At 63.0% G+C, this 53,713-nt stretch carries 65 protein-coding genes and 2 tRNA genes (2 of these 67 running past the window's edge); 11 read left to right on the top strand and 56 right to left on the bottom strand.

Going from position 1 to position 53,713, the window contains the following annotated elements; genetic code table 11:
• The 6 genes from I2C21_RS11860 to I2C21_RS11835 all read right to left on the bottom strand — a co-directional run.
• Positions 1-223, bottom strand: partial view of a PTS mannose/fructose/sorbose/N-acetylgalactosamine transporter subunit IIC gene (locus I2C21_RS11860; protein ID WP_101691787.1) — the start only. Its footprint begins 536 nt before the window's first position; 223 of the gene's 759 nt are visible here — the first part of the coding sequence; its start codon is at positions 221-223; the stop codon falls past the left edge of the window.
• Positions 224-357: 134 nt separating this feature from the next.
• The gene (locus I2C21_RS11855) at positions 358-831 is read right to left on the bottom strand and encodes a PTS sugar transporter subunit IIB (RefSeq protein ID WP_101691786.1); all 474 of its coding nucleotides are present in this window, start codon (positions 829-831) and stop codon (positions 358-360) included.
• Positions 828-1,241 (bottom strand): PTS sugar transporter subunit IIA, encoded by a 414-nt coding sequence (locus I2C21_RS11850; RefSeq protein WP_195279368.1) that lies wholly within the window; start codon positions 1,239-1,241, stop codon positions 828-830. Before I2C21_RS11850 ends, I2C21_RS11855 begins: the two co-directional genes overlap by 4 nt.
• A 33-nt stretch (positions 1,242-1,274) precedes the next feature.
• Positions 1,275-2,327 carry a zinc-dependent alcohol dehydrogenase gene (locus I2C21_RS11845; protein WP_101691784.1) on the bottom strand — a complete coding sequence of 351 codons (1,053 nt, stop codon included), beginning with the start codon at positions 2,325-2,327 and terminating at the stop codon, positions 1,275-1,277.
• 17 nt (positions 2,328-2,344) lie between these two features.
• Positions 2,345-3,118, bottom strand: a complete 774-nt coding sequence (locus tag I2C21_RS11840; RefSeq protein WP_193538619.1) for a class I fructose-bisphosphate aldolase — start codon at positions 3,116-3,118, stop codon at positions 2,345-2,347.
• Positions 3,119-3,177: 59 nt separating this feature from the next.
• Entirely contained in the window at positions 3,178-3,435 is a 258-nt protein-coding gene (locus I2C21_RS11835; protein WP_180956748.1) for an HPr family phosphocarrier protein, read from the bottom strand.
• A gap of 306 nt (positions 3,436-3,741) precedes the next feature.
• Here I2C21_RS11835 and I2C21_RS11830 point away from each other — a divergent pair, with 306 nt between their 5' ends.
• Positions 3,742-5,388: a PucR family transcriptional regulator gene (locus I2C21_RS11830; RefSeq protein ID WP_195279367.1), complete on the top strand. Its 1,647-nt coding sequence runs from the start codon at positions 3,742-3,744 to the stop codon at positions 5,386-5,388.
• Positions 5,389-5,719: 331 nt separating this feature from the next.
• On the opposite strand, the gene I2C21_RS11825 is transcribed toward I2C21_RS11830, so the two are convergent.
• From I2C21_RS11825 to I2C21_RS11805, 5 genes are all read right to left on the bottom strand, one after another.
• Positions 5,720-6,469, bottom strand: a complete 750-nt coding sequence (locus tag I2C21_RS11825) for a Rossmann-like domain-containing protein (RefSeq protein WP_195279366.1) — start codon at positions 6,467-6,469, stop codon at positions 5,720-5,722.
• The gene (locus I2C21_RS11820; protein WP_101691780.1) at positions 6,466-7,269 is read right to left on the bottom strand and encodes an ABC transporter permease; all 804 of its coding nucleotides are present in this window, start codon (positions 7,267-7,269) and stop codon (positions 6,466-6,468) included. The genes I2C21_RS11825 and I2C21_RS11820 overlap by 4 nt, the downstream gene beginning before the upstream one ends.
• Positions 7,253-8,485 carry a substrate-binding domain-containing protein gene (locus I2C21_RS11815; protein ID WP_195279365.1) on the bottom strand — a complete coding sequence of 411 codons (1,233 nt, stop codon included), beginning with the start codon at positions 8,483-8,485 and terminating at the stop codon, positions 7,253-7,255. The genes I2C21_RS11820 and I2C21_RS11815 overlap by 17 nt, the downstream gene beginning before the upstream one ends.
• Positions 8,486-8,553: 68 nt before the next feature.
• A tRNA-Met gene (locus I2C21_RS11810) sits at positions 8,554-8,630 on the bottom strand.
• A gap of 3 nt (positions 8,631-8,633) precedes the next feature.
• A tRNA-Leu gene (locus I2C21_RS11805) sits at positions 8,634-8,722 on the bottom strand.
• A gap of 405 nt (positions 8,723-9,127) precedes the next feature.
• On the opposite strand from I2C21_RS11805, the gene prfB reads away from it, so the two are divergent.
• From prfB to I2C21_RS11765, 8 genes are all read left to right on the top strand, one after another.
• Complete coding sequence (prfB, locus tag I2C21_RS11800) at positions 9,128-10,249, top strand: peptide chain release factor 2 (RefSeq protein WP_195279364.1); 1,122 nt, start codon at positions 9,128-9,130, stop codon at positions 10,247-10,249.
• A 506-nt stretch (positions 10,250-10,755) separates the two neighbouring features.
• Entirely contained in the window at positions 10,756-13,839 is a 3,084-nt protein-coding gene (locus I2C21_RS11795; RefSeq protein WP_195279363.1) for an alpha/beta fold hydrolase, read from the top strand.
• A 92-nt stretch (positions 13,840-13,931) separates the two neighbouring features.
• Entirely contained in the window at positions 13,932-14,435 is a 504-nt protein-coding gene (locus I2C21_RS11790) for an S-layer homology domain-containing protein (protein WP_195279362.1), read from the top strand.
• Positions 14,375-15,619: a tyrosine-protein phosphatase gene (locus I2C21_RS11785; protein ID WP_195279361.1), complete on the top strand. Its 1,245-nt coding sequence runs from the start codon at positions 14,375-14,377 to the stop codon at positions 15,617-15,619. The genes I2C21_RS11790 and I2C21_RS11785 overlap by 61 nt, the downstream gene beginning before the upstream one ends.
• Before the next feature lie 42 nt (positions 15,620-15,661).
• On the top strand, positions 15,662-17,863 hold the full coding sequence (locus I2C21_RS11780; protein ID WP_195279360.1) for an S-layer homology domain-containing protein: 2,202 nt from the start codon (positions 15,662-15,664) through the stop codon (positions 17,861-17,863).
• A 265-nt stretch (positions 17,864-18,128) separates the two neighbouring features.
• The gene (ald, locus tag I2C21_RS11775; protein ID WP_101691688.1) at positions 18,129-19,241 is read left to right on the top strand and encodes an alanine dehydrogenase; all 1,113 of its coding nucleotides are present in this window, start codon (positions 18,129-18,131) and stop codon (positions 19,239-19,241) included.
• A gap of 178 nt (positions 19,242-19,419) precedes the next feature.
• Positions 19,420-20,415, top strand: a complete 996-nt coding sequence (gene lplA / locus I2C21_RS11770; RefSeq protein WP_346727976.1) for a lipoate--protein ligase — start codon at positions 19,420-19,422, stop codon at positions 20,413-20,415.
• 64 nt (positions 20,416-20,479) lie between these two features.
• On the top strand, positions 20,480-20,869 hold the full coding sequence (locus tag I2C21_RS11765) for a hypothetical protein (protein ID WP_193538603.1): 390 nt from the start codon (positions 20,480-20,482) through the stop codon (positions 20,867-20,869).
• A 329-nt stretch (positions 20,870-21,198) separates the two neighbouring features.
• On the opposite strand, the gene rplQ is transcribed toward I2C21_RS11765, so the two are convergent.
• From rplQ to I2C21_RS11555, 42 genes are all read right to left on the bottom strand, one after another.
• Positions 21,199-21,540, bottom strand: coding sequence for a 50S ribosomal protein L17 (rplQ, locus tag I2C21_RS11760; RefSeq protein WP_101691686.1), 342 nt, complete (start codon positions 21,538-21,540; stop codon positions 21,199-21,201).
• A gap of 180 nt (positions 21,541-21,720) precedes the next feature.
• Positions 21,721-22,671, bottom strand: a complete 951-nt coding sequence (locus I2C21_RS11755) for a DNA-directed RNA polymerase subunit alpha (RefSeq protein ID WP_101691685.1) — start codon at positions 22,669-22,671, stop codon at positions 21,721-21,723.
• 85 nt (positions 22,672-22,756) lie between these two features.
• Complete coding sequence (rpsD, locus tag I2C21_RS11750) at positions 22,757-23,359, bottom strand: 30S ribosomal protein S4 (RefSeq protein ID WP_101691684.1); 603 nt, start codon at positions 23,357-23,359, stop codon at positions 22,757-22,759.
• 18 nt (positions 23,360-23,377) lie between these two features.
• Positions 23,378-23,782 (bottom strand): 30S ribosomal protein S11, encoded by a 405-nt coding sequence (gene rpsK, locus I2C21_RS11745; RefSeq protein ID WP_101691683.1) that lies wholly within the window; start codon positions 23,780-23,782, stop codon positions 23,378-23,380.
• Positions 23,783-23,795: 13 nt separating this feature from the next.
• Positions 23,796-24,164, bottom strand: coding sequence for a 30S ribosomal protein S13 (rpsM, locus tag I2C21_RS11740; RefSeq protein WP_101691682.1), 369 nt, complete (start codon positions 24,162-24,164; stop codon positions 23,796-23,798).
• Between the two features lie 20 nt (positions 24,165-24,184).
• Positions 24,185-24,298, bottom strand: coding sequence for a 50S ribosomal protein L36 (gene rpmJ / locus I2C21_RS11735; RefSeq protein WP_008982609.1), 114 nt, complete (start codon positions 24,296-24,298; stop codon positions 24,185-24,187).
• Between the two features lie 289 nt (positions 24,299-24,587).
• Positions 24,588-24,806, bottom strand: a complete 219-nt coding sequence (gene infA / locus I2C21_RS11730) for a translation initiation factor IF-1 (RefSeq protein ID WP_087259922.1) — start codon at positions 24,804-24,806, stop codon at positions 24,588-24,590.
• Positions 24,807-24,810: 4 nt separating this feature from the next.
• Positions 24,811-25,092, bottom strand: a complete 282-nt coding sequence (locus tag I2C21_RS11725; RefSeq protein WP_101691681.1) for a KOW domain-containing RNA-binding protein — start codon at positions 25,090-25,092, stop codon at positions 24,811-24,813.
• A gap of 5 nt (positions 25,093-25,097) precedes the next feature.
• Positions 25,098-25,850 carry a type I methionyl aminopeptidase gene (map, locus tag I2C21_RS11720; RefSeq protein WP_101692045.1) on the bottom strand — a complete coding sequence of 251 codons (753 nt, stop codon included), beginning with the start codon at positions 25,848-25,850 and terminating at the stop codon, positions 25,098-25,100.
• An 11-nt stretch (positions 25,851-25,861) separates the two neighbouring features.
• Complete coding sequence (locus I2C21_RS11715; protein ID WP_101691680.1) at positions 25,862-26,494, bottom strand: adenylate kinase; 633 nt, start codon at positions 26,492-26,494, stop codon at positions 25,862-25,864.
• A gap of 16 nt (positions 26,495-26,510) precedes the next feature.
• Positions 26,511-27,854 (bottom strand): preprotein translocase subunit SecY, encoded by a 1,344-nt coding sequence (gene secY / locus I2C21_RS11710; protein WP_101691679.1) that lies wholly within the window; start codon positions 27,852-27,854, stop codon positions 26,511-26,513.
• Complete coding sequence (rplO, locus tag I2C21_RS11705; RefSeq protein ID WP_101691678.1) at positions 27,855-28,295, bottom strand: 50S ribosomal protein L15; 441 nt, start codon at positions 28,293-28,295, stop codon at positions 27,855-27,857. It abuts the gene before it with no gap.
• Between the two features lie 13 nt (positions 28,296-28,308).
• Complete coding sequence (rpmD, locus tag I2C21_RS11700; protein WP_101691677.1) at positions 28,309-28,491, bottom strand: 50S ribosomal protein L30; 183 nt, start codon at positions 28,489-28,491, stop codon at positions 28,309-28,311.
• Between the two features lie 15 nt (positions 28,492-28,506).
• Entirely contained in the window at positions 28,507-29,007 is a 501-nt protein-coding gene (gene rpsE / locus I2C21_RS11695) for a 30S ribosomal protein S5 (protein WP_101691676.1), read from the bottom strand.
• An 18-nt stretch (positions 29,008-29,025) separates the two neighbouring features.
• Complete coding sequence (gene rplR / locus I2C21_RS11690; protein ID WP_186963505.1) at positions 29,026-29,385, bottom strand: 50S ribosomal protein L18; 360 nt, start codon at positions 29,383-29,385, stop codon at positions 29,026-29,028.
• A gap of 14 nt (positions 29,386-29,399) precedes the next feature.
• Positions 29,400-29,945, bottom strand: a complete 546-nt coding sequence (rplF, locus tag I2C21_RS11685; RefSeq protein WP_101691674.1) for a 50S ribosomal protein L6 — start codon at positions 29,943-29,945, stop codon at positions 29,400-29,402.
• Between the two features lie 17 nt (positions 29,946-29,962).
• The gene (gene rpsH, locus I2C21_RS11680; RefSeq protein WP_087259939.1) at positions 29,963-30,361 is read right to left on the bottom strand and encodes a 30S ribosomal protein S8; all 399 of its coding nucleotides are present in this window, start codon (positions 30,359-30,361) and stop codon (positions 29,963-29,965) included.
• Between the two features lie 431 nt (positions 30,362-30,792).
• A complete protein-coding gene (locus I2C21_RS11675) occupies positions 30,793-30,978 on the bottom strand; it encodes a type Z 30S ribosomal protein S14 (RefSeq protein WP_006573415.1) in 186 nt (61 codons plus the stop codon).
• A 14-nt stretch (positions 30,979-30,992) separates the two neighbouring features.
• Positions 30,993-31,532: a 50S ribosomal protein L5 gene (rplE, locus tag I2C21_RS11670; protein WP_180956766.1), complete on the bottom strand. Its 540-nt coding sequence runs from the start codon at positions 31,530-31,532 to the stop codon at positions 30,993-30,995.
• Between the two features lie 26 nt (positions 31,533-31,558).
• Complete coding sequence (rplX, locus tag I2C21_RS11665; RefSeq protein WP_101691672.1) at positions 31,559-31,873, bottom strand: 50S ribosomal protein L24; 315 nt, start codon at positions 31,871-31,873, stop codon at positions 31,559-31,561.
• A gap of 16 nt (positions 31,874-31,889) precedes the next feature.
• The gene (gene rplN, locus I2C21_RS11660; RefSeq protein ID WP_101691671.1) at positions 31,890-32,258 is read right to left on the bottom strand and encodes a 50S ribosomal protein L14; all 369 of its coding nucleotides are present in this window, start codon (positions 32,256-32,258) and stop codon (positions 31,890-31,892) included.
• Positions 32,259-32,270: 12 nt separating this feature from the next.
• Positions 32,271-32,531, bottom strand: coding sequence for a 30S ribosomal protein S17 (gene rpsQ / locus I2C21_RS11655; protein ID WP_101691670.1), 261 nt, complete (start codon positions 32,529-32,531; stop codon positions 32,271-32,273).
• Between the two features lie 23 nt (positions 32,532-32,554).
• Positions 32,555-32,752: a 50S ribosomal protein L29 gene (rpmC, locus tag I2C21_RS11650; protein WP_180956764.1), complete on the bottom strand. Its 198-nt coding sequence runs from the start codon at positions 32,750-32,752 to the stop codon at positions 32,555-32,557.
• 2 nt (positions 32,753-32,754) lie between these two features.
• Positions 32,755-33,189 (bottom strand): 50S ribosomal protein L16, encoded by a 435-nt coding sequence (gene rplP / locus I2C21_RS11645; RefSeq protein WP_101691668.1) that lies wholly within the window; start codon positions 33,187-33,189, stop codon positions 32,755-32,757.
• A complete protein-coding gene (gene rpsC / locus I2C21_RS11640) occupies positions 33,189-34,028 on the bottom strand; it encodes a 30S ribosomal protein S3 (protein ID WP_101691667.1) in 840 nt (279 codons plus the stop codon). Before rpsC ends, rplP begins: the two co-directional genes overlap by 1 nt.
• Before the next feature lie 15 nt (positions 34,029-34,043).
• Entirely contained in the window at positions 34,044-34,376 is a 333-nt protein-coding gene (rplV, locus tag I2C21_RS11635) for a 50S ribosomal protein L22 (protein ID WP_195279359.1), read from the bottom strand.
• A 12-nt stretch (positions 34,377-34,388) separates the two neighbouring features.
• Positions 34,389-34,661: a 30S ribosomal protein S19 gene (rpsS, locus tag I2C21_RS11630; protein WP_101691665.1), complete on the bottom strand. Its 273-nt coding sequence runs from the start codon at positions 34,659-34,661 to the stop codon at positions 34,389-34,391.
• A 14-nt stretch (positions 34,662-34,675) separates the two neighbouring features.
• On the bottom strand, positions 34,676-35,509 hold the full coding sequence (gene rplB / locus I2C21_RS11625; protein WP_101691664.1) for a 50S ribosomal protein L2: 834 nt from the start codon (positions 35,507-35,509) through the stop codon (positions 34,676-34,678).
• Between the two features lie 14 nt (positions 35,510-35,523).
• Positions 35,524-35,823 (bottom strand): 50S ribosomal protein L23, encoded by a 300-nt coding sequence (rplW, locus tag I2C21_RS11620; protein WP_101691663.1) that lies wholly within the window; start codon positions 35,821-35,823, stop codon positions 35,524-35,526.
• Positions 35,823-36,446, bottom strand: a complete 624-nt coding sequence (gene rplD / locus I2C21_RS11615; RefSeq protein ID WP_101691662.1) for a 50S ribosomal protein L4 — start codon at positions 36,444-36,446, stop codon at positions 35,823-35,825. The genes rplW and rplD overlap by 1 nt, the downstream gene beginning before the upstream one ends.
• Positions 36,447-36,463: 17 nt before the next feature.
• Positions 36,464-37,189 carry a 50S ribosomal protein L3 gene (rplC, locus tag I2C21_RS11610; protein WP_101691661.1) on the bottom strand — a complete coding sequence of 242 codons (726 nt, stop codon included), beginning with the start codon at positions 37,187-37,189 and terminating at the stop codon, positions 36,464-36,466.
• A gap of 145 nt (positions 37,190-37,334) precedes the next feature.
• The gene (rpsJ, locus tag I2C21_RS11605) at positions 37,335-37,649 is read right to left on the bottom strand and encodes a 30S ribosomal protein S10 (RefSeq protein ID WP_006573401.1); all 315 of its coding nucleotides are present in this window, start codon (positions 37,647-37,649) and stop codon (positions 37,335-37,337) included.
• A 679-nt stretch (positions 37,650-38,328) separates the two neighbouring features.
• Positions 38,329-39,198 (bottom strand): shikimate dehydrogenase, encoded by an 870-nt coding sequence (gene aroE, locus I2C21_RS11600; RefSeq protein WP_195279358.1) that lies wholly within the window; start codon positions 39,196-39,198, stop codon positions 38,329-38,331.
• 61 nt (positions 39,199-39,259) lie between these two features.
• On the bottom strand, positions 39,260-39,712 hold the full coding sequence (aroQ, locus tag I2C21_RS11595) for a type II 3-dehydroquinate dehydratase (RefSeq protein WP_101691659.1): 453 nt from the start codon (positions 39,710-39,712) through the stop codon (positions 39,260-39,262).
• On the bottom strand, positions 39,709-40,203 hold the full coding sequence (locus I2C21_RS11590) for a shikimate kinase (RefSeq protein ID WP_195279357.1): 495 nt from the start codon (positions 40,201-40,203) through the stop codon (positions 39,709-39,711). The genes aroQ and I2C21_RS11590 overlap by 4 nt, the downstream gene beginning before the upstream one ends.
• On the bottom strand, positions 40,200-41,366 hold the full coding sequence (locus tag I2C21_RS11585) for a bifunctional chorismate mutase/prephenate dehydratase (RefSeq protein ID WP_195279356.1): 1,167 nt from the start codon (positions 41,364-41,366) through the stop codon (positions 40,200-40,202). Before I2C21_RS11585 ends, I2C21_RS11590 begins: the two co-directional genes overlap by 4 nt.
• Positions 41,367-41,384: 18 nt before the next feature.
• Entirely contained in the window at positions 41,385-42,365 is a 981-nt protein-coding gene (locus I2C21_RS11580; protein WP_195279355.1) for a chorismate synthase, read from the bottom strand.
• A complete protein-coding gene (gene aroA, locus I2C21_RS11575) occupies positions 42,362-43,648 on the bottom strand; it encodes a 3-phosphoshikimate 1-carboxyvinyltransferase (protein ID WP_195279354.1) in 1,287 nt (428 codons plus the stop codon). Before aroA ends, I2C21_RS11580 begins: the two co-directional genes overlap by 4 nt.
• Entirely contained in the window at positions 43,645-44,709 is a 1,065-nt protein-coding gene (aroB, locus tag I2C21_RS11570; RefSeq protein ID WP_101691654.1) for a 3-dehydroquinate synthase, read from the bottom strand. The genes aroA and aroB overlap by 4 nt, the downstream gene beginning before the upstream one ends.
• A gap of 13 nt (positions 44,710-44,722) precedes the next feature.
• Complete coding sequence (gene aroF / locus I2C21_RS11565) at positions 44,723-45,736, bottom strand: 3-deoxy-7-phosphoheptulonate synthase (protein WP_101691653.1); 1,014 nt, start codon at positions 45,734-45,736, stop codon at positions 44,723-44,725.
• A 321-nt stretch (positions 45,737-46,057) separates the two neighbouring features.
• The gene (locus I2C21_RS11560; RefSeq protein ID WP_328821077.1) at positions 46,058-46,285 is read right to left on the bottom strand and encodes a helix-turn-helix domain-containing protein; all 228 of its coding nucleotides are present in this window, start codon (positions 46,283-46,285) and stop codon (positions 46,058-46,060) included.
• Positions 46,286-46,300: 15 nt separating this feature from the next.
• Positions 46,301-46,543: a helix-turn-helix domain-containing protein gene (locus tag I2C21_RS11555; RefSeq protein WP_195279353.1), complete on the bottom strand. Its 243-nt coding sequence runs from the start codon at positions 46,541-46,543 to the stop codon at positions 46,301-46,303.
• Between the two features lie 91 nt (positions 46,544-46,634).
• On the opposite strand from I2C21_RS11555, the gene I2C21_RS11550 reads away from it, so the two are divergent.
• Entirely contained in the window at positions 46,635-46,883 is a 249-nt protein-coding gene (locus tag I2C21_RS11550; protein WP_101691650.1) for a hypothetical protein, read from the top strand.
• A gap of 84 nt (positions 46,884-46,967) precedes the next feature.
• Here the strand turns inward: I2C21_RS11550 and proS are convergent, their stop codons facing one another.
• Positions 46,968-48,407 carry a proline--tRNA ligase gene (gene proS / locus I2C21_RS11545; protein WP_101691649.1) on the bottom strand — a complete coding sequence of 480 codons (1,440 nt, stop codon included), beginning with the start codon at positions 48,405-48,407 and terminating at the stop codon, positions 46,968-46,970.
• Between the two features lie 142 nt (positions 48,408-48,549).
• On the bottom strand, positions 48,550-50,865 hold the full coding sequence (locus tag I2C21_RS11540) for an S-layer homology domain-containing protein (RefSeq protein WP_195279352.1): 2,316 nt from the start codon (positions 50,863-50,865) through the stop codon (positions 48,550-48,552).
• 261 nt (positions 50,866-51,126) lie between these two features.
• Between I2C21_RS11540 and I2C21_RS11535 the strand changes: the two genes are divergently transcribed.
• Complete coding sequence (locus I2C21_RS11535) at positions 51,127-53,379, top strand: bifunctional diguanylate cyclase/phosphodiesterase (protein ID WP_195279351.1); 2,253 nt, start codon at positions 51,127-51,129, stop codon at positions 53,377-53,379.
• A 50-nt stretch (positions 53,380-53,429) separates the two neighbouring features.
• On the opposite strand, the gene I2C21_RS11530 is transcribed toward I2C21_RS11535, so the two are convergent.
• Positions 53,430-53,713 carry the 3' portion of a Cof-type HAD-IIB family hydrolase gene (locus I2C21_RS11530; protein WP_195279350.1) on the bottom strand. The gene runs 523 nt beyond the window's last position, so only the last 284 of its 807 coding nucleotides appear in the window; its start codon lies off the right edge, out of view; it ends in the stop codon at positions 53,430-53,432.

Raw genomic sequence — 53,713 nt, 5'->3', positions numbered from 1 at the left:
CCATGTCGGAGGGCATGGAGCCGCCTACGTTCAGGTGGCCCAGATAGATCAGGTTGATGGTGGCGCCGATGATGGTGCCCGTCACGGGATCGCCCATGACCAGGCCCGTCAGGAAGCCTGCCACAATGGGACGCTGGAGCACGTAATATCCTTCACCGAAGAACCAGGGTGCGTCGGAGAGATAGTAGAGCACTCCGATAATCAGGGCTTGCAACCAACTCATAACAAATGACCTCCTCTTTTCATTCGCTCAGAATCCGGGACAATCTATCAGTACGGCAGGCAACGCCCTCCTTTCGTCCCCCGCCGTCGGTTCCCCGCGGAGTTTTCATGGGCGCGCAGGAGAAAATACAGGTGTTACAGCTTGACCTTGTCGATCTCGATGCACTTGCCGTCGGGCACGATCTGGCAGAACACCCGCACCCCCTTGGCGGCGATGGCCTGGAGCTGTTCCAGCTCGGCGGGAGAGACCTGGATGTTGCGCAGGATCATCTTCCGGCCGGCCACATAGCCCATGCCGCCCAGGTTGAGCTCCTTCATGGGGGCGCCGCCCTCCAGCAGGCGCTGCATCACATCGGGGGTCTTGGCCAGCACGATGGTGCGCAGCTCGGGGGGATCGTTGGCGATGGCCTCCAGGGCCTGCTCCACCGTGTAGATGTGTACGTCGTAATCCCGGGGGACCGCCATCTTCATGACCTGGCACAGGAACTGGTCCTGGGCGGTCTTGTCGTCCACCACGAAGATCCGGGTGGCCTGATAGACCTTGCTCCACCCCGTCATCACCTGTCCGTGGATCAGGCGGTCGTCAATGCGGTAAAATACCACGCTCATACGGTTTCCTCCCTTTCTGCGATCACCTGCTCGGCGTTGACAAAGCCCTCCCGTCCGGCCTCGGTGGCCGCTGCGATGAGCTCCCCGGCCTCCATCTCTTCCCGGAGGGTGAGCAGCTCCAGCAGGGCGGGCAGATTGTAACCCGACAGGGCGTGCACATGGTGCTTCATCACCATCAGCATGGCGGTGTTGGACGGCGTGCCGCTGGGCAGGTCGGCCAGGATCAGGGTGTGATCCGGGTCTCCGAAGGCGTCGATGGCCTGCTCCAGCTTGAGGGAGAAGGTCTCCACCGTGTCGCCCGGGTAGAGGCCGAACACCTCCAGGTTCTCCTGGGGGCCCAGGATCATCTCGGCCGCCTCCCGCACACCGGCTGCAAAGGCGCCATGGCTAATCAGAATCAAATTGATCACGCTGTTTCGTTCCTTTCCGCTTCAGGGATACGGTCAATCCCCGCTCAAATCGATGAGGACCCGGTAGGTCTCCGGGCTGGAGGCCCGCTCAAAGGCGGTCTGGCAATCCTCCATGGCATAGCGCTCGGTGATGAAGGGCTCCACATCGATCAGATGATACCCCAGAAGCCGGGACGCTGTCCAGAAATGTCTGGCGGTGGGGCTGTAAGAGCCGGTGATGCGCTTTTCACTGTAATGGATCTTGTTGGGGTCGATCTGGATGGGTCCGCTGGGATGGAAGGAGCCGTAATATACCATACGGCCCCGCTTGGCCAGACATTCCAGATAATCCTGGGCCAGAGAGAGCACGTTGACGGTGTAGAAGCACACGTGGGCGCCCCGGCCGCCGGTCAGCTCCAGGATGGTCTGGATGGGATCGCACTGGGTGGGGTCCACCACCACGTCGGCCCCCATCTTTTTGGCCATCTCCCGCCGGGCGGGGTCGGGCTCCATCAGGATGGTGCGGGCGCCCCGCTTCTTGCACAGCACATTGTGGAGCTGGCCCATGATGCCGCCGCCCACAATGACCACGTCCTCGCCGAAGTCCACCTCGCCCTGGTCCAGGCTGCCCAGGCAGCAGGCCAGCGGCTCGGCAAAGGCGGCCACCGAGAGGTCGGCCTCCTTGTCCGGCAGGGCATAGACCCGCTCGGAGCCGATAGCCAGGTACTGTGCGAAGCCTCCCGTGCCGGGGATGCCGTCATAGAACCGTTTTTTCGCGTTGCCGGTACACTCGTTGTCATGGCCCCGGTAGCACTGCTCGCACTGTCCGCAGCTGTCGAAGGTCTTGACCACGACCTTGTCCCCCACCTTTACGTTGGCGAAGGTCCCCTCGCCGATGGCGGCCACGGTACCCGAGATCTCATGGCCGGGCACGAAGGGAAGGGCCACGTCGCCGCCGGAGAAGATCCGCTGCTCCCAGGTGCAGATCAGCGCCTTCTCCACCCGCACCAGCACCTCGCCGGCGGCGGGGACGGGGGTATGGAGCTCTTTGACCTCCGCCTTGCGGGGCTCGGTCACGACGATGGCTTTCATGGTTTCCGGAATCATGTCGCTCCCCTCCTCTCTTACAGGCCCTGGATGTCGGCGGCCCGCTTGCCGTTGTGGACCAGATCCACCAGCGCCCGGGTCACGGCCTCGGGGTCGGGATGCTTCCACACGTTGCGGCCGATGGCCACGCCGGCCGCACCCACCGAGATGGCCTGCTCGATGCAGACGAAGAGGTCGGAGAGCTGGCTGGTCTTTTCCCCGCCCAGCACCACCACGGGCTGGTAGGAGGCCTCGATGACCCCCCGGAACTCCTCGGGCGTGCCGGTGAAGGTGGTTTTGATGATGCTGGCGCCGTACTCACAGCCGGTCCGGGCGGCCAGGCGGACGTTCTCCACCGTCTTGGGCACCTCGTTGCCGAAGCCGCCGGGGAGCATCTCGGCCATGACCGGCATCCCCCAGGCCCGGCCCTGGGCCGAGAGCTCTGCCACGTTCTTCATGCAGTCCTGCTCGGTGGGAGTGCCGGGGAAGCCGTTGCAGGCCACCGCGTCGGCGCCCAGGCGCAGGGCGTCCTCCACCGAGAAGAGCATCCGGGGATGGCCGTTGGCGGCGCTGGGGATGGCGGAGTAGCCGCCGTCGCAGCGGAGGATCAGTCCCACATGGCGCAGTATGTCGGCGTACTTGCTGGCGATGCCGTAGGTGGTCAGCACGGCGTCGGCGCCGCCGGCCACGATGGCCTCCAGGATCTCACCGGTCCGGTCCAGGGCGGGGTTGACGTTCATCCCCATGCCGTGGTCCATGGCCACAATGACGGTGCGGCCGTCTTCCCGGAAAATCTTACCCAGTCGTCTCATAGTCACATTCCTCCTATTCCCGTCTCCCGGGGAAGGGCTCCTCCCTTCCCGCGGTTTGTTTACAGATTTTCCTCACAGATCTGCCGGAGCTGAGGAAACACCGTCTCCTCGTCCGGCCCCTCTACGGTGAGGGTAATGGTATCGCCCTGCTGAATGCCCATGCCCATCACTGCCAGGATGCGGCTGACATTGACCCGCTTATCGCCCTTGCAGACCTCGATGACTGACTCACACTGCTTGGCCAGCTTGACGAACATTCCGGCGGGGCGGGCGTGCATGCCCAGACTGCTTTTGACCGTATAGACATATTCTTTCACTGTGATTCCCCGTTTCTTTCCAATCAGAGGCCCCCGGCGGTCTTCTTCCGGTTGGTAGGACCAACCTAAGGGCTGCCTTGGTTCACATGCCCTATTATAACTGGCACTTTCCACCAAAACAATGTGGTCTGACACCAATTTGATTCGTGCAATTTTGGGAAGCGTTCACAAAAGCGACGGAAAACACCCGGTTCTTCTCTTGCCTTTTCAGTGAAAAAGACTATAATGATTGGGTGTCAAACCGGCCGTATAAAGGGAAAACGTGCCCGTCCGGCCTTTTTTACCCAGACAGAGGAGGTACCAGCCATGCACCGAACACCCACCGCCCCCGACCCATCCCTGGATTTTACCCTGGGAGACCTCCTCCAGCTCAGCGCCATGGAGGGGGCCCTTCTGCGCGCCGGTGCGGATCAGATCGGCCGCGCCATTCTCCGCGCCAATGTGATCGAGGGGGCACAGCTCTCCGACTGGGGCGAGGCGGGGGACTGTATCATCAGCTCGGGCTATGCCTTCCGGGGGCAGGATGAGCTGCTGCTGACCCAGCTGCGGCGCATCCGGGACAAGGGGGTGGCCGTCCTGTGCCTCAAGCCCACCCGCTTCCGCCAGGGACTGCCCCAGGCGGTGGTGGAAGAGGCCCAGGCCCTGAACTTCCCCCTGGTGGAGCTGCCCATGACGGCCATCTTCTCCAACATCGTGCAGGAGAGCATGGAGGCCCTCTTCCAGCGGGAGACCCACTCCTTCCAGGTCATCCAGGACAAGATGGAGCGGCTGCTGGGGGCCTTTCTCCGCTCGGACGATCCGGAGCAGACCCTTCTGGCCGTGGAGGAGGTCATCGCCAACCCGGTGATGATCTTTGACGAGGAGAATGAGCTTCTGGTCTCTCCCCAGAGCCGCTCCCTCCTGCTGGAGCCCCTGCAGGACGACATCATCCGCCAGCTCTACAAGCGCACCAACCGCCACACCCTCACCATCCGGCGGGAGGGAAAGAGCGAACAGGTCCCCGTCCACTTCTTCGACATCGGCGGCCCCACGGGCATCCGCATCATCATCCCGGAGTACTACGGCCCCCTCAGCCCGGTGGACCAGCAGGTCATCAACCGGGTGCGCCACCTGCTGGCCGCCGAGATGAAAAACGCCCTGGCCCTGAAGAAGCTGCGCCGGAAGTACAAGCAGCAGTTCGTGGAGAACTGGCTCTTCGGCCGCCTGGGGGACGCCATCCACATCTGCGTTGCCGCCCAGAGCGACGGGTATCCGGTCCGGGCCGACCAGTCCTACTATGTGGCCATCGTCAACCTGAACACCACCCGCTCCGCCGGGCGTTTCCGCAGCCAGGACGTGAACGTGATCCGCCACATCATCCGCAATCTGGACTCCAACATCATGTTCACCGTGCTGGAGGGGAAGCTCATCCTGGTGGTGGAGGACCGCCCCGACGCGGCGGCCTCCCTGCGGGAGCTCTCCCTCCTCACGGAAAAGCTCAACTACATCATGGACAAGGGGGACATGAGCTTCTGTCTGAGCAGCGCCTATCCGGTCCAGGACCTGCCCAAGGCCTACCAGCAGGCCCGCACGGTGAGCAGCATCAGCCAGCGCTGCGGCATCCGGGATCACATCATCACCTACGACAAGCTGGGCATCCTCTACCTCCTGGCCCTCCTGCCCGAGGACGAGGCGGTGGAGCAGTATCAGAACAAATTCCTCCGCCCCCTCCGGGAGTACGACGCCAGCCACCGCACCGCCCTGCTGGAGACCCTGCGGGTCTATCTGGAGGCCGGGTGCAACACCCAGAAGACCGCCCAGCTCCTCCACAGCCACTACAACACGGTGGTCTACCGGGTGACCCAGATCGAGCGGCTGCTGGGCCTGCCCATCCACGACGTGGAGACCCAGCTCCAGCTCCGGGTGGCCTACAAGCTGGACCAGCTCCGCTCCGCGCCCCCCGCCGAAGGATAGCAAAACCGCCCCCGGTTCCGCTTTTGGGAACCAGGGGCGTCAGCGTGTCGAAGAACTTCGACACGCTTCTCAAAAATGCAGGCATTTTTGAGAAGGGGATGCAGGCCCCTTCATGCACTCGCTTGCGCTCGCACACTTGCGGCCTGAGCAGAGTGTTTTCCGACGTACACGCCGCCGGAAAACACGATTTTGACTTTTTCCGCCGTCTGCGGACGGCGGAACTCTGCGAGGCTCTTGCAGCGCCAATCGCAGATGTACACTTTTTTGACAGTCTGACGCCCTCTGTTCCGCTCATGGGGAACAGAGGGCGTTTCCATTTCATCTTATCATCTTATTTCATGCTCTCGTCGGCAAAGCAGGCCCGCTTCAGCCCCAGGATGGGGGCGGCACCCGACAGGGTGGTGCCGAAGAAGACCACCTCTTTGTCCAGGTCCAGGTAGTCCACGATGGTGCCGTTGCACAGGGTGCTGCCGGTGCAGAGCACCAGATCGGCCCAGGCCACCGTCTCCTCCCGGCACTTCTCTCCCGAGAGCACGGGGCAGCCGTCCTTCTCCTTGCCGATGTTGTCCGGGTTCAGGTCCAGCACCCGCAGGGGGAAGCGCTGGGAGAGGGCGCCGATGAGGGCGGGCTGGAAGCCCACCAGGGCGATCTTGGGGGCGCCGTAGGTCTCGGCCACCCAGTCGGCCATGTGCCGGGCGCAGAACTCCGGGCCGCCGTCCTTGCAGTGGACCGTGTTGTCGGCCCGGCCCAGGGCCTTCATCACCGCGTTGAGGGAGGCGATAAAGAGCCCCCGGGCGTGGGGGTCCCCCTCCAGATCCAGGGACAGGATGTCCCGGAGGGTGCCCTCAAACCGGGCCGGGGCGTCGGTGAAGGCCTGTCCCATGGCACCCCGGAAGGTGGCCATGAGCATGACCTCCTTTCCGGTGAGGATGGGGAAATCGGTGCGCTGGGTGTGGCCGATGGCCTCCTCGGGGGTGAGGCCCCGGGCGTTGATCTCCACCCGCTCGGCCTCCATTCCCTCCTCCGCCAGTACCCCCTCCAGGGAGCGGCGGAGGGTCTTATAGAGCTCCTTTGACGTCATAGATAGTCGCTTCCTTTCCGTCCGGCCAGGCGGCTCACCCCCTGCACCGACAGGGAGAGGAGCAGGAGGAGGAGCGCCGTGGCCAGCGCCAGATCATTCTCGCCCGTGGAGATGTGGAGATAGATGCTCCCGGGCAGGGTTTCCGTCTTCATCCGGGTCACCCCCACCAGCATGAGGGTGGCCCCAAACTCCCCGATGCCCCGGCTCCAGGCCAGCAGCACCGCCGAGGCAAGGCTGGGCACGCACAGGGGGAGGGTCACATACCGGAAGGCCTGCATCCGGGTGGCCCCCAGAGTCTGGGCGGTGAGGGGGAGCTCCGGGTCCACCCGCTCAAAGGCCTCGGCGGCCAGGTGGATCACAAAGGGCAGGTTGATGAGCAGGTGGACGGCCACGATCCCCTTGGGGTCAAAGACGATGCGCAGCCCCAGCTCCTTGAGGGCCTTCCCGGCGGGGGAGGACCACACCGTCAACAGGCACAGACCCAGCACCAGATAGGGTAAGGACAGGGGGAGCTCCAGCACCGCCCGGGCCAGTCCCCGGCCGGGCAGCTCCCGGCAGGCGAGCAGGTAGGCGCAGGGGATGCCGATGAGCACGCACAGCAGGGTGGACACCGTGGTGGTCCACAGGCTCAGCCACAGGGCAAAGCGGGTCTCCCGCTGCCCCAGGGCCTCCCCCAGATGGGGCAGTCCCCCGGCCACCACCGCCCACAGGTTGACCGCCACATACCCCAGCACCGCCAGCAGCAGCACCAGGCTCACCCACTCCAGGGGGTGAAAGGGGGTCTTACTCCGCCAGCTCATAGCCGCAGCCGGTCCAGATGGAGCGGGCCGTCTCCCCGGCCAGGAACTCCTCCAGGGCATCGGCGGCCTCCGGGGCGTCCGAGCAGGTCAGCCGGGCGGCAGGGATGGTCTTGATGTAGGCTTCCATCTCCTCGCTGGGCACGATCTCGGCCTCCCCCTCCTTCACATTCTCCTTCCACACCACCACCGCGTCGCACTCATCGGCGGCCAGGGCGGTGGTCATGGCGGGGGCGGTGGTGGTCTGGGAGACGATGTCCACCTGATCGGTCAGGCCGAAGTCGGCAAAGACCTGCTTAGCGATCTTTCCGATGGGGGTGGCCTCCGGGTCACCGATGACCACCCGCACCCCCTCCCCGGCCAGGTCGGCGGGGGAGGCGATCCCCTTGGGATTGCCCGTCTGCACCGCGATCACCGGGATGTGTCGCACCAGAGGGGTGGAGTCCTCCACCAGCTCGGCCACGGGCTTGACCTCCTGTTCCGAGCCGGCAATGAAGAAATCTCCCTCCTGGGCGGTGTTGATCTGGGTCTGGATCTGGGCGGCGTTGGCATAGGTCACCTCCACCGTGCAGCCGGTCTCCTCCTCAAAGGCCTGGGCGATGGCGGAGAAGGGCTCCTTCATGCCCGCCCCGCAGAAGATGAGCAGGCTGTGCCCCTCCAGGCTCTCCCCGGCGGGAGAGGCCGTGGGCGTGGCGGCCGGCGTGGCGGGCACGGTGGACGGCGTTGGGGAAGCGGCCTGGGCGGTGAGGTATTTCAGGATGCGCGCCCGGGCGCTCTTCACCGAGAGAGCGTCGATCTTGTAGTATTTCTTCATGTTCTGGTTGCCCACGAAGAAGAGGAGGTTCTCCAGCAGGGCCAGCCGCAGCTCCACCGGCAGCCCCTCCCCCCGCAGCTCCTCCCAGGGCACCCACCACACCCGGCAGGGGCTCTGGGTGTAGACCGTGTAGGGACAGGTGCGCCGTGGGGTGCACAGCACCTCTCCCGCCACCAGATAGCCGGGCAGGAGCTGCTGGTAGAGAAATTCCGCCCCGTTCTCCTCCAGCTTGGCCGCCCGCATGGTCCCCTCCAGCAAGATCCCCAGGCGGGCGAGGGTCTCCCCCGCCTGGATCACGATGCGCCCGGCGGGGAGTTCCTCCACGGTACCCGCCAGCCGCTCCAGGGCCGCGCCCGCCGCGCCCCGGAACAGGACGCACTCCTTCAATTGCTCCAGATCCTCCACAAAACCGCCCTCCTCCGGCGTTTGGATAAAACAAAAAGCGACTTGTCGAAACAAGTCGCTTTTCTGTATGGTTGCGGGAGTAGGATTTGAACCTACGACCTCCGGGTTATGAGCCCGACGAGCTACCAAGCTGCTCTATCCCGCGATATGGTGCCGGAGACCGGGATCGAACCGGCACGGGATTTGAGTCCCACAGGATTTTAAGTCCCGGGCGTCTGCCAATTCCGCCACTCCGGCGTTCCAGTCTCGTGCACTTCCTGAGTGCTCAATTAGAATACCACACCCATCTGTGGATGTCAAGCTTTTTTTCCAACTTTTTTTCCGTCCCCCTTAGACACATTTTGAAACGGGAAACGCATATACTGGTCTGTACGTCCCATGGACGCCCGATTCCAGACCCAGAGAAAGGAGGAGCCCTCATGCCCGATCCCGATCCCCGCCCCGTTCCGCCCGCCGCCCCGCCCAGGGAGGATGTGGACGATCTCATCTTCCGTACCGAGCCCACCGGGCCGGACTGGCTGGTCAGCCAGCGCTGAATAAGGTACTCTTTTTGCGGATTATTCACAGTTTTACTTTACATCTCGCTGTTTCTTGTATATAATAGGAAAGCTAAACCATCATCAAATAGTGAGAGTGTGTATCATGCTTCAATTTGACGAATATAAGGTAAAACTGAATAACATCGTGCCCGACCTGGACGATCTGGACCAGGCCCTGGGGCTGGAGGCCGCCGCCCGTGAGGTGGAGATGCTCGAGTCGGAGAGCGCCTCCGACGGTTTCTGGAACAACCTGGAGAAGGCCCAGAAGGTCCAGCAGCGCATCTCCCAGCTCAAGAGCAAGCTGGAGGGCCAGGAGCGCCGCCGGAATGAGTGGTCCGACCTGATGACCCTGTGCGAGATGGGCAATGAGGAGGAGGACGACTCCCTCCTGCCCGAGCTGGAGGAGGGCTTTGCCAAGCTGGAGGCCGACATCGAGGAGGCCCGCCTCTCCTCCCTGCTCACCGGGGAGTATGACAACTCCAACGCCATCCTGACCATCCACGCCGGCGCCGGCGGCACCGAGGCCCAGGACTGGGCCCAGATGCTCTACCGGATGTACACCCGCTGGGCCGAGCGCCACGGCTATGCCTGCAAGACCATGGACTATCAGGACTGTGAGGAGGGCGGCATCAAGAGCGCCACCATCACCATCTCCGGCGAGAACGCCTACGGCCATCTGAAGAGCGAGCACGGCGTGCACCGTCTGGTGCGCGTCTCCCCCTTCGACGCCCAGGCCCGCCGTCAGACCTCCTTCTCCGCGGTGGAGGTCATGCCCGAGCTCCCGGACGACGTGGAGGTGGACATCCGTCCCGAGGACATCGAGATGCAGGTCTACCGCTCCTCCGGCGCGGGCGGCCAGCACGTCAACAAGACCTCCTCCGCCGTGCGCCTGATCCACAAGCCCACCGGCGTGGTGGTCTCCTGCCAGACCGAGCGCAGCCAGTTCCAGAACCGGGACAACTGTATGCGGATGCTCCGCTCCCGCCTGGTGCAGCTCAAGATGGAGGCCCATCTGGAAAAGATCTCCGACATCAAGGGCGTACAGCTCAAGATCGAGTGGGGCAGCCAGATCCGCTCCTACGTCTTCATGCCCTACCAGCTGGTGAAGGACAACCGCACCGCCTATGAGACCAGCAACATCAACGCGGTCATGGACGGCGACATCGACGGTTTCATCAACGCCTATCTGAAGGCCAGCGCCACCGGCAACTGGGCCACGAAATAAGCAGACAAATCCCCCCATCCCCGCTCCTCCTGGGAGCGTTCGGGATGGGGGGATTTCGTTTTTATTTCCTATCCGCGAATGGTCGGATCGAGCTCGTTCAGGATGACGCCGTCCCATGAAGCCCTTGCCGAACATTCTCTGTCATAGTACATCCACCTTTCTCTGCTTTTTATGAGGATAGACGAAACATATTTCAACTGGTTCCATTTTTGCAGGGGATTCGTATGGATGAAGGAAGCCCTCCCTATGGCGAAGAATCCTGAGGCATTTTACGCTGCGCCATAACCGGAAAAACAGCGTGTGTACTGCCCTGTTTGGGTACGCTCTCCCCCGCCGCGCAATGCGCGGCGGGTCTTTTTTCTGCCACCCGTTACAGCTTTGGGAAAAAGATAGAAAATTGTATTGGGGAGTGCTTGTATTCTCGTTACCAGTTTGTTACTATTAGAGATGTCGAAGGGTCCCGGTAAGATCCGGGGCACAATAAGACGAAAGGTGGAATGTCTGAAATGAAACAGAGCAAGAAGCTTCTTTCGCTGTCTCTGGCGGCAGCCATGACCATGGGTCTGGCCGCGCCCGCCATGGCCGCGGAAGAGACGGTCAAGCCTGAGGAGGGCAAGATCGTCATTCTCCACACCAACGATGTCCATTGCCAGATCGACCAGGCAAAGGGCGAGGACGGCGCAGTCACCAATCTGGGCTACGCCGGCGTGGCCGCCTACAAGGCGGAGATGGAGGCCCAGTACGGCGCCGAAAACGTCACTCTGGTGGACGCGGGCGACGCCATTCAGGGCGGCCCCATCGGCACCCTGTCCAAGGGTTCCTACATCGTGGACATCATGAACCAGGTGGGCTATGATCTGGCCATCCCCGGCAACCATGAGTTCGACTACGGTATGGAGAATTTCCTCACCCTGGCCAAGGACAAGGCCGAGTACTCCTATCTCTGCTGCAACTTTACCGACCTGAACGGCAAGGCCGTGCTGGACGCCTACAAGCTGGTGGATTACGGCGACGTGACCGTGGGCTATGTGGGCATCGACACTCCCGAGTCCTTCACCAAGTCCACTCCCACCTACTTCCAGAACGACAAGGGCGAGTACATCTACAGCTTCTCCCAGGGCAATGAGGGCAAGGACCTCTACGCCGCCGTGCAGAAGGCTGTGGACGACGCCACCAAGGCCGGCGCCGACTACGTGGTGGCCCTGGGCCACCTGGGCAACGAGGGCTCCACCGACGTGTGGACCTCCAAGTCCGTCATCGCCAACACCACCGGCATCGATGTGTTCATCGACGGCCACTCCCACGAGACCTATGACGAGACCGTCAAGAACAAGGACGGCGAGGAGGTCACCCTGGCCCAGACCGGCACCAAGCTGGCCAACCTGGGCAAGGTGGTCATCGACACCAAGACCGGCGACGTGACCACCGAGCTGGTCTCCGGCTATGACAAGCAGGACGCCGACACCGCCGCCTTCGTGGCCAAGGTGAACGACGAGTTCTCCGGCGTGCTCCAGAAGGTCGTGGCCAAGTCCGACGTGGCCCTCACCACCAAGGACCCCGCCACCGGCAACCGCGCCGTGCGCAACGCCGAGACCAACCTGGGCGACCTGTGCGCCGACGCCTACCGCGTGATGCTGGGCGCTGACGTGGCCTTCGTCAACGGCGGCGGCGTGCGCGCCGACATCGACGCGGGCGACATCACCTACGAGGACATCATCAATGTCCATCCCTTCGGCAACGAGGCCTGCCTGGTGGAGACCACCGGCCAGGACATCCTGGATGCTCTGGAGATGGGCGCCCGCCTGTATCCCGAGGAGAACGGCGGCTTCCTGCAGGTCTCCGGCCTGACCTACACCATCGATCCCTCCGTCCCCTCCGGCGTGGTCCTCAGCGATGAGGGCGAGTTCGTCAAGGTGGAGGGCGCCTACCGGGTCAACAACGTCATGGTGGGCGGCGAGCCTCTGGACGTGAACAAGACCTACACCCTGGCTTCCCACAACTACATGCTCAAGAGCGGCGGCGACGGCTTTGTGATGTTCAAGGACGACAAGCTGCTCAAGGACTCCGTCATGATCGACAACGCCGTGCTCATCAACTACATTGTGGACGAGCTGGGCGGCGTGGTGAGCGACGCCTACGCCGATCCCAAGGGCGACGGCCGCATCACCGTCAAGGAGGGCACTGCTGTGCAGCCCGCCCCCACCTTCACCGACGTGGCCGAGAATGCCTGGTACGCCCCCGCGGTCTCCTATGTGACCTCTGAGGGCATCATGAACGGCACCAGCAAGACCACCTTCGGTCCCACCGGCACCGTGACCCGCGGCATGGTCTATCAGACCCTGTACAACATGGCCGGCAAGCCCGCTGTGACTGAGCCCGCCACCTTCACCGACGTCTCCGGCAAGTGGTATGCGGACGCTGCCGCCTGGGCCGAGGACGAGGGCCTCACCACCGGCGTGAGCAAGGGCGTCTTTGGCGGCGAGAGGGCCATGACCCGCCAGGAGCTGGCCAAGGTCTTTGCCGACTACGCTGCCCAGAACTGCATCCTGCCCACCGAGAGCGCTGACCTGAGCACCTACTCCGACGCCGACGCCGTGGCCGCCTGGGCCAAGGAAGGCGTGGAGGACGCCGTGGCTCTGGGCATCCTCTCCGGCAACAAGGGCAAGCTCAATCCCACCGGCACCGCTCAGCGCGCCGAGCTGGCTCAGATCCTCAAGAGCTTTGACGCGCTGGAGCCCACCTACACCGAGACTGTGGTCTCCATCCCCGTGGCGGCTCAGGACGGCATCCCCGCCCATGACATCCCCGCCACCGTCACCATGCCCACCGCCGCCTCCAAGGACGCCAAGGTCCCCGGCGTGGTCATGCTCCACGGCACCGGCTCCAACCGTGAGGAGGCCGGCAACGGCTACGCCATGGCCGCTCCCGTGATGGCCACTCAGGGCATCGCCACCATCCGCATCGACTTCATGGGCAACGGCGAGTCCAAGGCTGACTATGTCAACTACAACAACACCTCCGCCGTGATCGACGCCAAGGCCGCCGCCGACTACCTGGCCGGTCTGGAGACCGTGGACGCCTCCAACCTGGGCGTCATGGGCTGGAGCCAGGGCGGCACCGACGCCCTGCTGGCCGCCGAGGCCCATCCCGACACCTTCAAGGCCGTGGTCACCTGGTCCGGCGCCCTCTACCTGGGCATGACCGAGGACGAGGACTTCCAGGCCGCCTACGAGACCGCCAAGAAGGACGGCTACTATGAGCAGACCTACGACTGGCGCGAGCCCCTGCACATCGGCGAGCGCTGGTACAAGGAGATCGCTGAGACCGACATGCTGAAGGTCACCGCCGGCATCAAGGCTCCCATCCTGGCCATCAACGGCAAGAACGACACCACGGTCACCCCCGACAACGCCGAGAAGATCGTGGAGGCCTCTGCCAACGATGCCAGCGAGGTGCTGCTGGTGGACAACTGCGACCACACCTACAATGTGTTCTCCGGTGACTTCACCGCTCTCTTCCAGACGGTGGACGCCACCATCGCCTTCTTCCAGGCTCAGCTCATCCCCGCCGCTGCGGACGCTGCCGCCTGATCCAACTGCATCTTACCCAGTCTGCGGGGCCGGCCGAAGGGCCGGCCCCCTTTTGTCCCCACTTGATTAACGGAAAGGTATGTGAATCAGCCATGAAAAAAACGCTCACCCTGGCCCTGACCGGCGCCCTGGTCCTCTCTCTGGCTGCCCCCGCTCTGGCAGCGGAACCGTCCGCCTTTACCGATGTGGCGGAAAAAGCCTGGTATGCTGACGCGGTCTCCTATGTGACCGCCGAGGGCATCATGAGCGGCACGGGCAAGACCACCTTCTCCCCTGCCGCCACCGTGACCCGCGGCATGGTCATCCAGACCCTCTACAACCTGGCGGGCGCCCCCGCCGTGGACGCCAAGACCTCCTTCACCGATCTGGACGGCAAGTGGTACGGCACCGCCGCCGTCTGGGCCGAGCAGGAGGGCCTGGCCGCCGTCCCCGCCGACAAGACCTTTGCCGGGGACCGGACCATCACCCGGGCCGAGCTGGCCGTCCTGCTCTCCCGCTATGCCGCCCTCACCGGCGTCTCCAGCGAGGAGGGGGCATGGCCATGCGGGAGGCCCCCGACTATGACCAGATCCCATCCTGGGCGCTGGAGGGGATGAGCTTCTGCTACTACGCAGACATCCTCAAGGGTGACAGCCGTGGGTACCTCAACCCCAACGGGGCCGCCCAGCGCGCCGAGCTGGCCCAGATCCTCATGCAGTTCTCCTCCCTCACCCAGACGGAGGCCCCCGAACCCATGTCGGGCGCCGTCCGGGAGATCGAGAAGTACGGCCATGCGGTGCTGGACATCTCCATCGCCGACTTTGAGAAGGCCGGCTTTGCTCTGGGGGACACGGTGGACGTGGTCTTTGACAACGGCTACACCCTCTCCGGCATCCCCTACTTCAACGGCTACTACGTGGACAAGGGAGAGGCCATGCTCCGGGCCTATCCCGGCGACACCTACCTGGCCGTGTGCATCAACTACGGCAAGCTCAACGAGACCGCGGGTGTGCAGGTGGGCAGCACCGCCACCATCTCCCTGGCCCAGAAGGGCGCCGAGAGGGACACCCAGGAGCTCAACTCCCTGGTCTACACCGATGAGCGCTCCGACTACTCCAGTGACGCCGTCTTTGCCAACTTCCGGGCCGTCACCGTGGGCGACATCGCCGAGGGTGCTCTCTACCGCTCGGCCAGCCCGGTGAACAACGAGCACGGCCGTGCCTCCTACGCCGACGCCCTCATCCAGAAGGCCGGGGTCAAGACCGTCCTCAATCTGGCCGACCACAAGGAGGACATCGACGGCTATCTGGCCGCGGAGGACTTCGCCTCTCCCTACTACAAGAGCCTCTATGAGGCGGGCAGTGTCATCCCCCTGGGCATGCCGGTGGACTACTCCTCCGAGAGCTTCGGCGCGGATCTGACCGCCGGACTGGCCAAGCTCTCCCAGCAGCCCGGCCCCTATCTGGTCCACTGCACCGAGGGCAAGGACCGGGCCGGCTTCACCTCCGCCCTGCTGGAGTGCCTGATGGGCGCCAGCCTGGACGAGGTGGTGGCCGACTACATGGTCTCCTATGAGAACTACTACGGCGTCACCCAGGCGGGCCAGCCGGAAAAATACCAGCTCATCGTGAAGAACAACATTCTGGACATGCTGCGCACCATCGCCGGTGTGGAGAAGGACGCCGATCTCTCCGGCGTGGATCTCCAGGCCGCTGCGGAGGACTACCTCACCGGCTTCGGTATGACGGCCGAGCAGCTCACCGCCCTCAAGACCAATCTCTCCACCCCCGCCTCCCACTGATGGAACCAAGATGTATGGAAATGAAAGGTATGTGAAACAGCCATGAAAAAGCCTCTTTCCCTGGCGCTGACCGGCGCCCTGGCACTCTCTCTGACCGCCCCCGCTCTGGCGGCTGAGGTTGCCGCCTTCACCGACGTGGCCGAAAACGCCTGGTACGCCGAAGCGGTCTCCTATGTGACCGCCGAGGGCATCATGAGCGGCACCGGCAAGACCACCTTCTCCCCCGCCGGCACCGTCACCCGCGGCATGGTCTACCAGACCCTCTACAACCTGGCCGGCAAGCCCGCCGTGGCCGAGAAGGCCACCTTCACCGATGTCTCCGGCACCTGGTACGCCGACGCCGCCGCCTGGGCTGAGGACGAGGGCCTCACCACCGGCGTGAGCAAGGGCGTCTTTGGAGGCGAGCGCTCCATGACCCGCCAGGAGCTGGCCAAGGTCTTTGCCGACTACGCCGCCTCCAAGGGGGTCAATGCCGCCAATGCCGATCTGAGCACCTACGCCGACGCTGACGCCGTGGCCGCCTGGGCCAAGGACGGCGTGGAGCGGGCCGTGGCTCTGGGCATCCTCTCGGGCAGCCAGGGCAAGCTCAATCCCACCGGCACCGCCCAGCGCGCCGAGCTGGCCCAGATCCTCATGACCTTTGACGGCCTCACCGCCGAGACCCCCGCCGAGGACTACATCGCCGCCCATGCCGATGACTTCTTCCTCACCGGTAAGACCGAGTATGCCATCCAGGGCATGATGGTCTCCAAGGACACCTCCTTCCACAACGATCTGGAAAATGTGGACTACACCGCCACCGACGACGGGGTGAGCGTGGTCCTCAAGGGCACCGTGGGTGAGCAGTGGATCGCCAAGCTGGACAAGGTCCTCAAGACCTACACCAAGGCTGACGGCTCCGCCCTCACCGCCGAGGACTTCACCGGCAGCAAGGACACCTTCATCGACCTCAAGACCAAGGCTGAGCCCGACACCAACTTCGCCTGCTTCGTGCCCGCCGACGTGCGCCTCACCGTGAACACCGCCTGGGGCGATGTGCTCCACGTGAACGATCCCTCCTCCGAGCACGGCTACGGCGACTATCTGGTCTGCCCCAACAAGGACGGCAAGCCCGACTTCTCCGACGTGTGGGTGGTCAACGGCGCCGTGTTCGGCAGCACCTATGACGTGAGCCGCGGCCCCGTGGTGGGCCGTGTGGCCGCCGTGGAGAAGTACGGCAACCTGGACCTGGACATCAAGCCCGAGGCCCTCTACACCGCCGGCCTGGAGCTGGGCGACGTGCTGGACGTGACGGTCAACGGCGTGAGCCTGGCCATCCCCTTCTGCACCGCCTACAGCGATGTGAATACCGGTGAGACCGTGGTGCGCGACAACCAGGAGAGCGACCTGCTGGTGGTGGCCATCAACATGGGCAACTTCGCCGAGACCTACCACGTGGACGAGGGGGATGTGGTCTCCTTTGCACTGGCCGAGAAGGCGGGTTACCTGGGCCAGTATCAGGCCCACCAGCTCCAGCGCACCAATGAGCGCAAGGACTATTCCTCCGACGAGGTCTTTGCCAACTTCCGCCCCGTGGTGATGGGTGACATCGCCGAGGGCGTGCTCTACCGCACCAGCAGCCCCGTGAACCCGGAGATCGGCCGTGCCTCCTATGCCGACGACCTCATCGAGAAGGCCGGTATCCAGACCGTCATCAACCTGGCCGACGATGACGCGGCCATCCAGGGCTACTTTGCTGCCGAGGGCTTCGACTCCCCCTACTACAAGGGCCTCTATGAGGGCGGCCATGTGATCGCCCTGAACATGGGCGTGGACTACAAGTCCCAGGACTTCCAGTCCAAGCTCAAGAGCGGCCTGGAGTTCCTCATCGCCAACAAGGGTCCCTATGCCTTCCACTGCAACGAGGGCAAGGACCGTGCCGGCTTCACCGCCATCCTGCTGGAGTCCCTGATGGGCGCCACCCAGGAGGAGATCGTGGCCGACTACATGGTCTCCTATGAGAACTACTACCACGTGCAGAAGGGTTCCGAGCAGTACAAGCTCATCGCCCAGGTGGCCGAGGGCATGCTCCGGGATATGGCCGGTCTGGAGAAGGACGCCGACCTCTCCAAGGTGGACCTGTCCAAGGCCGCGGAGGACTACCTCCTGGGCATTGGCCTGACCGCGGACCAGATCACCGCCCTCAAGACCAACCTCTCCACCCCCATCGTCGGGTCAAAGTCCGTACCGTTCCCCCAGGCCTAACGGCCAGGGCTCACTTCACTCCCTTGCCCCTCCTCTCCCAAACAAACCCGCTTCGCTGGGCTTCGTTTGGGTTCCCGGGCGGGCCACTCACTTGCAGCCTTAAGGGCCGCCCCGCAGCAAGCGGGGCGGCCCTTTTCCCGGTGCAAAATGGGGGTTCCCCTTTGGGGCAGTTTGTAGTATGATGGCATTGTAACCAAAGTCATTTTCGAATATTGTTTATTTTTCAGACAGATACTACAAACCACAGGACAAGGAGGCTTATGCTATGGTCATCGGCGTGGTGAAAGAGATCAAGAACCGGGAATTTCGAGTGGGCCTGACCCCGGGCGCGGTCAGCTCCTTTACCCGGGCGGGGCACCGGGTGCTGGTGGAGCGGGGGGCCGGACTGGGGGCCGGCTTTTCCGACGAGGAATATGTGCAGGCCGGGGCCGAGCTGACCGACGGCGCCGCCCCGGTGTGGGCGCAGGCCGGGATGATGGTCAAGGTCAAGGAGCCCATCCCCAGCGAGTACGGCTATTTCCGTCCGGGCCAGATCCTCTTCACCTACCTCCACCTGGCGGCCGACCAGCCCCTCACCCAGGCCCTGCTGGACGCCCAGGTGAAGGCGGTGGCCTATGAGACCATCGTGGGCCGGGACGGCTCCCTCCCCTGTCTGGCGCCCATGAGCGAGATCGCCGGGCGGATGTCCATTCAGGAGGGGGCCAAGTACCTGGAGAAGACCTACGGCGGCCGGGGCGTCCTCCTCTCGGGCGTGCCCGGGGTGGAGCGGGGCAACGTGGTCATTCTGGGCGGCGGTACCGTGGGTGCCAACGCCTGCAAGATGGCGGTGGGCCTGGGGGCCAATGTGACGGTGCTGGACGTGAATCTGGCCCGCCTGGCCTACCTGGACGACATCTTCCCCCGGCAGATCACCACCCTCTTCAGTACGCCCGATAACATCCGCCGCTCCATCGCCCAGGCCGACCTGGTGGTGTGCGCGGTGCTCCTCCCCGGCCGGGCGGCCCCCAAGCTCATCCGCCGGGAGGATCTGGCGGTGATGAAGCCGGGGGCGGTGCTGGTGGACGTGGCGGTGGACCAGGGCGGCTGTGCCGAGACCACCCACCCCACCACCCACGACGATCCCATCTTTACGGTGGACGGCGTGGTCCACTACTGTGTGGCCAACATCCCCGGTGCGGTGGCCCGCACCTCCACTCTGGCCCTGGTCAACGCCACCCTCCCCTACGGTCTGGCTCTGGCGGAACGGGGCGTGGAGGAGGCCTGTCGGGCCGACGCCGGCCTTCTGGCGGGCGTGAACTGCTACGCCGGACGGTGTACCTGCCGGGGCGTGGCGGAGGCTCTGAACCTGCCCTACACCCCGCCGGAGACCCTGTTCTAAATTTTGGTCCCCCGCCTCTTTACCGAGGCGGGGGACTCTTTTGTTTTTCCTGCTCTTGCCAAGGACAGGCCTTCATGCTAAAATGAACTCGTTCGTTTATCCCTTTCACCGCTTCCCCTCTCCGGGGCCGGTGCCGCTCCTATCCATCCCACGACCGAACCGAAAGGGGAAATCCGCCATGATGTACTACATTGAAAGTCCCAGCAACGACCCCCACTTCAACCTGGCTCTGGAACAGTATGTCTTTGACCAGCTGGACCAGACCCACGACTATTTCATGCTTTGGCAAAACGACAACGCCATCATTGTAGGCAAGCACCAGAACACCCTGGCGGAGATCAACGCCGCCTATGTGAAGGAGCACAATATCCACGTGGTCCGGCGGCTCTCGGGGGGCGGCGCGGTCTACCACGATATGGGCAACATCAATTTCACCTTTATTGCCGACACGGGGGACGCCTCCAAGTTCGACTTCTCCACCTTCTGCCGCCCGGTGGTGAAGGCCCTGCACAGCATCGGCGTCCCGGCGGAGATCAACGGCCGCAACGACATGACTCTGGACGGGAAGAAGTTCTCGGGCAACTCCCAGTACATGAAGCACGGCCGGGTCATGCACCACGGCACCCTCATGTTCCACTCCGATCTGGAGGTGGTGAGCCAGGCTCTGGCGGTCTCCAAGGACAAGATCGAGTCCAAGGGCCTCAAGTCGGTGCGCAGCCGGGTGACCAACATCAAGCCCTATGTGCAGGAGGACATCACCACCGCCGACTTCTTCCGCATCCTGCGGGAGTTCATGTTTGAGGAGTATCAGCTCCAGCCCTATGTCCTCACGGAGGAGGACCTGGCCGCGGTGCGGGAGCTCCAGCACCAGGTCTACGACCAGTGGGAGTGGAACTTCGGCCGCTCTCCCGCCTGCCAGATCCAGAAGGAGCGGCGGGTAGAGGGCTGCGGCAAGCTGGAGATCCACATGGACGTGGCCCGGGGTGGGGACATCACCGCCCTCTCCTTCTACGGAGACTACTTCGGCAACGGGGACGGCCAGGAGCTGGCCGGACGGCTCATCGGGGTCCCCCTGGAGGAGTCGGCCCTCCGCGCCGCCCTGGAGGGTGTGGACATCGGCCACTACTTCAACGCCATGGATCTGGATACCTTCCTGTCCATCCTGCTCCAGTAAGCCCCACGGTCGGAGGATTATGCGCATCTCACACCGGAAGCCCACGTGAAAAGGAGGCAGCGCCATGAAACACATTCGATCCATCCTGTGTCTCTTCCTGGTTCTCTTCGCTTTGGCTGCATGCAGCCCCGCAAGGAAGGACCCTCTGCACCTGGGGATCAACGCGGTCATCACCCGGATCGACGCCGCAAATGAGACCATTACCGTCCGGGACAGTGACGAAGGCGGACCTTTGGGAGAGGCCTGCTCCATCGACTGCTCGGAAATCTTCCTCATCTATTGCAACTATGAGACCGGCGATGTGAAGGACATCTCCTTTGCGGATTTACAAGTTGGGGACGAGGTCCTTCTGAGTGTCCGAGAGTCGGTCCTGGATGCCTTCCAGGCCGGGGAAGGCGGGGAGAGCACCCTCCAGATCGAGCAGCTGCAATTGGGTACACAGAGACTTGAATGATGCGCAAGTTCCGGCAACAGAACGCAAACCTCCCCTGCCTATCGGGCAGGGGAGGTTAATCTGTGGGTAATGTGCATTTCTGCGCTTTGTCCGCAGCGCCTCGCAGAGTTCCGCCGTCCGCAGACGGCGGAAGAAGGTCCAAATCCGTTTTTTTGAGGACATGTGCCTCGAAAAAACACTTCTCAGCCCACAAGCGCGCGCGCTTTGCGCGTGCGACGCAGGGGGCTGCATCCCCTCTCAAAAATGCCTGCATTTTTGAGAAGCGTGTCGAAGTCTCTCGACACGCGAAAAATCCCCTGCCCGATGGGCAGGGGATTTTTTCAGCTCTCTTACACCAGCTGGACGATCGCCATCTCGGCGGCGTCGCCGCGGCGGGGGCCGATCTTCACGATACGGGTGTAACCGCCGTTACGCTCGGCGTACTTGGGGCCGATCTCGTCGAACAGCTTCTTGGCCACATCCTCCTTGGTGATGAAGGCGAGGGCCTGACGGTAGCTGGCCAGGTTGTTCTTCTTGGCCAGGGTCACCATCTTCTCAGCCAGAGGGGCCACTTCCTTGGCGCGGCTCAGGGTGGTCTTGATCTGACCGTTCTCCAGCAGGTAGGTGGTCATAGCGCGCAGCATAGCCATACGCTGATCGGTGGGACGGCCCAGTTTACGATGTCCGGACATATCAGTCAACTCCTATCGGTATTTCGCGCGGCGAAATCCAGTGTAAATTCGTCCTGAGGGACCCTTGGGTCCCGCCGGGAAGCGCCCCGCCGGAGCGGGGCATCACCATTGGCGTATCCGGGAGGGGACGTTACATGCCCCCGGACTGCTTCCCTGATCCGCCTGTTTGTCAGGCTGGAATCAGTTGTTCTCCTCGCTGGCCAGGGACAGACCCATCATGGCCAGCTTGTTGATGACCTCTTCCAGGGACTTGCGGCCCAGGTTGCGCACCTTCATCATCTCGTCCTCGGTCTTGGAGATCAAGTCCTCGACGGTGTTGATGTTGGCACGCTTGAGGCAGTTGAAGGAACGGACGGAGAGGTCCAGCTCCTCGATGGTCAGCTCCAGCACCTTGTCGCGCTGCGCCTCGCTCTTCTCCACCACGGTGGACTTGGAGCCCATGGTCTCAGAGAGATCGGTGAAGAGGACGAAGTGATCGCACAGGATGCGGGCGCCCAGGCTGACAGCGTCCCGGGCGGTGATGGTACCGTTGGTCCACACCTCCAGGGTCAGCTTGTCAAAGTCGGTCTGATCGCCCACACGGGTGGGCTCCACGGTGTAATTGACCTTACGCACCGGGGTATAGATGGAATCCACCGGGATCAGACCGATAACGGTCTGAGCAGGCTTATTCCGGTCGGCGGGCACATAGCCGCGGCCGTGGGAGAGCGTCAGCTCCATGTTCAGGCTGGCGTCGGGACCCAGGGTCGCAATGTGGAGGTCGGGATTGAGGACCTCCACCTCGCCGTCGGCCTTGATATCCCCGGCGGTGACTTCGCACTCACCGCTGGCCTCGATGTAGACCGTCTTGACGCCTTCGCAGTGGAGCTTGGCGATGATGTTCTTCACGTTGAGAACGATCTCGGTCACATCTTCCTTGATGCCGGGGATGGTGGTGAATTCGTGCTGCACACCGGCGATCTTGATGGAGGTGACCGCCGTGCCAGGCAGAGAAGAGAGCAGGATGCGGCGCAGGGAGTTACCCAGCGTGGTGCCGTAACCGCGCTCCAGGGGCTCGACCACGTACTTGCCGTAGGAGCCGTCTCCCGGATTCTCTACACATTCAATGCGCGGCTTCTCGATTTCTACCATGTGTTACCCTCCTTTTCGCAGCGGCGGGCCGGGCAGCCCGCCGCCTGGTTTTACAGCTCACCAATAATCGAGGGTACGCGCTCTCTTACTTGGAGTACAGCTCGACGATCAGGTGCTCCTCGATGGGCAGATCCACGTCCTCGCGGACAGGCATCTTGGTGACGGTGCCCTTCAGGGAGTTCTTCTCGCGCTCCAGCCACTGGGGCAGCAGCACGGCGGGGGCGTCCTCGCCGGTCAGGCGCTTGAACTTCACGGAGGAACGGCTGGCCTCGCGGACCTCGATCACATCGCCGGCCTTCACCAGGAAGGAGGGGATGTCCACGCGCTGACCGTTGACGGTGAAGTGGCCGTGGCTCACCAGCTGACGGGCCTCACGGCGGGTCATGGCGAAGCCCAGACGGTAGACCACGTTGTCCAGGCGGCGCTCCACCAGGACGAGCAGGTTCTCACCGGTCTTGCCGGGCATACGAGCGGCCTTCTCATAGTAGGAGCGGAACTGCTTCTCCATGATGCCGTAAACGAACTTGACCTTCTGCTTCTCAGACAGCTGCAGAGCGTACTCGCTCTTCTTCTTTCTCATCTGGCCGCCGGGATTGCGGTTGCTCTCCTTCTTGGCGTAGCCCATAGCGGCAGGAGAAATGCCCAGCGCACGGCAGCGCTTGGCGATAGGCTGCATATTCTTTGCCATTTGTACTTCCTCCTTCTCTTACACGCGACGACGCTTGGGCGGACGGCAGCCGTTGTGGGGGATGGGAGTCACGTCCTTGATCAGGGTGACTTCCAGGCCCACGGCCTGCAGGGCACGGATGGCAGCCTCACGGCCGGCGCCGGGGCCCTTCACGTAGACCTCGACGGTCTTCAGGCCGTGCTCCATGGCAGCCTTAGCGGCGGTCTCGGCAGCGGTCTGGGCGGCGAAGGGGGTGGACTTACGGGAACCGCGGAAGCCCAGGCCGCCGGAGGAGGCCCAGGACAGGGCGTTGCCGCCCATGTCGGTCACGGTAACCATGGTGTTGTTGAAAGAGGAGCGGATGTGCACCTGGCCCTTCTCAACGTTCTTCTTTTCGCGGCGCTTGCGCACCACTTTCTTGCCGTTCTTAGCAGCAGTAGCCATTGCTTATCCCTCCTTACTTCTTCTTGTTCGCGACGGTACGCTTGGGACCCTTGCGGGTACGGGCGTTGGTCTTGGAGCGCTGACCGCGGACGGGCAGGCCCTTGCGGTGACGCAGGCCACGGTAGCAGCCGATCTCGGTCAGGCGCTTGATGTCCATCGCCACATCGCGGCGGAGGTCGCCTTCCACAGTGTAGTTGTGCGCAATGCACTCGCGCAGCTTGGCCTCTTCCTCGTCGGTCAGGTCCTTCACGCGGGTGTCGGGGTTGATCCCGGTCTCAGCCAGGATCTTATTGGCGCTGGTGCGCCCGATGCCAAAGATATAAGTGAGGCCGATCTCGATCCGCTTATCCTTCGGCAGGTCAATGCCAGCAATACGTGCCATACTGTTTCAGCACCTCCTAATTAACCTTGTCTCTGCTTATGCTTGGGGTTTTCGCAAATAACCATGACTTTGCCCTTGCGCTTGATGACTTTGCACTTCTCGCACATGGGCTTCACGGACGGTCTAACTTTCATTTTAGTTACCTCCATCTGGTAGCCTGATGGCCCCGGCGGGGTGGGGGCAAGGCCCCTCGACTGCCGGTCGTTGTTCGGTACATGCGCGGACATGGGATCATGTCGCCGCGCGTTGTCACGCTATGGCGCCTGTTCGGGGCGCTTCGCGCTTCTTGTCACGCTATGGCGGCTGCGCGACGCCACACTACTTACCGCTCCGCGAAAAACACCTTGCGCCGTTGGCGCAACTGCTTTTTCGCCTGCGCGGTGCGCTGTGCGGCTGCTACGCACGCCTTCGCGCTTCGTTGTTTTACTTGCTTCGCCAGGTGATTCTTCCCCGGGTCACGTCGTAGGGAGACATCTGGACCGTCACCTTGTCGCCGGGCAGGATGCGGATGAAGTTCATCCGCAGCTTACCGGAGATGTGGGCCAGAATGATGTGGCCGTTTCCGATGTCCACGCGGAACGTGGTGTTGGGAAGGGACTCAACCACGACGCCCTCCACTTCGATCATATCGTCTTTTGCCAAAGCGTCATACCCTCCTTGATACAGCTCGGAAAGCGGCCAGCGCCCTCCGGAGTGCTCTGTCGGAAACCGTCTCGCCCAGGTGCACGCGCTGGATGGTGGGATTGAGGAAGGCTCCCCGGTTCTCCACCGAAACATGGCCCAGCTTCTTGCGCTTGGGTTTTGCGATTTTCCGTCTTTTACCGTCGGCCAGAAGGAGGAAGGAATCCTCCATTCCGACCACACAAAAGAGCTCGCCCTTGTCGTGACCAGCGGTGGACCGCACGATCCAGCCGGTATAATCGTACATAAGGCTCACTCTCCAGGACAGGTGAGCACTTCCGGCTCCCCGTCAGTGATGAGAATGGTGTTCTCATAATGGGCGGCCAGGGAGCCGTCAACGGTGACGGTGGTCCACTTGTCCTTCAGGACCTTGACGCGCCAGTCTCCGGCGCAGACCATAGGTTCGACCGCAAGGGTCATGCCCGGCTGGAGCCGGGGGCCATGGCCGGCGGGACCGAAGTTGGGGACCTCCGGGGCCTCGTGGAGCTTCATGCCCACGCCGTGGCCCACAAAGTCCCGCACCACCGAGCAGCCGTTCGCTTCCACGAACTGCTGTACGGCGTGGGAAATGTCATAGACGCGGTTGCCGGCCTTGGCCATCTTGAAGCCCTCCCAGAAGCTCTGTTCGGTCACTTCAATGAGGCGCTTTGCCTCTTCGGAGATCTCTCCGCAGGCAAAGGTAGCCGCACAGTCGCCGTGGAAGCCGTCGATGCAGGCCCCCACGTCCACGCTGACGATGTCGCCCTCCTGGAGCTTCCGGTGATCCGGAATACCGTGGATGACGACGTCGTTCACCGAGATACAGGCCGAACCGGGAAACCCGCCGTAGCCCAGAAAAGAGGGCTTGGCGCCCTGGCTCTCGATGAACTTGCGCACCGCGGTGTCGATCTCCAGCGTGGTGACGCCGGGCCGCACCAGGGTGCCGGCCAATGCGCGGGCCTGGGCGGTAATCCGCCCGGCCCTGCGCATCCGCTCGATCTCACGGGGGGACTTGAGGGAAATCATTTCCATCCGAGTCACTTCCCCAACAGTTTCATAATGGCCTCGTTGGTGGCCTCGATGCCGCCCAGATCGGGAACGTTCTGGAGCAGGCCCTTGGCCTGATAGTAATCCTTCAGAGGCTCGGTCTCCTGATGATAGACCTCCAGACGGTGCTTGACCGTCTCAGGCTGATCGTCCTTCCGCTGCTCCAGCGCGCCGCCGCACTTGTCGCACACGCCCTCGGTCTTGGGGGGCGCGGCCACAATGTGGTAGGTGGCGCCGCAGCCGTGGCAGGTCCGGCGGCCGGTCATACGGGCCTCGATGACGCTGTCGGCGATCTCCAGAGAGAGCACCACGTCAAAGTGGATACCGGCCTTGTCCAGGGCCTCGGCCTGGGCGATGGTGCGGGGCACGCCGTCCAGGATGTAGCCATTGGCGCAGTCGGCCTCGGCCAGCCGCTCCTGGATGATGCCAATGATGACCTCATCGGGAACCAGCTTGCCGGCCTCCATATACTCCTTGGCCTTCAGACCCACGGGCGTGCCGTTCTTCACGGCAGCGCGCAGGATGTTGCCGGTGGAGATGGTGGGAATGCCCAGCTTCTGGCTGATGATCTCAGCCTGGGTGCCTTTACCGGCGCCCGGGGCGCCCAACAGAATCAGCTTCATATCCGATACACCTCGATTATTCCAGGAAGCCCTTGTAATGCCGCATGAGCATCTGGGCCTCCATGGCCTTGGTGGTCTCCAGCGCGACGCCCACGACGATGATGACGGAGGTGCCGCCGATGGCCAGAGAGCTGTTGTTCACCAGCGCACCAGTCACGATGGGGGCGATGGCGATCACAGACAGGTAGATGGCGCCGAAGAAGGTGATCTTCCCCAGTACCTTCTGAATGAAATCAGCGGTGGGCTTGCCGGGCCGGAAGCCGGGCACGAAGCCGCCGTTCTTCTTCAGGTTGTTGGCCACTTCCACGGGGTTGAACTGCATGGTGGAGTAGAAGTAGCTGAAGCCGAGGATCAGCAGGAAATACACCACGATGTAGAACACGCTCGTGGTATCAAAGATCTGCAGGAAGGTATACCAGCCGGTGCCGGGGGTGCGGGAAGAGGGGACGAAAGCCCCGATGGTGGCAGGCAGGCTGGCGATGGCCTGGGCGAAGATGATGGGCATAACGCCGGTCATGTTCACCTTCAGGGGCAGATGGCTGGACTGGCCGCCGTACATCTTCCGGCCCACCACGCGCTTGGCGTACTGCACCGGGATGCGGCGCTCGGCATTCTGGATGAACACGATGAAGACCACCATGGCCAGCATACCGATCAGGATCGCCACGATGCCCACGGGATGGAGCCGGAAAGCTCCCTCGGTGGTGACACCGTTGGCCCAGTTCTGCACACCCACGATCATATAACGGACCATGGAGGGGCCGCGGGACAGGATGCCCGCAAACAGGATGATCGAGATACCGTTGCCGATGCCAAACTCGGTGATCTGCTCACCCAGCCACATGATGAAGGCGGAACCGGCGGTGAAGGACACGATGATCACGATGGCGGCCCACCAGCCGGGAACACCGGTGGTGTCCAGCACGCTCACGCCGCTGGAAGCGCCGGCCGTCTTGATCAGGGTGTAGTAGCCGAAGCCCTGCAGCACCGCGATGGCCACGGTGACATACCGGGTGATGGCGGCGATCTTCTTGCGGCCCTCCTCGCCGCCCTCCTTCTGGAGACGCTCCAGAGCGGGGATGGCGACGGTCAGCAGCTGCACGATAATGGAGCTGTTGATATAGGGCTGCACACCCAGGGCGAACACAGTCGCCTGGGAGAAGGCGGTGCCATTCATCGCGCCCAGCAGACCGAAGATGGTGCCGCTCATGGCGTTCATCTGATTGGCGAATACCTCTCCGTTCACGAAGGGAACGGGGACGGCAGAGCCCAGGCGGAAGACCAGCAGCGCGAAGATCACAAAGAGGAGCTTCTTACGCAGATCCGGGATCTTCCAGGCATTGCGTACGGTTTCGATCACTTAGATCACCTCGTACTTTCCGCCCGCCGCGACGATCTTCTCCTTCGCGGAAGCGGAGAACGCGGAGGCACGGACGGTGAGCTTCTTGGTCAGGGTCCCGTTGCCCAGGATCTTGACGCCGTGCTCACACTTGGAGAGGATACCCTTCTCCAGCAGGTCGCAGACATTGACGGTAGCGCCGTCCTCAAACTTGTTGAGAGCGGAGACGTTGATGGCCTCCAGGCGCTCGGCAAAGATGTTGTTGAAGCCGCGCTTGGGCAGACGGCGGGTCAGAGGCATCTGGCCGCCTTCGAAGCCGACGCGGACGCCGCCGCCAGAGCGAGCCCACTGGCCCTTCTGACCACGGCCGGCGGTGGTGCCGTTACCGGAACCCTTGCCGCGGCCCTTGCGGAAAGCCTTCTTCACAGAGCCGGGCGCGGGAGAAAGTTCATGCAGTTTCATATCGCGCACCTCCTTACTTTTCCTCGGTGACCTGGAGCAGGTAACCGATCTGAGCGATCTTGCCGCGGGTAGCGACATTGTCGGGCTGTACGGTGGTGTCGCCGATCTTACGCAGACCCAGAGCCTCGGCAGTCGCCTTATGCTTGGCGATGCGGCCGTTCAGGCTCTTGACCAGCTTGATGTTCATGTTAGCCATTGTGATCGGCCCTCCTTAACCTACGATCTCGCTGACGCTCTTGCCGCGGACGCGGGCCACTTCCTCGGGGCTGCGAAGAGCCTTCAGGCCCTCGAAGGTAGCGGAAACCACGTTCTGCGGGTTGTTGGAGCGCAGGCACTTGGCGCGGATGTCGTGGATGCCGGCGGCCTCCATGACAGCGCGGACGGGACCGCCGGCGATGATACCGGTACCGGGGGCAGCGGGCTTCAGGAGCACGCGGCCGGCGCCGAACTCGCCGATGACCTCGTGGGGAATGGTGGTGCCGGACAGGCTCACCGTGCACATGTTCTTCTTGGCATCCTCAATGCCCTTGCGGATCGCCTCGGGCACCTCAGCGGCCTTGCCCAGGCCGAAGCCCACGCGGCCCTTCTCGTCGCCCACGACCATGAGAGCGGCGAACTTGAAGATGCGACCGCCCTTGACGGTCTTGGAAACGCGGTTCAGAGAAACGAGCTTCTCGGTGAACTCGCTGGGTTCTCTTTCAAATCTAGCCATGTTCGTTATCTCCTCCCCTTAAAATTCGAGGCCGCCCTCGCGGGCACCCTCGGCCAGAGCAGCCACCCGGCCGTGATACACGTAGCCGCCGCGGTCGAAGACCACAGTGCTGATGCCGGCGGCCTTGGCGCGCTCAGCAACAGTCAGGCCGACCTTCTTGGCAGCCTCACAGTTGGAGCCCTTGCCCTCAAAGCCCTTCTCCAGGGAAGAAGCGGAGACCAGGGTCTTGCCGTTGACATCGTCGATGATCTGGGCATAGATGTTGGTCTCGCTGCGGAACACGTTCAGACGGGGACGCTCGGGCGTGCCGGAAATCTTAGAGCGGACACGCTTATGGCGCTTAAGCCGCTGCGCCTTGGTATTGGGACGATTGATCATAGTGGCACACCTCCTTATTTCTTCTTGACGCCGGTCTTGCCTTCCTTGCGGCGGATGACCTCGTCAGTGTATTTGATACCCTTGCCCTTGTAAGGCTCGGGGGGTCTTTTCTCTCTGACTTCAGCGGCGAACTGACCGACCTGCTCCTTGCTGGCGCCGGAGACGACGATCTTGTTGGCGCTGGGGGTCTCGATGGTGATTCCCTCGGGAGCCTCCATAAAGACCTGATGGGAGAAGCCCAGGTTCATGACCAGCTTCTTGCCCTCCATGGCAACACGGTAGCCCACGCCGTTGACGTCCAGCTCCTTCTTGAAGCCCTCGGTCACGCCGACGACCATGTTGTGGATCAGGGTGCGGGTCAGGCCATGCAGGCTGCGGTTCTCCTTGGCATCGTTGGGACGGGTCACGAGGATCTCGTTACCCTCCTGGGCGATGTTCATATTGGGGTGGAACGCACGGGTCAGGGTGCCCTTGGGGCCCTTAACGGTCACGACGTTCCCATCGATCTTCACGTCCACACCGGCGGGGATGGAGATCGGCTTTCTTCCGATACGAGACATATTCTACTCTCCCTCCCTTACCACACGAACGCAAGGACCTCGCCGCCGACGTGGGCCGCACGCGCAGCCTTATCGGTCATGACGCCCTTGGAAGTGGACACGATAGCGATACCCAGACCACGGATGACGCGGGGCAGCTCATCAGCGCCAGCGTACACGCGCAGGCCGGGCTTGGACACGCGGCGCAGACCGGAGATGACCTTCTCCTTACCAGCGCCGTACTTCAGGGTGATGCGGATAACGCCCTGAGTGCCGTCGTCGATCAGCTGGAAGTTCTTGATGTAGCCTTCATCCAGCAGGATCTGAGCGATGGACTTCTTCATGTTGGACGCGGGTACGTCCACGGTGTCATGCTTTGCGTTGTTCGCGTTGCGGATGCGGGTCAGCATATCCGCAATGGGGTCGGTAATATGCATGAGTTTACCCTCCTTTTTAGAGTTACAGATCCGTGAGAAGATCTGTTAAGGCGGCAAGGTATCGGAGTTCGCAAGGCTCCGACCTTTTAACCGTCTGCTAGGGGATATTATATAGTGAAAAGCCCGCTGTGAAAAGGAAAAATTGTCCCAAATCCGCACTTTTGGAGAAATGCCCTAGGCACTGTCCCAGAACGGGGGTCTCTTATTCAAATTTCACAGCGTCGCTTGCACTATCCAGCCAGTTTATCACTTAAACGGAGAATTTTACGTCGAAAACCGCTCCGTAAGGAAGGGGCGGCGGCCCCAAAAGACCGGCGGGGAGCAGCGCTCGACCCGCGGGGGTGGACTCCGGGCGAACCTCCCGTCACGCAACGCAAGCGCCAGACGTGTTCTCACACGTCGGGCGCGGCGTTAGCGTTACGATCGGTTGTTTACCAGGAGGCCTTCTTCACGCCGGGGATCTGACCCTTGTAGGCCAGCTCGCGGAAGCAGATACGGCAGATGCCGTAGTCACGCAGGTAGGCGTGGGGGCGGCCGCAGATCTTGCAGCGGTTGTAGCGGCGGGTGGAGAACTTGGGCTCCGCCTGCTGCTTCAGGATCATAGACTTCTTAGCCATTAACGTTCTCCTCCTTAGCGGGCGAAGGGCGCGCCGATCAGGGTCAGCAGCTCCTTGGCCTCTTCATCAGTCTGAGCGGTGGTGCAGAACACGATGTCCATGCCGCGGATCTTGTCGATCTTGTCGTACTCGATCTCGGGGAAGATCAGCTGCTCCTTGATGCCCAGGGCAAAGTTGCCGCGGCCGTCGAAAGCGTTGCCGTTGATGCCGCGGAAGTCACGCACGCGGGGCAGGGCCACGTTGAACAGGCGGTCCACGAACTCCCACATACGGTCGCCGCGCAGGGTGACCTTGGCGCCGATGGGCATACCCTCGCGCAGCTTGAAGTTAGCGACGGACTTCTTGGCCTTGGTCACGATGGCCTTCTGGCCGGTGATCTTGGTCAGATCGCCCACCACGGCCTCGAGGACCTTGGCGTTGTCGCGGGCCTCACCGCAGCCGCAGTTGACCACGATCTTGTCCAGCTTGGGGATCTGCATGACGGACTTGTAGCCGAACTTCTGCATGAGAGCAGGAGCGACTTCTTCCTGGTACTTCTTCTTCAGGTTGGGCATGTTAGCCATAGTTGACTCCTCCTCTCTTAGATCTCGGCGCCGCACTTCTTGCAGATGCGGACCTTCTTGTCACCCTCGACCTTGTGGCCGATGCGGGTGGGCTTGTTGCACTTGGGGCAGACCTTCTGCACCTTGCAGGCGTAGATGGGGGCCTCGCGCTTGACGATGCCGCCCTGCTCGCCCTGCTTGCGGGGCTTGGTGTGACGGGTGGCGACGTTGACGCCCTCCACGATGACCTTGCTCTCCTTGGGCAGGACGGAGAGGATCTTGCCCTGCTTGCCCTTGTCCTTGCCGGACAGGACGACGACCAGGTCGTCTTTCTTGATGCTCATCTTGTTCATGTTATCTCCTACCCCCTTACAGCACTTCGGGAGCCAGGGACAGGATCTTCATGTAATCCTTGTCGCGCAGCTCGCGGGCCACGGGCCCAAAGATACGGGTACCCTTGGGGTTCTTGTCCTCCTTGATGAGGACGGCGGCGTTGTCGTCAAAACGGACATAGCTGCCGTCGCTGCGGCGGACACCCTTGACGGAACGGACGATGACGGCCTTGACGACCTCGCCCTTCTTCACGGTGCCGCCGGGCTGGGCCTTGCGCACGGAAGCAACAACGACGTCGCCGATGTTGCCGTACTTGCGCTTGGAACCGCCCAGCACACGGATGGTCTTGATCTCCTTGGCGCCGGTGTTGTCGGCGACCTTCAGATAGCTTTCCTGCTGAATCATTCCGGCACCTCCTTACTTCGCCTTCTCGATGATCTCAACGACGCGCCAACGCTTGTCCTTGGACAGGGGGCGGGTCTCCATAACGCGGACGCGGTCGCCCACGCCGCAGGAATTCTGCTCGTCATGGGCCTTGAGCTTGTAGGTCCGCTTTACGATCTTCTTGTAGAGAGGATGGGCCACACGGTCGGCGATGGCCACCACAACGGTCTTGTCCATCTTGTCAGAGACCACCAGGCCGACTCTGGTCTTACGGGAAGAAGTTCTGTTTTCCATGATCTATTTCCTCCTTCTTACTGTTATCGGCCAGCGAGCTGCAGCTCGCGCAGGATGGTCTTGACTCGGGCAATATCCTTCTTGACCTCGGCGATCTTGGCGGGATTCTCGAGCTGATTGGTGGCATGCTGAAGACGGAGCTGGAACAGGTCCTTCTTCAGGTCGCCCAGCTTGGAGTTGAGCTCCTCGGCGTTCATCTTGCGGACTTCATTTGCCTTCATCATTATTCACCACCATTCTCGGTCTCGGCGGTCTCCTTCTTCACAATCTTGCACTTGACGGGCAGCTTGTGAGAAGCAAGACGCAGGGCCTCGCGGGCGACTTCCTCGGAAACGCCGGCGATCTCGAACATCACGCGGCCGGGCTTGACCACGGCCACCCAGTACTCGGGAGAGCCCTTACCGGAACCCATGCGGGTCTCGGCAGGCTTCTCGGTAATGGGCTTGTCGGGGAAGATCTTGATCCAGACCTTACCGCCACGCTTGGTGTGACGGGTCATGGCCACACGGGCGGCCTCGATCTGGTTGCTGGTGATCCAGCAGGGCTCGGTGGCCTGGAGGCCCCAATCACCGTAAGTGACGGTGTTGCCCTTGAGGGCCTTGCCCTTCATGCGTCCGCGATGCACGCGGCGGTATTTCACTCTCTTAGGCAGCAGCATTAGTTGGAGCCTCCTTCCTTAGCAGTGTTGGCGGGACGAGCGCCGCCCTGACGGAAACCGCCCTGGGGACGGCCGCCGTTGTTGCGGTTGAAACCGCCCTGGCGGTTGAAGCCGCCCTTGCGGTCGCCGTCGCGACGATCGCGGCGGGGACGGTCAGAGCGCTCCTTGAAGTTCTTGGTGTCCAGGGTGCGGGGGGTGGTCCGCAGGCTCTGGGTGAGCACCTCGCCCTTGTAGATCCACACCTTCACGCCGATGCGGCCGTAGGTGGTGGCAGCCTCAGCGAAGCCGTAGTCGATGTCGGCGCGCAGGGTCTGCAGGGGGATGGTGCCATCGTGATAGTGCTCGGTGCGGGCGATCTCAGCGCCGCCCAGACGGCCGGAGCAGCAGGTCTTGATGCCGCGGGCGCCCATGCGCATGGCACGGCCCATGGCGTTCTTCATCGCACGGCGGAAGCCGATGCGCTTCTCCAGCTGCTGAGCGATGTTCTCGGCCACCAGCTGAGCGTTCATGTCGGGGTTCTTGACCTCGACGATGTTCAGGGCAACGGACTTGCCGATCATCTTCTCAAGGGTCAGGCGCAGGCGCTCGATGTCGGCGCCGCCCTTACCGATGACCACGCCGGGGCGGGCGCAGTGCAGGTAGATGCGGACCTTGGCGTTGTCGCGCTCGATCTCGATCTTGGGGATACCAGCGCCGTACAGGGTCTTCTTCAGGTAATCGCGGATCTTCTTGTCCTCGACCAGCAGGTCGCCGACCTTCTCGTTGCGGGCGTACCAGCGGGAGTCCCAATCCTTAATGACACCCACGCGCAGGCCGTGGGGATTGACTTTCTGTCCCATTTTGTTCCTCCTCCCTTAGCGCTCGCTCACCGCGATGGTGATGTGAGAAGTGCGCTTGTTGATCCGGTACGCACGGCCCTGAGCACGGGGCATGATCCGCTTGATGATGGGACCGGGGGCGGCGTAGGTGGTGGACACGTAGAGCTTCTCAGGGTCCATCTGGTGATTGTTCTCAGCGTTGGCCGCGGCGCTCTTGAGCATCTTGAGCATCAGCTCGGAGGCGGCCTTGGGGGTGGCCATCAGGATGGCGGTGGCCTCAGCCACACTCTTGCCGCGGATCAGATCGCAGACGATCTGGACCTTGCGGGGAGAGATGCGGGCATACTTCAAAACAGCTTTCGCTTCCATGTTCTCTCCTCCTTACTTACCGGTCTTGCTGCCAGCGTGGCCCTTGAAGGTACGGGTGGGGGCGAACTCGCCCAGCTTGTGACCCACCATGTCCTCGGTCACGTAGACGGGCACATGCTTGCGGCCGTCATGGACGGCGAAGGTGTGACCCACGAAGGCGGGGAAGATGGTGGAGGCGCGGCTCCAGGTCTTGAGGACCTTCTTCTCGCCGGTCTGGTTCATTTCATCGACCCGCTTCAGCAGCTCGGGGGCGCAAAAGGGGCCTTTCTTGATACTTCTGCTCATCTTTTACTGCCTCCTTACTTCGCGTTGCGGTGCTTGACGATGAACTTCTCCGTGCGGTTCTTCAGCTTGCGGGTCTTGTAACCCAGAGCAGGCTTGCCCCAAGGAGTGACAGGGCCGGGACGGCCGACGGGGCTCTTGCCCTCACCGCCGCCGTGGGGGTGGTCATTGGGGTTCATGACGGAACCGCGAACGGTGGGACGCCAGCCCATGTGACGCTTGCGGCCGGCCTTACCGATCTGGATGTTCTCATGCTCGATGTTGCCGATCTGGCCGATGGTGGCCAGGCACTCGGGACGGATATAGCGCACCTCGCCGGAGGGCAGACGGACCTGAGCCATGCCGTTCTCCTTGGCCATCAGCTGAGCGAACTCACCAGCGGCGCGGACCAGCTGGCCGCCCTTGCCGGGATACAGCTCGATGTTGTGGATCAGGGTGCCCAGGGGGATGTTGGCGATGGGCAGGCAGTTGCCGGGCAGGATGTCGGCGTCGGGACCGGTCATGATGATGTGGCCAGCCTTCATGCCGACGGTAGCCAGGATATAGCGCTTCTCGCCATCCTCATACTGGATGAGGGCGATGTTGGCGGAGCGGTTGGGATCGTACTCCAGGCGCAGCACGGTAGCGGAGCCCTGCTTGTCGCGCTTGAAGTCGATGATGCGGTACTTCTTCTTGTTGCCGCCGCCGCGATGACGGACGGTGATGCGGCCGTAGCTGTTGCGGCCGGCGTTCTTCTTCAGAACCTCGGTCAGGCTGCGCTCGGGCTTAGCCTTCTTGTCGATCCCCTCGAAGGCGGACACAGTCATGTGACGGCGGGAGGGGGTAGTGGGCTTGAACGTCTTAATAGCCATGTTTCATTACCTCCTTACACCATGCCCTCGAAGAACTCGATGGTCTTGGAGTCCTCGGTGAGGGTGACAATGGCCTTCTTATAGGAAGGACGGCGGCCAGCGGGGAAGCGGCCGGTGCGCTTGGCCTTACCATCCATGTTGATGGTGTTGACCTTGGCGACCTTCACGCCGAAGATCTCCTCCACAGCCTTGGCGATCTCGATCTTGTTGGCGTCCTTGGCCACCTCAAAGGTGTACTTCTTCATCTCGAACAGAGAAGCGGACTTCTCAGTGATGATGGGACGCTTGATGATATCATAAGCGACGGTAGCCATTACGCGAACACCTCCTCGATGACGGCCAGGGCGGCCTTGTCGACAATGAACTTGTCGGCGTTCACGATGTCGTAAACGCTCAGGATCTTAGCGGTGGTGGTGGTCACGCCAGGGATGTTCCGGGCGGACTTGACCACGTTCTCGTTGACCTCGTTGGTCACAACCACGGACTTCTTGCCCGCCTCAACGGCGTTCAGGAAGTTGACCATGGCCTTGGTCTTGATCTCGCCCAGCTCCAGGCCGTCGACCACGATGACGTTGCCCTCAGCGGCCTTGGCGGAGAGGACGGACTTCAGAGCCAGACGCTTAACCTTCTTGTTCAGCGCATAGCTGTAATCGCGGGGCTTGGGAGCGAAGACGATACCGCCGTGGGTCCACTGGGGAGCACGGGTAGAGCCCTGACGGGCGCGGCCGGTGCCCTTCTGACGCCAGGGCTTGATGCCGCCGCCGGAGACCTCGGCGCGGGTCAGAGCGGACTGGGTGCCCTGACGGCAGTTGGCCAGGTGGTTCTTGACGACCTCGTGGACAACGACCTCGTTGGGCTCGATTCCGAAGATGGCGTCGGAGAGCTCCACTTCGCCGACCTTCGTGCCGGTCATGTTAACAACAGTTGCCTTAGGCATTTGGTTTCTCTCCTTTCTTAGCGGTTACGCGCAGACGCCTTCTGGGGATTGACGCGGGCGGAAGCCTTCTGCGGGTTGTTGCTGATGCCAGCAGCAGCGCCCTTCTCCTTGACGTTGATGACGCTGTTACGCAGGTACACAACGCCGCCCTTGGGGCCGGGGATGGCGCCGCGGACCGCGATGATGCCCAGCTCGGAGTCGACCTTGATGACATCCAGGTTCATCACGGTGACCTGCTCGCAGCCCATGTGGCCGGCGCCGATCTTGCCCTTGAAGATACGGGAAGGATCGGTGGCGGGGCCCATGGAGCCGGCGTGACGGTGCACAGGGCCGGTACCGTGGGTTTCCTTCAGACGATGGGCGCCGTGGCGCTTGATCACGCCGGCGTAGCCCTTACCTTTGCTGATGCCGGTGACATCCACGCGGTCGCCCTCGGCGAACACGTCGACCTTCACCTCATCGCCCACGTTCATCTCAGCGGCCTTGTCGAGCTTGAACTCCTTCAGGACCTTCTTGGGGGCGACGCCAGCCTTCTTGATGTGACCCAGCTCGGGCTTGGTGAGCTTGCGCTCCGCCACGTCCTCGTAGCCGAGCTGAACAGCAGTGTAGCCGTCCTTCTCCTCGGTCTTCTTCTGCACGACGGTGCAGGGGCCCGCCTCGATGACGGTGACCGGGATGACCTTGCCTTCGGCGTCGAAGATCTGCGTCATGCCGACCTTCTTACCGATGATGGCCTTTTCCATGTTTTTTCCTCCTTATAAGGTTATTGGTTGGGCGAGTTGAGCATTGGACTCTCATTGCTCGGCCAACTTGACCCGTCCATCTCAAAAACGCGATGGACAGCGGGTTCAACACATTTGGTTGCCGGTTTGAGGTTTGCTGCTTTGCTTACAGCTTGATCTCGATCTCGACGCCGGCGGGGAGCTCCAGGGACATCAGAGCCTCAACGGTCTTGGGAGAGGGCTTCAGGATGTCGATGAGGCGCTTGTGGGTGCGGCGCTCGAACTGCTCACGGCTGTCCTTGTACTTGTGGACGGCGCGCAGGATGGTCACGACCTCTTTCTTGGTGGGCAGGGGGATGGGGCCGGACACGGAAGCGCCGGTGCGCTTGGCGGTCTCCACGATCTTCTCAGCGCTCTGGTCGATGAGCTGATGGTCGTAGGCCTTCAGGCGGATGCGGATCATTTCTTTCTGAGCTGCCATGGTGTTTTTCCTCCTTAAACATACGAAGTGACGTTCTGTATTCCGTGCACGCTTCGTACGGTGAGAATCTTCTGTACACGTTTCCGTGCGTATCATTCTGTGACACGAAGAAAACCGGCGCAACAGCAGCCGGTTTCGTCCCTGCACAGCGATATACGCCGTGTACGGAACCTTCTCAGCCGCCCGATTCGCTCGGACATACTCCGCGGAAGTTACCGGCTCACGCCGCAATCTCCCGCATCATCGCAGTGCGCCTTTTCACAGGCGCCCCATTATTGTACTGGATACTGTGCCGGAAGTCAAGAGGTTTTTTGATTTTTTTCGTCCGCTTTTCGCCGATTCCGGGGCGCATCCCGCCCCTTTCCTTTGTGCAGCTTCGCAAAAGGGACGGAATGGCCCTCAGCGTGTCGAAAAGCTTCGACACGCTTCTCAAAAATGCAGGCATTTTTGAGAGGGGATACAGGCCGCCGCATGCACTCGCTGACGCTCGCACACTTGCGGCCTGAGAAGAGTGTTTTCCGACGTACATGCCGCCGGAAAACACGATTTTAACTCTCTTCCGCCGTCTGCGGACGGCGGAACTCTGCGAGGCTCTTGCAGCGTATATCGCAGATCTACACTTTTTTGACAGTCTGGAGGGACGGAATGGCCCTTCCATTCCGTCCCTGTTCCATCGGAATCACCTGCTCTGTGCCTTCAGCGCCTCCTCCACCAGGGGGAGCATGGCCGCCCCGTCGATGGAGGTACGGGTGAAGTGCTCCAGGGCGAAGACCGCCTGCCAGATGAGCATGCCCAGGCCATTGAGGGCTGTAAAGCCCCGCATCCGCGCCTGCCGGAGCAGCTCGGTCTCGGCGGGGGCATAGATGAGGTCGCACACCGCCGCTCCGGCTGGCAGGGCGTCCAGGAAGGAGAAGTTGGCAAACTGTCCCGCCGTCCCCTCCATGCCCAGATTGGTGCAGTTGACCACCAGGGAGCACTGGGCGGCCAGCTTGGCCAGGGTCTCCGGGCGGAAATCCGCGGGGATCATCCGCTCCCCCCAGGGGGCGCACAGGGCCTGGGCCTTCTCCGCCGTGCGGTTGGCCACATAGACGGCCCGGGCCGCTCCCTCCTGGCAGAGCTTGGGGGCCACCGCCTTGGCGGCGCCTCCCGCCCCCAGCACCAGCACCCGCTGTCCGGCCGTGTTCACCCCCGCGTGGCGGAGGGAGGCCAGAAAGCCCTTGCCGTCGGTGTTGAAGCCATAGTACTTCCCGTCCCGGATGCACACGGTGTTTACGGCGCCGTACATCCGGGCGTCCTCGTCCAGCTCGTCCATGAGGGGAAGGAGCTCCTCCTTGTGGGGCATGGTGGCGTTGAAGCCCGCGTAGCCCGCGAAGGCGGCACATTTGAGCCACTCCCCTGCCCTGCCCCGGGGCACCGGCTGGCAGAGATAGATATAGTCCAGTCCCAGGGCGCGCAGCATGGTGTTCTGGATCAGAGGGGACTTGGAATGGAGCACCGGGTCCCCGATGACACAGAGTTTTTGAGTCGTATTGTGCAGCGTGACTTCCATGGCTGCGTCTCCTTTCTTGAAAATGGCTTGGGCGCTCTTCTGCTCCAGCCACGCCAGACTTTTATTGAAAGCTCTCTTTGCCTACTTTCTCTCTCGAGAGAAAGTAGGACAGGGCGGCCTCGTAGCCATAGAGGCCCAGGCCGCAGATCTGGCCCACACAGGCGGGGGCGGTGACACTCTTGTGCCGGAACTCCTCCCGCTGGTGGATGTTGGAGATATGGACCTCCACACAGGGCACGCTCACCGCCTTGAGGGCGTCCAGGATGGCGATGGAGTAGTGGGTGAAGGCCCCCGGGTTCATCACGATGGCGTCATAGACCCCGTCGGCGGCCTGGATGGCGTCGATGATGGCCCCCTCGTGGTTGGACTGGAAGCACACGGCGGTGGAGCCGTGGGCGGCGGCAAATTCCTCCAGCCGCCGGCACAGGCTCTCATAGCTGTTCTCCCCATAGATGCCCGGCTCCCGCTTGCCCAGCAGGTTCAGGTTGGGTCCGTTGATGATGAGAAATTTCATGTGAGCACCTCCAGAATGCGCGCCGCCGTCTCCTCCGGGGTGGCCTGTACCTCCACCCGGTGGTGGGCGCAGGCCTGATAGACCGGCTCCCGCTGTGCGTAGCGCGCCAGAAAGGCCTCCCGCCCCTGCTGTCCCAGGGGCCGGCCGGCCATGGATACCTTGTCGTAGATCTCCTCGGGGGGACGGTGGAGGAAGATGACCGTTCCGCTCTCCCGGAGGGGGCCGATGCAGTCCTCCCGCAGGGGGAGGCCGCCGCCGCAGGCGATGACCAGTCCCGTCCGGCGGGAGAGCTCCTCAGACACCTGCCGCTCACAGTCCCGGAAATACCCCTCCCCCCGCTGCGCGAAGAGTGCGGGGATGGAGCAGCCCTCCCGGGCCTCGATGAGGGAATCGGTGTCGGCCAGCTCCCACCCCAGGCGGCGGGCCAGAAGCCCCCCCACGGTGGACTTGCCGCAGCCCATCATGCCGATGAGAATGAGATTTCCCCTCATTCCGCTCCCCCCTCATAGGCCTGGAAATTGCCCAGTACCCGCATCTCGCCCGAGAGCTGGGAGAGCTCATGGAGCACCCCGTCCATGGTGGGGGAGAGCAGATCGCCCGAGAACTCCAGGAAAAAGAGGTACTCCCAGCTCCGCCCCGGGATGGGCCGGGACTCGATCTTCAGGAGGTTGAGCCCCTGCACCGCGAAGAGGGTGAGGATCTCGTGGAGGGAGCCGCTCTGGTGGGGCAGGTGGAAGAGGGCGCTGATCTTGTTGCGCCCGGGGCGCATCTCCATGACCGGGGAGACCACCACGAAGCGGGTGTGGTTGAGGGAATTGTGGTTGGTGCCCTCCACCAGGATGTTCAGGCCGTAGAGCCGGGCCGCCCGGCGGGAGCAGATGGCGGCAGCCGTGCGCTCCCCGCTCTCGGCCACCTGTTTGGCCGATCCGGCGGTGTCCAGGGTGGGGACCCGCCGCCAGTCCCGGTGGGTGTCCAGGAAGCGCTCGCTCTGCATAAGGCCCTGCTCGTGGGAGTAGACCGTGCGGATGTCCTCCAGCCCCACGCCGGGCAGGGCCATGAGGCAGTGCTCCACCTTTACGTCATACTCTCCCACCACATAGTAGCGGTACTGGGCCAGCAGGTCGTAGACCTGCCGGATGGAGCCGGTGGAGCTGTTCTCAATGGGGAGGACGGCGTAGTCGGCCTCTCCCCGCTCCAGGGCGGCGAACACGTCGGAGAACCAGGGACAGCCCCGGCTCTCCACGCCCTCGCCGAAGAAGCCCACCGCGGCCTCCTCGCTGTAACAGCCCGGCTCCCCCTGGTAGACCACCCGGGGGGAGGCCACCGGCGGGCGGGCGTTGGCCAGGGCCTCGGCATAGGCCGCGTAGCCCGGGTCCTCGGTCCCCTCCCGCACCAGCTTGCGCTGCTGACGGCGGGAGATGGCCATGATGGTCTCATAGAGCTCGGCCAGATCGGCCCGGCGCACAGGGTCGTCGGTGAGGGCGGTCTTGGCGGCGATGACCCGCCGCTCCCGGGCGGCGTCCAGTACGGGCACCCCGTTCTTCTGCTTCCACTTCCCCACCTTTCCGGTGACCTCCATCCGGCGGAGGAAGAGCTGTACCAGCTCCCCGTCGATGGCGTCGATCTCCTGGCGGTATTGTTCCAGATCGTTCATCCTCACGTGCTCCTCTCTCTAGTCCAGTCCCAGCACCTGGCAGGCGGCCAGGGCGGCGGCGGCCTCCACCACGGGCACGGCCCGCAGCACCACGCAGGGGTCGTGACGGCCCTCCACCACCAGCTCCCGCTCCTCCATGGCGCTCAGGCTCACGGTCCGCTGGGGTTTGGAAATGGAGGGCGTGGGGCGGAAGACCACCTCAAACTCCACCGGCATCCCGTTGGTGATGCCGCCGTTGACGCCGCCGGTGTGGTTGGTGGCGGTGCGCACCGCGCCCCCCTCCAGGCAGAAGGGGTCGTTGGCCTCGCTCCCCTGCATGGCGGCAAAGCCGAATCCGGCCCCGAAGGCGATCCCCTTCACCGCGGGGATGGCAAAGAGGTACTGGGAGAAGATCCCCTCCACATTGCACCCGAAGTCGGGGGCGCCCCGTCCGGCGGGCATGCCCTCCACGGTGCAGCGGACACAGCCCCCCACCGAGTCTCCCTCACGCTTGGCCTCCAGGATGCGCGCCCGGGCCTGCTCGGGCGTGGGATCGGACAGGCCGCCGATGTTGGAGACCCGGGCGGTCACGGTGATCCCCCGCTCCCCCAGGGCCAGCTTGGCCACCGCCCCGGCAAAGACCAGGGGTGCGGTGAGCCGTCCGGAGAAGTGTCCCCCGCCCCGGTAGTCGTTGTATCCCCCGTAGCGGAGCTGTCCGGTGTAATCGGCGTGGCCCGGCCGGGGCATGTCCCGGAGCTTGCTGTAATCCCGGCTCCGGGTGTCGGTGTTGCGGATGACGGCGCACAGCGGAGTGCCGGTGGTCCGGCCCTCAAAGACGCCGGAGAGGATCTCCACCTCGTCGGCCTCCCGCCGGGGGGTGGAGGTGTCGTCCTGCCCGGGCGCGCGGCGTTTGAGCTCGGCGCGGATGAAGTCCCAGTCCAGGGCCAGACCGGCGGGCACCCCCTCCAGGGTCACGCCGATGGCCGGGCCGTGGGACTCGCCGAAGATGGTGTATCTCATACCGCTTCCTCCTCCCGGCGGATGGCTCCGCCCAGCCGCGCATACTCTTCCCAGAAGTTGGGGTAGGACTTCTTCACGCACTCCGCTCCCGTGATGGTCACGGGTGCCTCGCACCGGATAGCGGCAATGGCGGCCATCATGGCGATGCGGTGGTCATTGTGGCCCGACACGGTGACCCCTCCGGCCAGGGACGCCCGGCCGTGGATGATGAGAGAATCGGGGTACTCCTCCACCTGGGCGCCCAGGGCATTGAGGACCTCGGTCACCGTGGCCAGGCGGTCGCTCTCCTTGATGCGCAGGCGGGCGGCGTTCACCAGATGGGTGTCACACCCGGGGGTGAGGGCGGCCAGGGCAGCCACCGGGGGCACCAGGTCAGGGCACTGGCTCATGTCCAGTTCCACCGTCCGGCGGCCCTCCCGGGCGGCGGGCGTCTCCCCTGCCGCCCGGACCAGCTGCTCCCCGCACAGGGCGGCATAGTGGGCGGCGATGCGCATATCCCCCTGGCAGGAGAGGGGATTGAGCCCCTGGATGTCCAGCTCGCACCCCATCCCGGCGGCGGCAAACCAGAAGGCGGCGTTGGACCAGTCCCCCTCGATGGTCAGGTCCTGATGGCGGTAGATCTGGTTCCCCTTGACCCGGAAGGTCCGCGCCCCGTCATATTCTACCTCCACGCCGAACCGCTCCAGGGCGTCCAGGGTCATGTCCACATAGCCCCGGCTCTCCAGCTCGGTGGTGAGATGGATCTCGCTGTCCCCGTCCAGGAGGGGGAGGGCGTAGAGCAGTCCCGTGATGAACTGGGAGGACACGTCCCCCCGGATGGCGTAGATCCCGGGGGTGAGGTGTCCCTCCACCGTGAGCACGCTTCCCTCCCGGCTCCAGGTGATCCCCTTCTCCCGGAAGAGCTCAAAATAGGGCTCCTGGGGCCGCTCCATGAGGCGGCCGTGCCCGGTGAAGCTCCCCTTCCCCTTGAGGGCGAGAGCCACCGGGATGAGGAAGCGGAGGGTGGAACCGCTCTCCCCGCAGTCCATGACGGTGGGGGCGGGGTCCTCGTGGCCGTCCACCAGGTCGGCGCCCCGGATGACGGTGCCATCGGCCGAGGCGTCGGCATCCAGGGTGCGCATGCACCGCAGGGTGGCCTGGATGTCCTCCGAGAGGGACACGTTGGACAGATGGCAGAACCCGTCGGACAGGGCGGCGGCGATGATGAGCCGGTGGGCCTGGGACTTGGACGGGGGCGGGGTGATGGCCCCCGCCAGCTTCTTGGGGGTAATGGTCACGTTCATTTCAGTTCCTCCAGCAGGGCGGCCTTGGTCATCCGGTGGGGGACCGCCTTCCCCATCTCCTCCAGCAGGAGGACCTGGATGTCTCCCCCGCTTCCCTTCTTGTCCAGCCCCACAGCGGCGGCATACTCCTCCGCCGTGCAGGGAATGGCGGTGGGCAGGGCGAAGGCCTTCAGCAGAGCGGCGATGCGCTCCCCCGTCCCGGCGGGGGTGACTCCCAGCTTCTCGCCCAGGGCGGCGGCCCGCACCATCCCGGCGGCCACCGCCTGACCGTGGGTCCAGCGGGTGTAGTTCCCCGCCAGCTCGTAGGCGTGGCCCAGGGTGTGCCCGAAGTTGAGGACCAGCCGGGCGCCCACGTCCCGCTCGTCCTCCACCACAACGCTGCGTTTTAAATCACAGCAGGTATACAGGACGTGTTCGATCTCTGCCATGATTTCCCCCCGGCTGGGCCGCTGGGCCAGGAAATCGAAGAAGGCGGCGTCCTGAATGCAGCCGTACTTGATGACCTCCGCCATGCCGTCGGCGAACACGCCGTCGGGGAGGGTCTCCAGCACCTCCGGGTCCATGAGGACCAGCTTGGGCTGCCAGAAGGCCCCGGCCAGGTTCTTCCCGGCCCGCAGGTCCACCGCCACCTTGCCCCCCACGGAGGAGTCCACCTGGGCCAGCAGGGTGGTGGGGATCTGGATGAAGTCCACCCCCCGCAGGATGGTGGCGGCCGCAAAGCCCGCCAGATCGCCTACCACGCCGCCGCCCAGGGCCACAACCGCGTCGGTGCGGGTGAGGCCGAAGTCCATCATGTTCTCCCAGAGCTCGGTGAGCATGGCGGGGGACTTGCTGCTCTCCCCGGCGGGGATCTCCTGGCAGGCCGTCTCAAAGCCGGCCTCCTCCAGGCTCTTCACCACCCGTCCCAGGTGGAGGGGGGCCACATTGGAGTCGGTCACCACAAAGAGGCGGGTACACCGGGGGAGCACGCCGCGGCACAGCTCGCCCGCCCGGTCCAGGGCGCCCCGTTCGATGTGGATGTCATAGGCCCGTCCGGGCAGGTCTACCCTCAGTGTTTTCATGGCCGCTCCTCTCTCAGTTCTGGCCCTCACGCCAGGCGCGCAGGCTCTCCACCTTCTTCATGAGGGTGTCGAACTTCTCGGGGGTGAGGGACTGCTGTCCGTCGCACTTGGCGTGGGCGGGATCGTTGTGGACCTCCACGATGAGGCCGTCGGCCCCGATGGCGGTGGCCGCCAGGGCCAGGGGCTCCACCATCCAGTACATGCCCGCCGCATGGGAGGGGTCCACGATGATGGGCAGGTGGCTCATCTGCCGGATGGCGGGGATGGCGGAGAGGTCCAGGGTGTTGCGGGTGTAGGTCTCAAAGGTGCGCACGCCCCGCTCGCAGAGGATGACGTTCTCATTTCCGGCGGCCATGATGTACTCGGCGGACATGATCCACTCCTCGTAGGTGTTGGCCAGGCCCCGCTTCAGGAGGACGGGCTTGGAGAGCTTGCCCACCTCCTTGAGCAGGTCGAAGTTCTGCATGTTCCGGGCGCCGATCTGCACCAGGTCCACCTTCTCCTCGAAGAGCTCGGCATACCGGGGGGCCATGATCTCAGAGACGATGGGCAGTCCGGTGGCCGCCTTGGCCTCCAGCAGGAGGTCCAGGCCGCTCTCCCCCATGCCCTGGAAGGAGTAGGGGGAGGTGCGGGGCTTGAAGGCGCCGCCCCGGAGCATGGCCGCGCCGGAGGCCTTCACGTCCCGGGCGATGGAGGTGACCTGCTCGGCGCTCTCCACCGAGCAGGGCCCGGCGATGACGGCGAAGTGGCCCCCGCCGATCTTCACGCCCTGCACGTCCACCACGCTGTCCTCGGGATGGAACTTCCGATTGGCTTTCTTATAGGGCTCCTGCACCCGCATGACCCGCTCCACGTGGGGATTGATGGAGATCTTATCCATGTCCACGGCGGTGGTGTCGCCCACCAGGCCCAGGATGCTGCATCCCACGCCGTTGGTGATGCCCACCTGGAGGCCCATCTCCTCAAAGCTGTGGGCCAGGGCCTGGATCTCCTGCTGCTGCGTGCCGGGTTTCATTACGACTACCATAGTATTTCCATCCTTTCTATATCCGGGTCCTTCCGGCCCGTACACCTGTGCTTTACATAACAAAAGGCGCTCATTGATGAACTCAATGAGCGCCCACAAATTGCGGCAAAGAATAGACCTTCGGCAGGTCCCCCACTCATCTCATCCCTCTTATTTCCCCATGCCAAAAAAGCCGGCGCCCATAAATCGGGCCCAGCCAAAGGAAACAAAATAGGATGCAGTTGTGAGGGGCTGCTGTCTCATGGTTACTTCCTCACTTTAACAGGTTGAGGTCATTATAAACCCATTTTTCCGGAAATGCAACACGGAATTTTTCTCCCGCTACTCCCTCCGGCGAGGGTAAGGCCTTTGCTCGTCGGTCAGCCCCAGGAGATAGTCCACGCTGGTCTTGTGGAACTGGGCCAGCTTCTGCAAAATCTCCGTGGGGATATCCACATCCCCACGCTCATAGTTGCTGTAAATGCGCTGACTACAATTGAGGATCTCAGCCAGCTCTCTCTGGGATAGGTCTTTATCTTCTCTCAGATCTCGTATACGTGCATACGCCACAGCTCCCATCTCTCCTTAGCTCTTCCGGCGGGGGTAAGGCCTTTGCTCGTCGGTCAGCCCCAGGAGATAGTCCACGCTGGTTCCGTAAAACTGAGCCAGTGCAGCTACCACTTCCAGCGGATAGTTCAGGGTACCCGTCTCATACTGGGAATAGGTATTCTGTTTGATGTGGAGCACCTGCGCAATCTCCTGCTGCGTCAGATCCCGGTCGATCCTCAGATTTCGGATGCGCTCATAGCGCAGTGGTTCTATTCTCATAATAAAATCACCCACGCCATCTTAGAATATCTGATTTTCAGATATTGCTTTTTATCTGAAAACCAGATATTCTAAGCATGAGGTGATTTCATTGGATTTATACAAAGAGATCCTGATCCACGCACTGGCACAAGAGCGAATCGAGGTGCGCTTTCCCGAGCTGAAGCTGGACGCACAGACGCTGGTGGAATCGGTCTGCTACCGCGCCCTGGAGGAGATCCGCGCCATTCTTCGGGACGATACGCTCTCCGATCCGGCTTGCTTCCACAGGATCGAGGCCATCGTCACCACACTGGAGTCCATCGGCAGTCACGGCGGCGACCGGCATGATTTTGGCTGACAGGAACCCCCGCTCTCCATACAGCAAACGAGGGCCGTCCCGGTGGGACGGCCCTCGTTCCATATCTCGCTTACCGTTTTGTATTTAGTACGCCACGCCCCAGTACACCATGTGCTTGGCGGGCTTGCCGCAGATGGGGCACACATCGCCCAGGTGCTCCTGCTCCAGGGGGATGCAGCGGGAGGAGACGCCGGCCTCTTCCTTCATCTTGAGCTCGCACTCCAGATCGCCGCACCACATGGTCTTGGCGAAGCCGCCCTGGCTGGCCATCTTCTCCTTGACCTCCTCCAGGGAAGAGCAGGCGTAGGTGTTGTCCTCCAGGTTCTTCTTGGCCTTGTCGAAGAGGCCCTGCTGCACCGCGTCCAGCATGGTCTTGACGGTCTCCTCGATGTTGTCCAGGGAAACGAAGCTCTTCTCGCCGTTGTCCCGGCGGGCCAGCACGCACTGGTTCTTCTCCATGTCCTTGGGGCCCATCTCCAGGCGCAGGGGCACGCCCTTCATCTCGTACTCGGCAAACTTCCAGCCGGCGGACTGCTCGGAGGCGTCCATCTTCACCCGGATGCCGGCGGCCTTCAGGCGGTTCATGACGGCCTCGTTGGCCTCCAGAACGCCCTCCTTGTGCTGGGCCACGGGGATGATGATGACCTGGGTGGGGGCGATGCGGGGGGGCAGGACCAGACCGTTGTTGTCGCCGTGGGTCATGATGACGCCGCCGATCAGGCGGGTGGACACGCCCCAGGAGGTCTGGAAGGGATGGTGGGGCTTGTTGTCCTTGCCGGTGAAGGTGATGTCAAAGGCGGTGGCAAAGCCGTCCCCGAAGTAGTGGGAGGTACCGGCCTGAAGGGCCTTCTTGTCGTGCATCATGCACTCCACGGTGTAGGTGGCCTCAGCGCCGGAGAACTTCTCCTTGTCGGTCTTGCGGCCCTTCACCACGGGCATGGCCAGGTAGTTCTCGCAGAAGTCGGCGTAGATGTTGAACATGCGCTCGGTCTCGGCGATGGCCTCCTCGGCGGTGGCGTGCATGGTGTGGCCCTCCTGCCACAGGAACTCCCGGTGGCGCAGGAAGGGGCGGGAGGTCTTCTCCCAGCGCAGGACGGAGCACCACTGGTTGTAGAGCTTGGGCAGGTCCCGGTGGGAGTGGATGATGTTGGCATAGTGCTCGCAGAACAGGGTCTCCGAGGTGGGCCGGATGCAGTAGCGCTCCTCCAGCTTCTCCGAGCCGCCGTAGGTCACCCAGGCGCACTCAGGGGCAAAGCCCTCCACGTGGTCCTTCTCCTTCTGGAGCAGGCTCTCGGGGATCAGCATGGGGAGATACACGTTCTCATGTCCGGTCTCCTTGAACTTCTCGTCCAGGATCTTCTGAAAGTTCTCCCAGATGGCGTAACCGTAGGGCCGGAGGATGAACATACCCTTGATGGAGGAGTAGTCGATGAGCTCCGCCTTCTTGCACACGTCGGTGAACCACTTGGCGAAGTCCACCTCCATATCGGTGATCTGCTCCACCTGCTTTTTGTCCTGTGCCATATTTTTTCTCAATCCTTTTTTGTCAGTTTGGTGTCGGTTCTCTTCATTTTATTCACTTCTTCCCCAAAAGTCAAGGCGCACCTGGGGAAAAGACGCGGCCCGCGGGGGCTGTAAGCCCGCGGGCCGCCATGCAAGCTGTGTTTTAGGTCCGGATGACCAGCGTGGCCCGGAAGGTCAGGCCGTCATAGGAGCCGTAAATGGTCACGTTCTGGTTGGTCTCGAACTGCCGCAGGGAGAGCTCTCCCCCCGTCACGGAGAGGAGCTGGGCATCGGAGACATCCACGGTGATGACACTCTGGTCCTCGCCCCGCCGCTGAATGAGCATCTCCTCGCTGGAGGTGTTCACATAGAGCACGGTGCCGTCGATCTGGTTGGAGGAGACGGCGCTCTTGTCCACCTCGATGGAGAGGATCTGGTCCCCGTCCAGCACCATGGCGATCTGATAGCCCGGCTTGAGGGAGTCGATGGACACGGCCTTGCCGTCCTGGGTCACCGACACGCCGGCGCTCACCCGGTAGGAGGCGGTCCCCCCGTCGGAGAGGGCCACCTCGATGAGGGTGCCGCTGGTGTCCATGGTCACCTTCTGGATGATGCCGCTGGCGTTGGCGCTCTGGGGCGTGGCGTCGATGGAGCTGACCTCCTGGTAGCGCACGGTGACCACCACCGAGTCGCCGTTTTTCAGCCGGTCGATGGAGCTACGCGCGTCGTTGCGGTAGACCTCCGGGGGATCGGTCAGATCGATGTCAAAGGTGAGTACCTGTCCGTCCGCGCGGGTGACCTCCATCACCATGGGGGAGCCGTAGGTGATGGACGTGATGACGCCCTCCTCGGTGGAGGAGCCGGGATAGGCCAGGACCTCGGCGGCCTCGGTGCCCGAGAGGCGCAGGGTCACGTAGGCGTTCTTCTCCAGCTTGGAGAGGGTGGTGGCCTTGCCGTCATAGGTGATGACCGCGCCGCTGGCCACCGTGTAGGTCACGCTCTTCCCGCTCTTGAACTCGTTGATGGTGAGCTTGCCGGGGGTCTGGGAGTAGCTCACGCTGCGGATGGAGCCCTGTACATAGTCGGAGGCGGTATCCACATTCAGGGCGGAGACGGTGGAAACCTCGTCGTTGGAGACCCGCAGGGTCACATAGTCTCCCACATGTCCGGTGCTCAGCTTGCCCACCGCGCCGTTAATGGTGACACCCGCTCCGGAGGGCACGGTATAGCGGGTCTTCACCCCGCTCATGCTGGTGACCTGCACCGTGTAGGACCCGTCGCTGTTGCTCTTCACCTCGGAGAGCAGGCCATTCTCCTGCCGGGTGCCGCCGGTGAGGCGCAGGGCGGCCAGATGGCCCTGGGCATCCACCATGCACTCGGCCCGGGCATAGCCCGCCCCGTCGTCCAGCAGCTCCACGCCGCCGGTTGCGTTGCCCACCTGCACTTCGGTAAAGCGGTCGGCCCGGAAGTCGCGCACGCCGCTGCCGGTCTGCACGGTGACGGTATGTCCCTCCATATCCGACACGCTGCCCGACAGCGTCTCCAGCGCGCCGCTGACCCAAACGGCGGTGGGGGTGCCGCTGCTGTTGAGCTTCACCCGGGCATAGGAGCCGTTTTTCAGGGCGCCGCCGGTGGACTTCATATTGTTCTCATAGATGGTGACCCCGGCGGGGAGGGTGAGGGTGCGTGCGCCGCTCAGGGGGCTCTGGATGGTGAGGACGGTGGTCCCGCCGCTGCTCACCGAGGTGGAGGTGATGGTGCCGCCCACCCAGTCATAGGTGGTGTAGTCGGCCAGCTCCACCGTGATGCCCTTCTCCTTCATAAAGTCCATGGCACGGCGCATCAGAGAGGTCATCGAGGCACGGTTCACGCTGCTCTTGGGGAGAAAGCGGTTGAGCTCGTCCCCCTTGAGGATGCCGTAGTCGGTGAGGAGATACACATAGGGCCGCAGGTCCCGGGAGATACTGTCCTGGTCGGCAAAGGTCAGCTCGTACTCGGTCAGGCTCTCGGCCGCGCCGTCGATCTGCATGGCCCGGGCCAGATAGAGGGCCACCTTCTCCCGGTGGATGGCGTTGAGCAGCCCGCTCCCGTTGGCCAGGGCCTTGAGCTCGGCGCTCGTGATGATCCCGGTCTCCAGGCACACCGCCAGATCGGGGGCCGCCCAGGTGAGCATATCGGCGGGCACGATCTCCTTCAGGGTATCCTCCCAGGCCTGGGCGATCTTGGTCTTGGTGGCGCTGTCGACGCCGGTCACCCGGGCACAGAAGAGCAGGGCCTCCACCGCACTCATGGCGGCGTCGGGCTTGAAGGTCCCGTCGTTATATCCGCTGACCAGCCCCAGGGAGGAGAGATATTCCACATCGGCCTTGGCCCAGTGGCCGTTCAGATCGGTAAAGGTCGCCGCCGCCGCGGGCGCTGCGCTCAGACTCACCGTCATGGTCAGGGCCAGGGCTGCGGAGAGCCATCTTGTTCCTTTCATTCCATACACCTCCGGAAAATGACGTTGGGATGTTTCCAATCATCAGACGCATTTCAGCAGGGAAAGTTCCACTTATTTCAAATTATATCCGCTCTCCATATAAAAAGCAACCTGCCCGGGTCATTTTGTCCAAAAGGCCGCTCCTTCGACCGGAAAATACACGGTTGCGGCCGCCTATCTTCCTGTGATAAAATAAAATGCATATGTAACCACTTTGCGGTGCAAAAAAACCACCTCATCCTATGGATCAGGAGGCTGTATATGAAGGATATTTCCGACAAATCCCGGACCTGGACCGCTGCCGCGCTGGTGCTGGTCTGTCTGGCTGTGATCGGATGTGCTACGGCCTATACGCTGCGTGTACTCCACCTGATGCGCTCGGATACCGACCAGTATCTCCTGGAAAATGCGAAGAACGCCGTTCTCACGGTGACCAGCCGGGTCGAAGAGGATTTTTATAACCTGAATCTGGCGGCCGAGACCTGCGCCAACCTGCCCGATCGGGAGAATCGGCTGACCCACCTGCGCAATCTGGCCGGTGGGCAGACCCTGGATAAGCTGGCGCTGGCCGAGCCGGACGGGACGCTCTACCTCACCAACGGCAATTCGTTTTCCATGGCGGGAAACTCCATTGTGGAGCAGGCCCTCCAGGGCTCCGAAGTACTGGCGATCAGCCAGGAATTCTCTCTGGAAAACCAAACAGAGTATCTGGTGTACGCCGTGCCCATCGTAGGCCACGACAATTCCATTCTGGGCGCCCTCATCTGGCGGGACACCCAGCGGTTTGTGACCCGCTGGTTTCCCCAGAACCAGTCCGACCGCATCACCATTGTAGAGTCTGACGGCTCCATCATTCTCTCGGAGCAGTGGGGCGAAAATGTCTTTGACCTTCTCTCCCGCACCGTGCCCGAGCGGGACTGTTCTCTGGATCAGCTTCGCTCCGACCTCTCTGAGGGCCGCCAGGGCATCTTTTACTATCACAACACGGTGGAGGAGGCGGCCATCACCTACTTCCCCCTTCCGTTCGGGAACTGGTTTTTGCTGCTGCGTACGCCGCTGGAGAGCATGAACCGCTCCCTCTCCCAGGCCATGCTGCTGGGAATCCTTCTGTGCTTCCTGCTGGGGGCGGCCTTCCTGCTGTTCCTGTACTTTTTCCGCCGGGCGCAGCAGCGGCATACCCAGCTGTTGGAGCAGCTGGCCTTCTCCGATCCCGTCACCGGGGGTGACAATGCCCTGCGCTTCTCCATGCGGGTGGAAAAGATCCTCCCGGAGGCCCCTCCCGCCTCCTATGTCCTGGTCAGCGCGGATATCCAGGCCTTTGGTCTGGTCAACCGGATCTTTGGAGAGAGCGCGGGAGACCGGGTCCTCTCCCACCTGTGCCGCTCCTTCCAGGACCGCCTCCAGCCCGGAGAGCTGGTGGCCCGGGACACCCAGGATCAATTCCTTCTCCTCCTTCACGCGGACCTTCCCGCCGCGCTGGAGGCCCGGCTGGAGGAGATGGCCCGCCATGTCAACCGCTTCAACGAGCACACCCCCACCCCCTACTATCTCCATCTCACCATCGGCCTGTGTCTGGTCAACGATCCATCCCATCCCCTCTCCGATCTGTTGGACCAGGCCAACCTGGCCCGGAAGCGGGCCCGGCAGCACTCCACAGACAAGCTCTCCACCTGTGCCTGGTACCGTCCGGAGGACCAGGAGCAGCGCCTGCGGGAGCAGAACATCTGCAATCAGATGGAGCGCGCGCTGGAGAACGGCGACTTCAAGATCTATCTCCAGCCCAAATTCTCCCTGGCCGGCCGCCGGGTGGTGGGGGCGGAGGCCCTGGTCCGCTGGCAGGACGGGGAGCAGGCCTTTTTCCGCCCGGACTCCTTTATCCCGTACTTTGAGCGCAACGGTTTTATCACCCGGCTGGACCGGTATATGTTTGAGCAGAGCTGTATCCAGCTGCGCCAGTGGCTGGACGCCGGGCTGGAGCCGGTGCCCATCTCGGTGAACTTCTCCCGTGCCAACCTGGCCGTGGGCACCCTGGCCGCCTATCAGGCCATCCAGGAGCGCTACGGCGTGCCCCCCTCCCTGTTGGAGTTTGAGCTCACCGAGACCATGATGGGGGAGAATCCCACCTTCTTCTCCGAGGTGGTGGAGGCCATGCATCAGATGGGCTTCCAGTGCTCCATCGACGACTTCGGCAGCGGCTACTCCACCCTCTATATGCTCCAGCAGGTCCAGGTGGACACCATCAAGCTGGACAAATCCCTCTTTGACGGGCTGCGTTCCCAGCCGGAATGTCCCCGCACCGCCATTGTGGTGGAGGCCGTCCTTCAGCTGGCCCGCCGCCTTGGCCTCAAGACAGTGGCCGAGGGGATCTCCACCCAGGAGCAGCTGGAATTTCTCAAGCACTATCCCTGCGACATGGTACAGGGATATTACTTCTCCCACCCCCTCCCTGCGGAGGAGTTCTGCCGGCGGTTCCTCCGCCCGGCCGACGCTCCGCCGGAAGTGGAAGCACCGTAAGCAAGCGGCCCGGGACGGAAAAACCGTCCCGGGCCCTTTCTGTTTTCTCCTCAATTTGCTTCCAGCAGGCGGTCAATGGCCCTTGCCACACCGTCCTCCCGGTTGCTGGCGGTGATCCGGCGCGCCAGGGCACGGATGGCCTCGGTGGCATTTCCCATGGCGATGGGCATTCCCACCGCCGTCAGCATGCCCCGGTCGTTGTCACTGTCCCCGATGGCGGCGCACTCCTCCAGCGCGATCCCCAGCCCTCCGGCCAGGGCAGCCAGGCCGGTCCCCTTGTCCACACCGGCGGGGACGATCTCAAAATTATAGGGTGCCGAGGAGGTCAGCTCCA

The sequence above is a fragment of the Clostridium sp. J1101437_171009_A5 genome (assembly GCF_015547905.1).
Classification (GTDB): domain Bacteria; phylum Bacillota; class Clostridia; order Oscillospirales; family Oscillospiraceae; genus Pseudoflavonifractor_A; species Pseudoflavonifractor_A gallinarum.
The sequence above is the reverse complement of the archived record's forward strand: the minus strand, read 5'-3'. Positions and strand labels throughout refer to the sequence as shown.

What these genes read in the sequence shown, in the direction of transcription:
- rplR (WP_186963505.1), bottom strand. Translation starts at nt 29,385, where the DNA reads ATGATCAATCGTCCCAATACCAAGGCGCAGCGGCTTAAGCGCCATAAG.
- lplA (WP_346727976.1), top strand. Translation starts at nt 19,420, where the DNA reads ATGATGTACTACATTGAAAGTCCCAGCAACGACCCCCACTTCAACCTG.
- I2C21_RS11765 (WP_193538603.1), top strand. Translation starts at nt 20,480, where the DNA reads ATGAAACACATTCGATCCATCCTGTGTCTCTTCCTGGTTCTCTTCGCT.
- rpmC (WP_180956764.1), bottom strand. Translation starts at nt 32,752, where the DNA reads ATGAAGGCAAATGAAGTCCGCAAGATGAACGCCGAGGAGCTCAACTCC.
- map (WP_101692045.1), bottom strand. Translation starts at nt 25,850, where the DNA reads ATGATTTCCCTCAAGTCCCCCCGTGAGATCGAGCGGATGCGCAGGGCC.
- I2C21_RS11755 (WP_101691685.1), bottom strand. Translation starts at nt 22,671, where the DNA reads ATGGTAGAAATCGAGAAGCCGCGCATTGAATGTGTAGAGAATCCGGGA.
- rplW (WP_101691663.1), bottom strand. Translation starts at nt 35,823, where the DNA reads ATGGCTACCGTCGCTTATGATATCATCAAGCGTCCCATCATCACTGAG.
- rplP (WP_101691668.1), bottom strand. Translation starts at nt 33,189, where the DNA reads ATGCTGCTGCCTAAGAGAGTGAAATACCGCCGCGTGCATCGCGGACGC.
- I2C21_RS11825 (WP_195279366.1), bottom strand. Translation starts at nt 6,469, where the DNA reads ATGACGTCAAAGGAGCTCTATAAGACCCTCCGCCGCTCCCTGGAGGGG.
- I2C21_RS11840 (WP_193538619.1), bottom strand. Translation starts at nt 3,118, where the DNA reads ATGAGACGACTGGGTAAGATTTTCCGGGAAGACGGCCGCACCGTCATT.
- aroQ (WP_101691659.1), bottom strand. Translation starts at nt 39,712, where the DNA reads ATGAAATTTCTCATCATCAACGGACCCAACCTGAACCTGCTGGGCAAG.
- aroE (WP_195279358.1), bottom strand. Translation starts at nt 39,198, where the DNA reads ATGGAAGTCACGCTGCACAATACGACTCAAAAACTCTGTGTCATCGGG.
- rplB (WP_101691664.1), bottom strand. Translation starts at nt 35,509, where the DNA reads ATGGCTATTAAGACGTTCAAGCCCACTACCCCCTCCCGCCGTCACATG.
- rplQ (WP_101691686.1), bottom strand. Translation starts at nt 21,540, where the DNA reads ATGTCCGGACATCGTAAACTGGGCCGTCCCACCGATCAGCGTATGGCT.
- I2C21_RS11795 (WP_195279363.1), top strand. Translation starts at nt 10,756, where the DNA reads ATGAAACAGAGCAAGAAGCTTCTTTCGCTGTCTCTGGCGGCAGCCATG.
- rpsM (WP_101691682.1), bottom strand. Translation starts at nt 24,164, where the DNA reads ATGGCACGTATTGCTGGCATTGACCTGCCGAAGGATAAGCGGATCGAG.
- I2C21_RS11590 (WP_195279357.1), bottom strand. Translation starts at nt 40,203, where the DNA reads ATGAGGGGAAATCTCATTCTCATCGGCATGATGGGCTGCGGCAAGTCC.
- rplX (WP_101691672.1), bottom strand. Translation starts at nt 31,873, where the DNA reads ATGAACAAGATGAGCATCAAGAAAGACGACCTGGTCGTCGTCCTGTCC.
- I2C21_RS11585 (WP_195279356.1), bottom strand. Translation starts at nt 41,366, where the DNA reads ATGAACGATCTGGAACAATACCGCCAGGAGATCGACGCCATCGACGGG.
- rpmJ (WP_008982609.1), bottom strand. Translation starts at nt 24,298, where the DNA reads ATGAAAGTTAGACCGTCCGTGAAGCCCATGTGCGAGAAGTGCAAAGTC.
- ald (WP_101691688.1), top strand. Translation starts at nt 18,129, where the DNA reads ATGGTCATCGGCGTGGTGAAAGAGATCAAGAACCGGGAATTTCGAGTG.
- rplV (WP_195279359.1), bottom strand. Translation starts at nt 34,376, where the DNA reads ATGGAAGCGAAAGCTGTTTTGAAGTATGCCCGCATCTCTCCCCGCAAG.
- rpsJ (WP_006573401.1), bottom strand. Translation starts at nt 37,649, where the DNA reads ATGGCAGCTCAGAAAGAAATGATCCGCATCCGCCTGAAGGCCTACGAC.
- proS (WP_101691649.1), bottom strand. Translation starts at nt 48,407, where the DNA reads ATGGCACAGGACAAAAAGCAGGTGGAGCAGATCACCGATATGGAGGTG.
- I2C21_RS11780 (WP_195279360.1), top strand. Translation starts at nt 15,662, where the DNA reads ATGAAAAAGCCTCTTTCCCTGGCGCTGACCGGCGCCCTGGCACTCTCT.
- I2C21_RS11675 (WP_006573415.1), bottom strand. Translation starts at nt 30,978, where the DNA reads ATGGCTAAGAAGTCTATGATCCTGAAGCAGCAGGCGGAGCCCAAGTTC.
- rpsS (WP_101691665.1), bottom strand. Translation starts at nt 34,661, where the DNA reads ATGAGCAGAAGTATCAAGAAAGGCCCCTTTTGCGCCCCCGAGCTGCTG.
- I2C21_RS11790 (WP_195279362.1), top strand. Translation starts at nt 13,932, where the DNA reads ATGAAAAAAACGCTCACCCTGGCCCTGACCGGCGCCCTGGTCCTCTCT.
- rpsE (WP_101691676.1), bottom strand. Translation starts at nt 29,007, where the DNA reads ATGGCTAGATTTGAAAGAGAACCCAGCGAGTTCACCGAGAAGCTCGTT.
- aroF (WP_101691653.1), bottom strand. Translation starts at nt 45,736, where the DNA reads ATGGTAGTCGTAATGAAACCCGGCACGCAGCAGCAGGAGATCCAGGCC.
- rplO (WP_101691678.1), bottom strand. Translation starts at nt 28,295, where the DNA reads ATGAAACTGCATGAACTTTCTCCCGCGCCCGGCTCTGTGAAGAAGGCT.
- I2C21_RS11725 (WP_101691681.1), bottom strand. Translation starts at nt 25,092, where the DNA reads ATGTACGATTATACCGGCTGGATCGTGCGGTCCACCGCTGGTCACGAC.
- I2C21_RS11555 (WP_195279353.1), bottom strand. Translation starts at nt 46,543, where the DNA reads ATGAGAATAGAACCACTGCGCTATGAGCGCATCCGAAATCTGAGGATC.
- rpmD (WP_101691677.1), bottom strand. Translation starts at nt 28,491, where the DNA reads ATGGCTAACATGAACATCAAGCTGGTCAAGAGCCTGAACGGCCGCATC.
- rpsH (WP_087259939.1), bottom strand. Translation starts at nt 30,361, where the DNA reads ATGCATATTACCGACCCCATTGCGGATATGCTGACCCGCATCCGCAAC.
- I2C21_RS11580 (WP_195279355.1), bottom strand. Translation starts at nt 42,365, where the DNA reads ATGAGATACACCATCTTCGGCGAGTCCCACGGCCCGGCCATCGGCGTG.
- prfB (WP_195279364.1), top strand. Translation starts at nt 9,128, where the DNA reads ATGCTTCAATTTGACGAATATAAGGTAAAACTGAATAACATCGTGCCC.
- I2C21_RS11830 (WP_195279367.1), top strand. Translation starts at nt 3,742, where the DNA reads ATGCACCGAACACCCACCGCCCCCGACCCATCCCTGGATTTTACCCTG.
- aroB (WP_101691654.1), bottom strand. Translation starts at nt 44,709, where the DNA reads ATGAAAACACTGAGGGTAGACCTGCCCGGACGGGCCTATGACATCCAC.
- rplN (WP_101691671.1), bottom strand. Translation starts at nt 32,258, where the DNA reads ATGATTCAGCAGGAAAGCTATCTGAAGGTCGCCGACAACACCGGCGCC.
- I2C21_RS11855 (WP_101691786.1), bottom strand. Translation starts at nt 831, where the DNA reads ATGAGCGTGGTATTTTACCGCATTGACGACCGCCTGATCCACGGACAG.
- I2C21_RS11845 (WP_101691784.1), bottom strand. Translation starts at nt 2,327, where the DNA reads ATGATTCCGGAAACCATGAAAGCCATCGTCGTGACCGAGCCCCGCAAG.
- rplE (WP_180956766.1), bottom strand. Translation starts at nt 31,532, where the DNA reads ATGCCCAACCTGAAGAAGAAGTACCAGGAAGAAGTCGCTCCTGCTCTC.
- rpsK (WP_101691683.1), bottom strand. Translation starts at nt 23,782, where the DNA reads ATGGCTACTGCTGCTAAGAACGGCAAGAAAGTGGTGCGCAAGCGCCGC.
- rplD (WP_101691662.1), bottom strand. Translation starts at nt 36,446, where the DNA reads ATGCCTAAGGCAACTGTTGTTAACATGACCGGCACGAAGGTCGGCGAA.
- rpsD (WP_101691684.1), bottom strand. Translation starts at nt 23,359, where the DNA reads ATGGCAAAGAATATGCAGCCTATCGCCAAGCGCTGCCGTGCGCTGGGC.
- I2C21_RS11715 (WP_101691680.1), bottom strand. Translation starts at nt 26,494, where the DNA reads ATGAAGCTGATTCTGTTGGGCGCCCCGGGCGCCGGTAAAGGCACCCAG.
- aroA (WP_195279354.1), bottom strand. Translation starts at nt 43,648, where the DNA reads ATGAACGTGACCATTACCCCCAAGAAGCTGGCGGGGGCCATCACCCCG.
- I2C21_RS11785 (WP_195279361.1), top strand. Translation starts at nt 14,375, where the DNA reads ATGGCCATGCGGGAGGCCCCCGACTATGACCAGATCCCATCCTGGGCG.
- I2C21_RS11820 (WP_101691780.1), bottom strand. Translation starts at nt 7,269, where the DNA reads ATGAGCTGGCGGAGTAAGACCCCCTTTCACCCCCTGGAGTGGGTGAGC.
- I2C21_RS11535 (WP_195279351.1), top strand. Translation starts at nt 51,127, where the DNA reads ATGAAGGATATTTCCGACAAATCCCGGACCTGGACCGCTGCCGCGCTG.
- I2C21_RS11540 (WP_195279352.1), bottom strand. Translation starts at nt 50,865, where the DNA reads ATGAAAGGAACAAGATGGCTCTCCGCAGCCCTGGCCCTGACCATGACG.
- rplF (WP_101691674.1), bottom strand. Translation starts at nt 29,945, where the DNA reads ATGTCTCGTATCGGAAGAAAGCCGATCTCCATCCCCGCCGGTGTGGAC.
- rpsQ (WP_101691670.1), bottom strand. Translation starts at nt 32,531, where the DNA reads ATGGAAAACAGAACTTCTTCCCGTAAGACCAGAGTCGGCCTGGTGGTC.
- rplC (WP_101691661.1), bottom strand. Translation starts at nt 37,189, where the DNA reads ATGGAAAAGGCCATCATCGGTAAGAAGGTCGGCATGACGCAGATCTTC.
- rpsC (WP_101691667.1), bottom strand. Translation starts at nt 34,028, where the DNA reads ATGGGACAGAAAGTCAATCCCCACGGCCTGCGCGTGGGTGTCATTAAG.